The organism is Alistipes sp. i18-0019-D1 (assembly GCF_042852885.1).
Lineage (GTDB): Bacteria > Bacteroidota > Bacteroidia > Bacteroidales > Rikenellaceae > Alistipes.
Genome location: NZ_AP031424.1, coordinates 2,071,500 through 2,129,170 on the forward strand (window position 1 = coordinate 2,071,500; position 57,671 = coordinate 2,129,170).

The 57,671-nt window shown below is 58.5% G+C and carries 46 protein-coding genes and 2 pseudogenes (2 of these 48 cut by a window edge); 30 read left to right on the top strand and 18 right to left on the bottom strand.

Features of this window, described 5'->3' with window-relative positions; translation table 11 throughout:
• The 19 genes and pseudogenes from ACGHP5_RS08560 to ACGHP5_RS08650 all read left to right on the top strand — a co-directional run.
• Positions 1-1,628 carry the 3' portion of a polysaccharide biosynthesis protein gene (locus tag ACGHP5_RS08560; protein WP_390566232.1) on the top strand. It extends 337 nt beyond the left edge of the window, so the window shows 1,628 of its 1,965 coding nt (coding positions 338-1,965); the start codon falls outside the window, past its left edge; it ends in the stop codon at positions 1,626-1,628.
• 31 nt (positions 1,629-1,659) lie between these two features.
• Positions 1,660-2,634 (top strand): SDR family oxidoreductase, encoded by a 975-nt coding sequence (locus ACGHP5_RS08565; RefSeq protein ID WP_390568415.1) that lies wholly within the window; start codon positions 1,660-1,662, stop codon positions 2,632-2,634.
• Between the two features lie 25 nt (positions 2,635-2,659).
• Positions 2,660-3,928: a nucleotide sugar dehydrogenase gene (locus tag ACGHP5_RS08570; RefSeq protein ID WP_390566234.1), complete on the top strand. Its 1,269-nt coding sequence runs from the start codon at positions 2,660-2,662 to the stop codon at positions 3,926-3,928.
• Between the two features lie 92 nt (positions 3,929-4,020).
• A complete protein-coding gene (locus ACGHP5_RS08575) occupies positions 4,021-5,073 on the top strand; it encodes a glycosyltransferase (RefSeq protein ID WP_337756642.1) in 1,053 nt (350 codons plus the stop codon).
• A 4-nt stretch (positions 5,074-5,077) separates the two neighbouring features.
• Positions 5,078-6,286, top strand: coding sequence for a glycosyltransferase (locus ACGHP5_RS08580; RefSeq protein ID WP_337772698.1), 1,209 nt, complete (start codon positions 5,078-5,080; stop codon positions 6,284-6,286).
• On the top strand, positions 6,286-7,410 hold the full coding sequence (locus tag ACGHP5_RS08585) for an EpsG family protein (RefSeq protein ID WP_337772700.1): 1,125 nt from the start codon (positions 6,286-6,288) through the stop codon (positions 7,408-7,410). Before ACGHP5_RS08580 ends, ACGHP5_RS08585 begins: the two co-directional genes overlap by 1 nt.
• A gap of 12 nt (positions 7,411-7,422) precedes the next feature.
• Positions 7,423-8,775, top strand: coding sequence for a hypothetical protein (locus tag ACGHP5_RS08590; RefSeq protein ID WP_337756645.1), 1,353 nt, complete (start codon positions 7,423-7,425; stop codon positions 8,773-8,775).
• Entirely contained in the window at positions 8,768-9,298 is a 531-nt protein-coding gene (locus tag ACGHP5_RS08595; protein ID WP_337756646.1) for an acyltransferase, read from the top strand. The genes ACGHP5_RS08590 and ACGHP5_RS08595 overlap by 8 nt, the downstream gene beginning before the upstream one ends.
• A 235-nt stretch (positions 9,299-9,533) precedes the next feature.
• Positions 9,534-10,607, top strand: a complete 1,074-nt coding sequence (locus ACGHP5_RS08600; protein ID WP_337756647.1) for a polysaccharide biosynthesis protein — start codon at positions 9,534-9,536, stop codon at positions 10,605-10,607.
• Positions 10,608-10,716: 109 nt separating this feature from the next.
• Positions 10,717-11,886, top strand: coding sequence for a capsular polysaccharide biosynthesis protein CapF (locus tag ACGHP5_RS08605; RefSeq protein ID WP_337756649.1), 1,170 nt, complete (start codon positions 10,717-10,719; stop codon positions 11,884-11,886).
• 10 nt (positions 11,887-11,896) lie between these two features.
• Positions 11,897-13,084 (top strand): non-hydrolyzing UDP-N-acetylglucosamine 2-epimerase, encoded by a 1,188-nt coding sequence (gene wecB / locus ACGHP5_RS08610; protein WP_337756650.1) that lies wholly within the window; start codon positions 11,897-11,899, stop codon positions 13,082-13,084.
• Between the two features lie 96 nt (positions 13,085-13,180).
• A pseudogene (locus tag ACGHP5_RS08615) lies at positions 13,181-14,099 on the top strand (glycosyltransferase family 2 protein).
• A 7-nt stretch (positions 14,100-14,106) separates the two neighbouring features.
• Positions 14,107-15,168: a glycosyltransferase gene (locus ACGHP5_RS08620; protein WP_337772703.1), complete on the top strand. Its 1,062-nt coding sequence runs from the start codon at positions 14,107-14,109 to the stop codon at positions 15,166-15,168.
• Positions 15,165-16,208 (top strand): glycosyltransferase family 2 protein, encoded by a 1,044-nt coding sequence (locus tag ACGHP5_RS08625; RefSeq protein ID WP_337772705.1) that lies wholly within the window; start codon positions 15,165-15,167, stop codon positions 16,206-16,208. The genes ACGHP5_RS08620 and ACGHP5_RS08625 overlap by 4 nt, the downstream gene beginning before the upstream one ends.
• 3 nt (positions 16,209-16,211) lie before the next feature.
• On the top strand, positions 16,212-17,513 hold the full coding sequence (locus tag ACGHP5_RS08630) for a hypothetical protein (RefSeq protein ID WP_337657168.1): 1,302 nt from the start codon (positions 16,212-16,214) through the stop codon (positions 17,511-17,513).
• 4 nt (positions 17,514-17,517) lie between these two features.
• Positions 17,518-18,120 carry a sugar transferase gene (locus tag ACGHP5_RS08635; protein WP_337772709.1) on the top strand — a complete coding sequence of 201 codons (603 nt, stop codon included), beginning with the start codon at positions 17,518-17,520 and terminating at the stop codon, positions 18,118-18,120.
• A 4-nt stretch (positions 18,121-18,124) separates the two neighbouring features.
• Positions 18,125-18,934, top strand: coding sequence for an aldolase/citrate lyase family protein (locus ACGHP5_RS08640; protein WP_337657172.1), 810 nt, complete (start codon positions 18,125-18,127; stop codon positions 18,932-18,934).
• Positions 18,931-19,884 (top strand): NAD(P)-dependent oxidoreductase, encoded by a 954-nt coding sequence (locus ACGHP5_RS08645; protein WP_337657173.1) that lies wholly within the window; start codon positions 18,931-18,933, stop codon positions 19,882-19,884. Before ACGHP5_RS08640 ends, ACGHP5_RS08645 begins: the two co-directional genes overlap by 4 nt.
• Positions 19,856-20,962, top strand: coding sequence for a glycosyltransferase family 4 protein (locus ACGHP5_RS08650; protein ID WP_337657174.1), 1,107 nt, complete (start codon positions 19,856-19,858; stop codon positions 20,960-20,962). Before ACGHP5_RS08645 ends, ACGHP5_RS08650 begins: the two co-directional genes overlap by 29 nt.
• Before the next feature lie 251 nt (positions 20,963-21,213).
• On the opposite strand, the gene ACGHP5_RS08655 is transcribed toward ACGHP5_RS08650, so the two are convergent.
• The gene (locus tag ACGHP5_RS08655; RefSeq protein ID WP_390566241.1) at positions 21,214-23,079 is read right to left on the bottom strand and encodes a glycoside hydrolase family 2 protein; all 1,866 of its coding nucleotides are present in this window, start codon (positions 23,077-23,079) and stop codon (positions 21,214-21,216) included.
• A 34-nt stretch (positions 23,080-23,113) separates the two neighbouring features.
• Entirely contained in the window at positions 23,114-24,196 is a 1,083-nt protein-coding gene (locus ACGHP5_RS08660; RefSeq protein ID WP_337756664.1) for a serine/threonine protein phosphatase, read from the bottom strand.
• 204 nt (positions 24,197-24,400) lie between these two features.
• Here ACGHP5_RS08660 and ACGHP5_RS08665 point away from each other — a divergent pair, with 204 nt between their 5' ends.
• The 9 genes and pseudogenes from ACGHP5_RS08665 to ACGHP5_RS08705 all read left to right on the top strand — a co-directional run.
• Complete coding sequence (locus ACGHP5_RS08665) at positions 24,401-25,735, top strand: DUF1080 domain-containing protein (RefSeq protein ID WP_390566243.1); 1,335 nt, start codon at positions 24,401-24,403, stop codon at positions 25,733-25,735.
• A 12-nt stretch (positions 25,736-25,747) separates the two neighbouring features.
• Complete coding sequence (locus tag ACGHP5_RS08670; protein WP_290532684.1) at positions 25,748-27,196, top strand: Gfo/Idh/MocA family oxidoreductase; 1,449 nt, start codon at positions 25,748-25,750, stop codon at positions 27,194-27,196.
• A 38-nt stretch (positions 27,197-27,234) separates the two neighbouring features.
• On the top strand, positions 27,235-27,462 hold the full coding sequence (locus ACGHP5_RS08675; RefSeq protein ID WP_337756669.1) for a hypothetical protein: 228 nt from the start codon (positions 27,235-27,237) through the stop codon (positions 27,460-27,462).
• 4 nt (positions 27,463-27,466) lie between these two features.
• Entirely contained in the window at positions 27,467-28,303 is an 837-nt protein-coding gene (locus ACGHP5_RS08680; protein ID WP_390566246.1) for an FAD:protein FMN transferase, read from the top strand.
• Positions 28,282-29,538: a Gfo/Idh/MocA family protein gene (locus ACGHP5_RS08685; protein WP_390566248.1), complete on the top strand. Its 1,257-nt coding sequence runs from the start codon at positions 28,282-28,284 to the stop codon at positions 29,536-29,538. Before ACGHP5_RS08680 ends, ACGHP5_RS08685 begins: the two co-directional genes overlap by 22 nt.
• Before the next feature lie 89 nt (positions 29,539-29,627).
• Positions 29,628-30,851: an MFS transporter gene (locus tag ACGHP5_RS08690; protein WP_390568417.1), complete on the top strand. Its 1,224-nt coding sequence runs from the start codon at positions 29,628-29,630 to the stop codon at positions 30,849-30,851.
• A 56-nt stretch (positions 30,852-30,907) separates the two neighbouring features.
• Positions 30,908-31,480 carry a response regulator transcription factor gene (locus ACGHP5_RS08695; protein ID WP_290532689.1) on the top strand — a complete coding sequence of 191 codons (573 nt, stop codon included), beginning with the start codon at positions 30,908-30,910 and terminating at the stop codon, positions 31,478-31,480.
• 62 nt (positions 31,481-31,542) lie between these two features.
• Positions 31,543-34,011, top strand: a complete 2,469-nt coding sequence (locus ACGHP5_RS08700) for a heavy metal translocating P-type ATPase (RefSeq protein ID WP_390566250.1) — start codon at positions 31,543-31,545, stop codon at positions 34,009-34,011.
• Positions 34,012-34,254: 243 nt separating this feature from the next.
• A pseudogene (locus ACGHP5_RS08705) lies at positions 34,255-34,500 on the top strand (alanine:cation symporter family protein); the annotation flags it as partial.
• 1 nt (position 34,501) lies between these two features.
• On the opposite strand, the gene ACGHP5_RS08710 reads toward ACGHP5_RS08705, so the two are convergent.
• The 4 genes from ACGHP5_RS08710 to pflB form a co-directional block, all read right to left on the bottom strand.
• On the bottom strand, positions 34,502-35,485 hold the full coding sequence (locus tag ACGHP5_RS08710; RefSeq protein WP_337756676.1) for an aldo/keto reductase: 984 nt from the start codon (positions 35,483-35,485) through the stop codon (positions 34,502-34,504).
• A gap of 95 nt (positions 35,486-35,580) precedes the next feature.
• Positions 35,581-36,735, bottom strand: coding sequence for an acyltransferase (locus ACGHP5_RS08715; protein ID WP_337756678.1), 1,155 nt, complete (start codon positions 36,733-36,735; stop codon positions 35,581-35,583).
• Positions 36,736-36,940: 205 nt separating this feature from the next.
• Positions 36,941-37,666, bottom strand: coding sequence for a pyruvate formate-lyase-activating protein (pflA, locus tag ACGHP5_RS08720; protein WP_295903886.1), 726 nt, complete (start codon positions 37,664-37,666; stop codon positions 36,941-36,943).
• A gap of 2 nt (positions 37,667-37,668) precedes the next feature.
• Positions 37,669-39,897, bottom strand: coding sequence for a formate C-acetyltransferase (pflB, locus tag ACGHP5_RS08725; RefSeq protein WP_390566253.1), 2,229 nt, complete (start codon positions 39,895-39,897; stop codon positions 37,669-37,671).
• A 230-nt stretch (positions 39,898-40,127) separates the two neighbouring features.
• Here pflB and ACGHP5_RS08730 point away from each other — a divergent pair, with 230 nt between their 5' ends.
• Together ACGHP5_RS08730 and ACGHP5_RS08735 are read left to right on the top strand one after the other, a co-directional pair.
• The gene (locus tag ACGHP5_RS08730; protein ID WP_290532695.1) at positions 40,128-40,565 is read left to right on the top strand and encodes a PepSY-like domain-containing protein; all 438 of its coding nucleotides are present in this window, start codon (positions 40,128-40,130) and stop codon (positions 40,563-40,565) included.
• A gap of 230 nt (positions 40,566-40,795) precedes the next feature.
• Positions 40,796-41,188 carry a DUF2721 domain-containing protein gene (locus ACGHP5_RS08735; protein ID WP_290532696.1) on the top strand — a complete coding sequence of 131 codons (393 nt, stop codon included), beginning with the start codon at positions 40,796-40,798 and terminating at the stop codon, positions 41,186-41,188.
• 318 nt (positions 41,189-41,506) lie between these two features.
• Here the strand turns inward: ACGHP5_RS08735 and ACGHP5_RS08740 are convergent, their stop codons facing one another.
• The 12 genes from ACGHP5_RS08740 to ACGHP5_RS08795 form a co-directional block, all read right to left on the bottom strand.
• Positions 41,507-43,732 carry an inorganic phosphate transporter gene (locus ACGHP5_RS08740; protein WP_390566255.1) on the bottom strand — a complete coding sequence of 742 codons (2,226 nt, stop codon included), beginning with the start codon at positions 43,730-43,732 and terminating at the stop codon, positions 41,507-41,509.
• Between the two features lie 124 nt (positions 43,733-43,856).
• On the bottom strand, positions 43,857-45,305 hold the full coding sequence (locus ACGHP5_RS08745; RefSeq protein WP_390566257.1) for a sensor histidine kinase: 1,449 nt from the start codon (positions 45,303-45,305) through the stop codon (positions 43,857-43,859).
• Entirely contained in the window at positions 45,283-45,963 is a 681-nt protein-coding gene (locus ACGHP5_RS08750; RefSeq protein WP_295903877.1) for a response regulator transcription factor, read from the bottom strand. Before ACGHP5_RS08750 ends, ACGHP5_RS08745 begins: the two co-directional genes overlap by 23 nt.
• Before the next feature lie 200 nt (positions 45,964-46,163).
• Positions 46,164-47,228, bottom strand: a complete 1,065-nt coding sequence (locus ACGHP5_RS08755) for a bifunctional 3-deoxy-7-phosphoheptulonate synthase/chorismate mutase type II (RefSeq protein ID WP_290532700.1) — start codon at positions 47,226-47,228, stop codon at positions 46,164-46,166.
• Positions 47,229-47,291: 63 nt separating this feature from the next.
• The gene (locus ACGHP5_RS08760; RefSeq protein WP_290532701.1) at positions 47,292-48,137 is read right to left on the bottom strand and encodes a prephenate dehydratase; all 846 of its coding nucleotides are present in this window, start codon (positions 48,135-48,137) and stop codon (positions 47,292-47,294) included.
• A 238-nt stretch (positions 48,138-48,375) separates the two neighbouring features.
• Positions 48,376-49,125 (bottom strand): lipopolysaccharide kinase InaA family protein, encoded by a 750-nt coding sequence (locus ACGHP5_RS08765; protein WP_390566260.1) that lies wholly within the window; start codon positions 49,123-49,125, stop codon positions 48,376-48,378.
• A gap of 225 nt (positions 49,126-49,350) precedes the next feature.
• On the bottom strand, positions 49,351-50,979 hold the full coding sequence (locus ACGHP5_RS08770; protein ID WP_390566261.1) for a calcineurin-like phosphoesterase C-terminal domain-containing protein: 1,629 nt from the start codon (positions 50,977-50,979) through the stop codon (positions 49,351-49,353).
• Entirely contained in the window at positions 50,976-52,295 is a 1,320-nt protein-coding gene (locus tag ACGHP5_RS08775; RefSeq protein ID WP_337756956.1) for a glycosyl hydrolase family 28 protein, read from the bottom strand. Before ACGHP5_RS08775 ends, ACGHP5_RS08770 begins: the two co-directional genes overlap by 4 nt.
• A gap of 8 nt (positions 52,296-52,303) precedes the next feature.
• A complete protein-coding gene (locus ACGHP5_RS08780; RefSeq protein WP_390566262.1) occupies positions 52,304-53,464 on the bottom strand; it encodes a hypothetical protein in 1,161 nt (386 codons plus the stop codon).
• A gap of 90 nt (positions 53,465-53,554) precedes the next feature.
• Positions 53,555-55,336 (bottom strand): BACON domain-containing protein, encoded by a 1,782-nt coding sequence (locus ACGHP5_RS08785; RefSeq protein WP_390566264.1) that lies wholly within the window; start codon positions 55,334-55,336, stop codon positions 53,555-53,557.
• Positions 55,337-55,370: 34 nt separating this feature from the next.
• The gene (locus tag ACGHP5_RS08790; RefSeq protein WP_390566266.1) at positions 55,371-57,173 is read right to left on the bottom strand and encodes a RagB/SusD family nutrient uptake outer membrane protein; all 1,803 of its coding nucleotides are present in this window, start codon (positions 57,171-57,173) and stop codon (positions 55,371-55,373) included.
• Positions 57,174-57,184: 11 nt separating this feature from the next.
• Positions 57,185-57,671: the 3' end of a SusC/RagA family TonB-linked outer membrane protein gene (locus ACGHP5_RS08795; protein ID WP_390566268.1), read on the bottom strand. The gene runs 2,723 nt beyond the window's last position; only the last 487 of its 3,210 coding nucleotides appear in the window; its start codon lies beyond the right edge, outside the window; the stop codon is at positions 57,185-57,187.

Sequence of the window (57,671 nt, forward strand, 5' to 3'; positions counted from 1 at the left end):
CGCAGTCTCCGCTTCCTCCCCAGACGGCTATCGCCCTGGGGTTCATGCTGGATGTGCTGGTCACGCTTTTCCTTTTGCTGGCCCTTCGTCTGGGGATGATCATCCTTTACGACCTGCTGAAACTCAACCGCACGCGCCGTGCGAACTGCCGTCAGGTTCTGGTCTACGGGACGGGGGACAAATCAGTCTCGCTCGTTACGCGTCTCCAGAACTCGCCCCATTACCGGGTCATCGGGTTTCTGACCTATGGCAAGTTGTTAAAAAACCATACGATCGCCGACCGTCCGGTGTACTACTTCGAGGACGAAAGCAGCATCGAATATCTGCGGGACCGTGTCGATATCGATGCCGTACTTTTCGCCACGAACGACGACGCACAGTCGGAACAGGAACGGCTGATCAAGTACTGTACGGAGAAATCGGTGAAGATCCTGATCGCCCCTCCGATCGACGAAGTCATCGACGGCAAGATCATGAAGCAGTCGATCCGGGAGATCAAGATCGAAGACCTGCTGGGCCGCCCCGAAATCAAGATCTCGATGGAGGAGATCGTCGCCAACTTCAAGGACAAGACGATTCTCGTTACGGGAGCCGCGGGATCTATCGGCTCGGAACTATGCCGCCAGCTGGCAACGTTCGGTATCCGGGAACTTATTCTGTATGATAATGGTGAGACCCCGATGCACAACCTGCGCCTGGAACTGGAAGAACGCTATCCGAATTTGAAATTCATCCCCGTTATCGGCGACGTGCGGATTCCGGCCCGGCTGGACTTCGTGTTCCGGACGTACCATCCGCAGGTGGTGTTCCATGCCGCGGCTTATAAGCATGTACCTCTGATGGAGGAGAATCCCTGCGAGGCGGTGCTGGTAAATGTCGCCGGGACGCGCAACGTGGTGGACAAGTGTATCGAATACGACGTGGAGAAGATGGTGATGATCTCGACGGACAAGGCGGTGAACCCGACAAATATCATGGGTTGCACGAAACGCCTTGCGGAAATCTATGTGCAGTCGCTGGGTCTGTCGATCGAGCAGGGACATACGCAGGGGAAGACACGTTTCGTTACGACGCGCTTCGGGAATGTGCTTGGTTCTAACGGAAGCGTCATTCCGCGTTTCAGGGAGCAGATCGCCAAGGGCGGTCCGGTGACGGTTACGCACCCGGATATTACGCGCTTCTTCATGACGATCCCGGAGGCCTGCCGGCTGGTTATGGAGGCAGCTACGATGTCGACGGGGAACCAGATCTTCGTCTTCGACATGGGCGAATCGGTGAAGATCGCGCACCTGGCCCGTCGGATGATCTCGCTGGCGGGCTTCGAGCCGGACGAAGACATCAGGATCGAATATACGGGTTTGCGTCCGGGAGAGAAACTCTACGAGGAGGTGTTGTCGAACAAGGAGAACACGCTTCCGACGACGCATGACCGGATACGTATTGCCAAGGTGCGGGAGTATGATTACCGGGAGGCTTGCGGGGTGGCCGAGGAACTGGAAAGCCTCTCCCGTTCGGTCTGTATCCCCGATATGATACGGCTCATGAAGAGGACGGTGCCCGAGTTTAAGTCGAAGAATTCCAAATATGAAATATACGACCGCGAAGAGGTGCGGATCGAAGCTCAATGAAAATAAATCGGAAACGATTCGAAACATCATTATGAATAAAGTATTAGTTACCGGCGGAGCCGGTTTCATCGGCTCCAATCTGTGCGAAGCATTGCTGCAAAGGGGCGACCATGTGGTTTGCCTGGACAATTTCGCCACAGGGCACATGGAAAATCTCATTCCGCTGATCGAAAACTACCCTGACCGTTTCAAATTGATCGTCGGCGACATCCGCAAGATTGAAGATTGTCGTAAAGCCGTGGAAGGGGTCGAATATGTATTACATGAAGCGGCTTTGGGTTCTGTGCCGCGTTCCATCAAAGACCCTGTCACCACGAATGAAGTCAACATTAGCGGCTTTTTGAACATGATCGTGGCCGCACGCGACGCCGGAGTGCGCCGGTTCGTATTTGCGGCCTCTTCGTCGACCTACGGCGATTCGAAGAGTCTGCCTAAAGTGGAGGATGTGATCGGCAAACCGCTTTCTCCGTATGCGATAACCAAATACGTGGATGAACTTTATGCTGATGTGTTCGCCCGCACCTACGAAGGGTTCGAATACATAGGCCTGCGCTATTTCAACGTGTTCGGTCGTCGGCAGGACCCCAATGGCGCTTATGCTGCGGTCATTCCGCTCTTCGTCAAGAAGTTCCTCAACCACGAAGCGCCCAACATCAACGGCGACGGTGAATATTCCCGGGATTTCACGTATGTCGACAATGTGATCCAGATGAATATCCGGGCTATGGAGACAACGAATCCCGAAGCTGTAAATCAAATCTACAATACGGCTTATGGCGATCGTACCACACTGAACCAATTGGTCGGCTACTTGAAAGAATTTCTCTCGGAATACGATTCTGCCATAGCGCAACTCGAACCCACGCATGGTCCTAACCGAGCTGGTGATATTCCGCATTCGCTCGCATCGATAGATAAAGCGCGCAAATTGTTGGGATATAATCCACAGTATTCTTTACGGGACGGTCTGAAAGAGGCTGTCAAATGGTATCGTGAAAATCTGTAAAATAAAATAAACCCAACATAGAACAATGAAAGAAGTAAAGATTTGCGTAATCGGGCTCGGTTATGTGGGCTTGCCATTGGCTCGCCTTTTCTCCACGAAGTATAAAACCGTTGGTTTCGATATGAATCAGAAGCGTGTTGAAGCGCTGATGGCAGGTCATGACGCCACGCTGGAGGTTTCGGATGATCTGCTCCGGTCCGCAATCCGAAACGGTTTTGTTTGTACGTCGAATATTGAAGATATCCGAGATTGCAATTTCTACGTGGTAGCGGTTCCCACTCCTGTCGATGAGAACAACAATCCGGACCTGACACCCCTCTACGGGGCAAGTACGACGGTCGGGAAGGTGATTTCGAAAGGCGATGTCGTGGTTTACGAATCGACCGTCTATCCGGGGGTTACGGAGGATGAGTGCATTCCGGTGGTTGAAAAGGTCTCCGGGCTGAAATTCAACGAAGACTTTTTTGCCGGTTATTCTCCGGAGCGCATCAATCCGGGCGACAAGGAACATACAGTTGAAAAAATCAAAAAGGTGACGTCAGGTTCTACACCCGAAATCGGGCAATTTGTGAATGAAGTGTATGCTTCGGTCATTACGGCCGGTACGCATCTGGCCCCGACGATCAAGGTCGCCGAAGCGGCAAAGGTGATCGAAAACTCGCAGCGGGATATCAATATCGCTTTCGTAAACGAGTTGTCGAAGATCTTTACCCGCATGGGAATCGACACGCAGGATGTGTTGGAAGCCGCTTCGACGAAATGGAATTTCCTGCCGTTCAAGCCGGGATTGGTAGGCGGACACTGCATCGGTGTGGACCCCTATTATCTGGCGCAATGCGCACAGCGCTACGGCTATAACCCGGAGATTATCCTTGCCGGACGGCGCATGAACGACGGAATGGGAGAGTACGTCGCCCAGCAGGTGATTAAGTTGATGTTGAAGAAGGGAATTCAGGTGCTTGGTTCGCACATTCTTATCCTCGGTTTCACCTTCAAGGAAAACTGCCCCGATGTGAGAAATACAAAAGTGATCGACATTTACCGCGCGCTGCGCGAGTACAGCGTTTGTATCACGGTCTACGACCCCTGGGCGTCGCCCGAAATCGTAAAGCGCGAATACGGTATCGAAGTTACCAATCTTCTGCCCGAAGGCAAACGGTTCGAGGCGGTCGTGGCCGCAGTGGCGCACGACATGTTCAATGCGTTCGATCTGACCGGGGTGCTCGCTTCGGAGCATGTAGTTTACGACGTAAAGGGCAACTGTCCTCGCGAAATGATCGACGGTAGACTGTAATGGAACGGCGGAAGCGAATAAAATACATTGGCTATTTCGATTTTCAAGATTCGGATGTGTCGCGCAACTATGTGGTTTCCGCGACGAACAAGATGGAATATATCGTATCGGCGCTCAATGAAATCGGATACGATGTTGAACTCGTTTCGGCATCGGGTTCTGCGGAACCGGAATTCCGGTTTCACGGCGCGGAGACGAAAATCCGCAATCCCAGATTCAAGGTGCATTTTTTCGCCTCGTTCGGCGGTCGGAATAAACTGTTGCGAATTGTCCGAAATCTCTGGCATTCGCTCGCTCTACTCTGTTATCTGCTTTTCCGCACCCGAAGAAACGAACCGGTAATCGTTTACCATTCGTTAGGATATTACAACATCATTCTGCTCGCCAAACGAATCCGCAAATTCCGGCTGCTCCTCGAAGTCGAGGAGATTTATCAGGATGTCAGTCCCGTTCCGCACATGCTGCGTCTCTGGGAATACCGAACCTTTCGGATTGCTGACGGTTATATCTTTTCGACAGAGCTGCTGAACGAGAAAATCAACGTCGCACGCAAACCCTGCGTAGTCATCTACGGAACCTATCGTGTGGAACCGCAGATCGCGGTCCGGCCTGACGACGGAACGGTTCACGTCGTGTATGCCGGTACATTCGACATCCGCAAAGGAGGAGCGGCTGCTGCTGCCGCAGCGGAATTCCTTCCGGGAAATTATCATGTTCATATACTTGGATTCGGCAACGAAAAGGATACTGCACAAATCAGACGCATAATCGAGCAAACGGCCAGCCGCTCGACGGCGAAAGTAACATTCGAAGGATTGCTGAAAGGGACCGACTACATCCGTTTTTTGCAAAAATGCCATATCGGCTTGAGCACCCAAGACCCGTTGGCCGCTTTCAATGCAACATCCTTTCCCTCGAAAATACTCTCGTACATGTCCAACGGACTGCAAGTGGTATCCATACGGATAGAAGCCATCGAGCACTCCGCAATAGGCGCCGAGATCCATTATTACACGGAACAGACTCCTCAACATATAGCCGAAGCCGTCGTGTCTGCGGCTGAAAGTGCTGCCGACGATAACAGGGAGGTGATCAAGCGGCTCGATGAAGAATTCAAACGAGATATTGCTTCGCTGCTGAATTAATCCTATGAAAATACTCCATATCAACACGGTTTGCGGACTCGGCAGTACCGGATCGATCGCTGCCGATATCGCCGCCGAATGCGAGAAAAGGGGGCACGCGTATTACATTGCCTACGGTCAGGGCGACACGGCTTATCACCGGAGTTTCAAGATCGGCGGCAGATGGGAGAACCATTTACACAATCTGGTCTGCTCGCGTCTGCTCGGCATGCAGGGTTACGGTACTTACCGCGGGACGAAAAAGCTGATCGCATGGATGCGCGAGTTGGCTCCCGATGTCGTCCATCTGGGCAACCTGCACGGCAATTACCTGAACCTGCCCCTTCTGTTCGACTATTTGCGGCAAAGCCGGATTCCCGTCGTATTGACCCTTCACGACTGCTGGGCTTTTACGGGCAAGTGCTCGCACTACACGGCTGCGGGATGCTACAAATGGAAAACGCAGTGCGAAGCTTGTCCCCAGTACAGAAAATATCCGCCGACGCTTTTTTTCGACCGTTCGGCCCGTTTGTTTCGTGACAAGCGGAACTGGTTCACATCGCTCGCCCGTCTGCAAGTTGTAGCCGTTTCACAATGGCTGAAACAGGAAGCCGAAGAGTCGTTTCTCGGGAAATGGCCCGTAAGCCGTATCTACAACTGGGTGGATTCCACCCGGTTCCGGCGTGTCGTTCCCGATGAGACCTTTTGCCGGAAATACCGGTTGCCCGGAGGTTGCAAATTTCTGGTCAGCATAAGCGCCGGATGGAACGAACACTCGTCCAAATACTGGGATGCCGTCAATCTGGCTTCCAAACTACCGTCCGACTACAGGCTGCTGTTGGTCGGATCAGTCAATCGCGGTACAACCATCGCACCGCCGATTTGCCATATCCCATACATAGCTGATCCTGGGGATCTTTCGGCCGTCTATTCGCTGGCGACAGCCTATGTGCATCTCTCTGTCGAGGACACTTTCGGAAAAGTGATTGCCGAAGCAATGGCCTGCGGTACGCCCCCGATCGTCTTCGACTCGACTGCCTGTCCGGAGATTGCGGCGGAATACGGATTTGCAGTCGCTCCGCACGACGTGGATGCCATAGTCGCCCTGTTGCCCCGGGTCGAATCAATCACACCCGCACACCGGGAGAAACTCATCGAGCATGTACGGACGAATTACGATTATGCCGAAAACACAGGCCGATATCTTGAAATCTACGAACAAATGATCAGCTAATGGAAATACAGCTGCTGGTTCTGATGCTGGCATTGCTGGGCGCGTGGTATTACTCGTTGCTTCCGGCTGCCACACCAATTCGGGAAAACCGGAACCGAAAGAATTATATCATCTTTATCTGTATCATCCTGATTCTCCAGTCGGCCTTGCGTCATGTAGCAGTCGGAGCGGATACCTATGCCTACTATCTGAAGTTCGAGGAAATAAAGCTGACAAGCTGGCAGGAAATCTGGGAGAATTTCCGCAGCGTGTATGTCCTGGGCGAAGGCAAGGATGCCGGTTATCCGTTGATTCAAAAGGTTTTTCAATTCTTTAGCGGAGAATATCGCATTTTCCTGTTTTTTGTCGCTGTGATATTCTTTTCATCGTTAGGATATTTTATCTACACACAGACAAAGTACATAAGCGATGTTTTTGTTGCAATTGCTATTTACGAGGTCTTGTTTTACAGTTTCTTCTCCATCACGGGTTTACGGCAGACTTTGGCTACGGCATTTACCTTTTGGGGGTTGCACTTCATCCGACAGCGCAAGCTATGGCAATATACGCTGCTGATTATCTGCGCTGCGTTCATTCATAAGTCCGTACTGCTCTTTTATCCGTTTTATTTCATCGCACGTCTGAATCGGCCCAGACAATTGTTAGCGGCGTCCTTCGTCATATTTCCGGTCATGTTTGTGTTCGGACGCTCCGTTGCCGGGATCATGGCCTTACTCTCCGCACAGGACAACTATATGGGCTATGCACTTTCGGATGCGAATCCGACCGGAGCAGTCGATTTTTCCATTTTCCTATTGGGTTGCGGCATTTTAGGTTGGATCGCGTTGCGCAATGCCAAACAACGGGATAGCGATATGCCGATAATCTACAATGCGATCTCGATAGCCATTATTTTTACCCCTTTGACTTGGATCGATTCGAGTCTGATGCGCATCGTACAATATTTCTCCATATTCATCCTGGTTTTTTTACCCTATGTAATCAATAATTTGTTCCGTGATTATCAAACACGCATCGTCGCGATAGTAGTCCTTATGGTTCTTTTCGTCTCGGTGATCATAATGCGAAATGTGGATTACGCTTTCATGTGGGAACAGATGCAGCTTAACAGCAATTATCTATAAGACGAAACGCCAATGGTCCTTACAGATTTATACCGTAAATTCGACCACAACAGATCCTTGATATACAATATTGTCGGCACGTTCGCCGTAAAAGGAGGAACGATGCTGCTGTCGTTGATTTCAATGCCGTTGTACTTGAACTATTTCGAGAACAACATCCTGCTGGGTGTTTGGTTTACGATGCATACGGTATTATCCTGGATTCTGGTTTTCGACCTCGGCATCGGCAATGGTCTCAGGAACCATCTGACAACGGCGCTGGCCCGAAACGATCGGGATAACGCCAAAGCGTATATCTCGTCAGCCTACATCATGTTCGGCGCATTCGTAGCGATACTCTCGTTACTGGTGTTGGGGTTGAGCCATGTCGTTTCCTGGAACGGCATATTAAATGTTTCCGAACATGTGATCGATCCGGCAGACCTGCATCAGGGCGTCAACATAACGTTGGTCGGCATCATTTTTTCATTCATTTTACGTCTGATAAATCCCGTATTATACGCCCTTCAAAAATCGGCCTTACCCAATTTCCTTGCGTTCATCGGTTCGCTTCTGCAAGTAGCCTTTCTCTATTTCTACACAGCGGCCAAGGGCGATCTCGGCCATAATTTCATCATTCTGGCCTGGGTTCATGCATTGTCAATCAACATTCCGCCGCTGATTGCAACCGTCGGTGTGTTTTGGACGATGTTAAAAGGTTATTTTCCTTCGTTTTCGTTCTTTTCCAAAATACATGCACGGCAGATATTGACTCTCGGACTCCTGTTTTTCATTCTCCAGATTCTTTACATGGTCATTTCTGCAACGAACGAATTTTTCATTTCCCACTTTTTCGATCCTTCCTATGTCGTGGAATATCAGATATACATGAAACTGTTCTCCATCATCGGAAGTCTGGTTACTCTTGCGTTGGTTCCGGTCTGGTCGGCCATTACAAAAGCATTTACGGAGAAACGGTTCCAATGGATTATTAAGCTCTACCGAATGCTCAACTATGCTGTCGTCGTAGCGGCCATCATCCAATTCCTGATGCTCCCCTTTTTAAGATCAATCATCGAGTTCTGGCTGAAAGATAACGCAATCGCTGTAAATTACTGCTATGCATTCTGTTTTGTCGTATATAGTTGCGTGTCTATCTGGATTGCGATTCAGTCAAGTATTGTGGCGGGTTTGGGAAAACTGAAAGTACAAGCTTGGTTCTATACCTTCGCTGTGATTTTCAAAATCGCCGTAATCATTCTCGTCGCGAAACTCGGAGGCTCATGGATAACCGTAGTTAACATATCGATCGTCGCACTTCTTCCGTATTGTGTCGCACAGCCATTCTATATCAGAAAAGCATTAAACGAAATGAAACATGTTTAATCTGTTTTACCGTTTGAAAGAAACCGTTCTGCGCCATGTGCGAGTTCGTTGTTTCCAAGCGCGCTTTCCGAATTGCCCCCCCCCACGGATCCTGGGCAAAATCCACATCAACGCCGCCGATGTGCGCATTGGCAAAGATGTGACGTTTTACCCGGGCGTCTATCTTTGGGGACGCAACATCGAGATTGGCGATCATGTCGATATCGGCGTAGGAACGATCATTTATTCGCGGAACGGAGTGAAAATCGGAGATAACACCTCCATCGCCGGTCAATGCTACATCATCGACTCCAACCACGGAATCGCCAAAGACCGGCTGATCCGCGAACAACCGATGGATTCGGCCCCAGAGGGTATATCCATCGGCAACGATGTCTGGATCGCAGCTCAATGTACGGTGTTGAAAGGAGCGCGGATCAACGATCACGCCGTTATCGGAGCACAATCGCTCGTCAATGGCGAGATTCCGGAAGGTGCCGTATGTTTCGGCACTCCCGCTACGGTGAAAAAGTACAGGGGATAATCGGCTTCTAAACACTATCGTCCATTATTGCTCTAACCTCATACAACCCAGTCTCATGCAACCTGTGCGAATCGTCGGGAAAGCATACGGAGCCGTTGTGGGTTCGCATGCGGTCGTAATCCACGGCATCGCTTCGAATTCGTTGGCGGCGAGAATTTTCGCGCGCACGATCCGGGAAGGAATGGCGTGGGAGCCACTACGGCTATAAACAATCAAACATAACAAATTCATAATTATGTCCATTTTTCAAGACAAAGTCCTGTTAATCACAGGCGGCACGGGGAGTTTCGGGAACGCCGTGCTACGTCGCTTTCTGGATAGCGACATCAAGGAGATCCGCATTTTCAGCCGGGATGAAAAGAAGCAGGATGACATGCGTCATGCGTTGCAGAACCCGAAAGTGAAGTTCTATATCGGCAACGTACGCGACAAGTCGTCCGTTGATATCGCGATGCGCGGGGTCGACTATGTTTTCGCAGCGGCGGCCCTGAAACAGGTTCCGTCGTGCGAGTTCTTCCCGATGGAGGCTACGCGCACGAACGTAATCGGCACGGGCAATGTACTCGAATCGGCCATCGAACACGGAGTGAAGAACGTCGTGGTTCTCTCGACGGACAAGGCTGCCTATCCGATCAATGCGATGGGCATCTCGAAGGCGCTGATGGAGAAGGTCGCCATCGCCAAGGGCCGCGAACTGGGCGAGGGCGCACCGACGACGATCTGTTGTACGCGCTACGGCAACGTGATGGCGAGCCGGGGCTCGGTGATTCCGTTGTGGGTGGAGCAGATGATGGAGGGTAAACCGATCACGATCACGGACCCGAACATGACGCGCTTCATGATGACGCTGGACGATGCCGTTGATCTTGTGATCTACGCCTTCCAGCACGGACATAACGGAGACCTTTTCGTTCAGAAGGCTCCTGCCGCCACGCTTTCGACCCTTGCCGAGGCATTGAAACAGACCTACGCGAAGGTAGACCCGAAATACGGCGGGACGGAGGTGAAGGTTATCGGCACGCGGCACGGCGAAAAGCTTTACGAAACGCTCGTCACGCGCGAGGAGATGTCCAAGGCGATCGATATGGGCAATTACTATCGTATCCCGTGCGATACGCGCGACCTGAACTACGACAAGTTCTTCACCGAGGGCAGCGAGGATGTCTCGAAGATCGAGGATTACCACTCGCACAATACGCGCCGTCTGGATGTCGAAGGCATGAAAGAGCAACTGCTGCGGCTCCGCTTCGTCCGCGAGGACCTGGGCCTGATCGCCCGCGCCAAGCCGCGTGACATCCGTTCGGAGTAATCCCTCTGCATAAGAATACAGGCCTTGCTTCCGGGCGTAAAACGGATTGCGATCCTCACATCTCATTTCTTTGCGGCCCGCACCTCTTGCTATGGCCGCCCCACACAAAATGAACATATTGGTTACGGGAGCCTCGGGCTTCGTAGGAAAGAACCTTCTTTCCCAACTGCGTAATATCCGTGACGGCAAGGCGAAGAACTATGCCGTCGAAGGAGATCTTACGCTCTATGAATACGATCTGGGCAGTACGCCGGAAGAACTGGACCTGTACTGCAGGAATGCGGACTTCGTTTTCAATCTTGCGGGTGTCAATCGTCCGCAGGACCCTGCGGAGTTTATGAAGGGCAACTTCGGCTTCGCGTCGACGCTGCTCGACACGCTGAAGAAGCACGGCAATACATGTCCTGTGATGATCTCGTCATCGATCCAGGCGTCGCTGGACAATCCCTACGGCGAGTCCAAGCGTGCCGGCGAACAACTGCTGTTCGACTATGCCGAAGAGACCGGCGCGAAAGTATTGGTTTACCGTTTTCCGAATCTTTTCGGCAAATGGTGCCGTCCGAATTACAATTCGGCAGTCGCTACGTTCTGCAACAATATCGCGAACGACCTTCCGATCACGGTGAACGACCCGTCGGTGGAGCTGCATCTGGTCTATATCGACGACGTGGTGGACGAACTGATCGGAGCGCTCACGGGGGGCGAACACCGTGACGGGGATTTCTGCGTTGTTCCGACATCGCACCGGATTACTTTGGGTGCGATCGTCGATCTGCTGCACTCGTTTCGGCGGATGCCCGAGACGCTGGAGGTCCCCGATACAACCAAAGACGGCTTTGCGAAAAAACTCTACGCGACGTACCTCTCGTACCTTCCGTCTGACAGATTCGCTTACGACTTGAAAATGAATGTCGACCCGCGGGGCAGTTTCACGGAGATTCTCCGCACGGCCGACCGGGGGCAGTTCTCGGTGAACGTCTCCAAACCGGGCATCACCAAGGGGCAGCACTGGCACCATACGAAGAACGAGAAATTCGTGGTAGTGCACGGGCACGGGCTTATCCAGCTGCGCAAGGTGGGCAAGGACGAACAGGGCAATGATTATCCGGTGGTCAACTATGAAGTAAGCGGCGAAAAGATTCGGGTCGTGGAGATGATCCCGGGCTATACGCACAACATCGTCAACCTCTCCGATACGGAAGACCTGGTTACTTTCATGTGGTGCAATGAGTGTTTCGACCCTGCAAAGCCCGATACCTATTTCGAACCGGTAGAATAACTGCAATCCAATGAATACAATCAAACTCGACTATTCGGACGTAAAATTTGCGGATAACGGCAAACTCAAATTACTGATCATCGTAGGCACACGCCCGGAGATTATCCGTCTGGCGGCGGTCATCACGAAATGCCGCCGGTATTTCGATACGGTTCTGGCGCATACGGGGCAGAACTATGACTATAATCTGAACGGGATTTTCTTCAAAGACCTGAACTTGGAAGCCCCGGAGGTATATATGAATGCCGTAGGCGACGATCTGGGGGCAACGGTCGGTAATATCATCAACTGTTCCTACAAGTTAATGGAGGCTGTCAATCCCGATGCGCTGCTGATTCTGGGCGACACGAACTCCTGCCTGTCGGCCATTGCCGCAAAACGCCTTCATATTCCGATTTTCCATATGGAGGCCGGCAACCGCTGTAAGGACGAATGCCTTCCGGAGGAGACCAACCGCCGGATCGTGGACATTATTTCGGACGTGAATATGTGTTATTCGGAACATGCACGACGCTATCTTGCCGAAAACGGGCTTCCGAAGGAGCGGACCTATGTTACCGGCTCCCCGATGGCGGAGGTGCTGCATGCGAATCTGAAGGAGATCGAGGCTTCGGACATCCACCGGCGGCTGGGGCTGGAAAAGGGCAGATACCTGCTGTTGTCGGCCCACCGCGAGGAGAATATCGACACGGAGAAGAATTTCTTGAGCCTGTTCAACGCGATCAATGCGCTGGCCGAGAAATATGACATGCCGATTCTCTACTCGTGCCACCCGCGTTCGAAGAAACGCCTGGAACAGTCGGGCTTTGAATTGGACAGACGGGTAATCCGCCATGAACCGCTGGGCTTTCATGACTACAACTGTCTGCAAATGAATGCTGCGGCGGTGATTTCGGACTCGGGGACGCTTCCGGAGGAGAGTTCGTTCTTCCTGTCGGTGGGCCATCCGTTTCCCGCGGTCTGCATCCGCACGTCGACGGAGCGTCCCGAGGCGTTGGACAAGGGGTGTTTCATCCTGGCGGGTATCGACACGAAGTCGCTCTTGCAGGCGGTGGATACAGCGCTCGGAATGAATGACGCGGGCAATTACGGGACTCCCGTTCCGGATTACACGGATGAAAACGTCTCGACGAAGGTCGTCAAGATTATTCAATCCTACACCTCCGTCGTTAACAAAATGGTTTGGAGAAAAGAATAACGCTTAACAATCTTTAATTTTTTCGGAATGAAATTTTCTCTGATAATTCCGGTCTATAATACGGCCGAATACCTCGCCGACTGTCTGAATTCATGTATGAACCAACACAACATGGCACTCGGTCGGGATTATGAAATCATCTGCGTGAATGATGGTTCGACCGATGATTCTGCCCGCGTTCTGGCCCGATTCGAGGGGGGGGATTTGCGTTGTCCACCAGCAGAATGCGGGCGTAAGTGCAGCCCGGAATAACGGATTGGAACATGCACGGGGCGAATACATCTGGTTCATCGACTCGGACGATTTCATCCGTAACGATATACTGGAATCGCTTTGGTCCTTTCTGCGCAAAACAGGAAGCGACGGCATACGCATCGAGAAGGTAGCAGTCGGGGCTGATGCCCATCCGCAGAGTGCTTTCATGGCTGTCAAATTGCAGGAGTCAACGGATAGCCGACGGGCATCCACGGCAGTCGATTACATCGTCTCTCGGGATTATCTCATTCGACACAAGATCCGGTTCGACCGTTCGATCACCTATGGCGAAGATACATTGTGGGTCTTCTGGCTCCATTTCTTCAAAGGCGTTTTCCGGAATCTGTCCAATTGTTTCTATTTCTATCGTCAGCGTCCCGGATCAGCTGTCCATTCGACGGCGAAAGATCGCCATGTAAAGCATCTGAAAAGCATGCAGGCGATGCTCGCAACCTATCAACGGGCGCTGAACGAATACGGCGACAGATTGTCGGAGGCGGAGCGCAGCCATTTGAAACACCGGATTTATTGGAGTATTCAAAACGTGTTGTTCGACGCCTTGCATGCGGCTCCCGAGGAACGTAGTCACATACTGAACGAATTGACAACGACCGGATTTTACCCCTATCCCGTGTTGTGGGGCCGATTATCCTTGAAATACGGCTGGAAAAATCTGGCAATGAATCTTATTTCGTTGTTCTTTCCTTTCAAGTCGTATTATTTGAGCATTTGCAAATGCAAAGATTTGTTAAAAAAATAAACTCGCGATGAAAGCTGAAATAAGTATAGTCATACCGATCTACAACGCCGAAAAAACGCTTCGGCGCTGTATCGACAGTGCCGTTAATCAAACTTACCGTGATATCGAGATCATACTGGTCGACGACGGCTCTACGGACAACTCCGGGAGGATCTGCGACGAATATGCGGAAAGAGATGCGAGAATCCGCGTAATACACAAACGAAACGGAGGTGTTTGCGATGCGAGAAATACCGGAACCCAAGCCGTCACGACTACTTGGCTGACTTTTGCGGAGAGCGACGACTATCTTACGCCGGATGCTTGCGAGACGATGCTTCGCGAGGCCGAAAAACATCGGGCGGATCTGGTCATGGGAGCCTATTATAAAAAAGGCGCCAATGGGGAACGGATCAAACACCTTTTTTTCGAAGACCATATCGTTTTCACGCAAGCGACAATACACGACGTACTTCTGAAAAAAGTGCTCGGTTTAACGGGAAAAGCGCTGAAACACCCCGAACAGATCGATTCGTTGCTGACCTGTTCGGCAAAACTGTTCCGCACGGACATCGTCAAAGAGAACCATATCGAATGGATCGATCGCAAGGTGATTTATTCCGATTGTCTGGATTATATTCTCAAATACGTATATCGTTGCCGTTCGGCTGTGTATGTCGACAAACCGCTGTATTACTACGTGCGGACGAACACGGAATCCCAGACGGCATCGTATCGTCCGTTCACGATTGAACTGTGGCAGTATCAGTTTGCCGAACTCGAAAAATTCATTACCAGGCACAATTTGGAAAAGGTATTGGACGAAGCCTATTACAACCGCATCTGTTTTTCCGTGATTCCGATCGGCGGAAATGCCTATCGGATGCATGATTTTTTTCGCGGATTTGCCGAAGTCAGGCGGATTTTCAGAATTCCGATCTATAAAAAGGCATTTGACCGCTTCTCGCTACGTTATTTGCCGGTTCACTGGAAGATGTTCTTCTTCACGGCCAAATACCGGTTGAGATTGAGTTTTTACTTGAGTTCCATCGCCATGCGAAAAATAATGAATAAAAGCCGCAATCTATGAATAATCCGAAGGTAACAATTGTTATTCCGGTCTACAAGACGGAAAAATACCTCGCTGCATCGGTCCGGTCAGCCATTGACCAGACCTACGGGAATCTCGAAATCATATTGGTCGATGACGGATCGCCCGACGGATCACCCGAAATATGCGATGATTTTGCAAAAAAATACGCGCATGTTTCGGTGATCCACAAGCCTAACGGAGGTTTAAGCAGCGCACGCAACGCAGGCATCCAGGCCGCTACGGGATTCTATATCCTGTTTTTGGACTCGGACGACCGGCTCGTGCCGAATACCGTCGAACTGATGGTGGCCGAGGCACTTTCGACCGGAGCGGATTGCGTCATTCCCAATTCTTATTTCAAAGTATACGAAGACAAGGAGCAGCGGCACCTGTCGCGTCATTTCGAATCTCGCTATTTCGAAGAGGATCCGATCCTGTTTGCGCTGAATATCATCATCCAGCAAGGTCGGGCACGAAGAGCGACCGCCGTGCTGTATAAAAGTTCGATCATCCGGGACAACGGTATCGAATTCCCGGACAAAACCATATCGGAGGACTTTTTCTTCAATCTGGACTATATGCTCCGGGCGGAGAAATTGGCTATGTTACCCCCTCCCACCTTGCTCTGCCTGAAACGCAATGGCAGCATATCCTCCTCCTATTTCGAGGATTTCTTTTCCACCATCATCCGTATGGACGATGAAGTCGCCCGCTTCATCAGCAAAATCGATTCCGTCAAATACGGACAACACGCAGCGGGCAAACGTGAATCCCTTTTATTCAGAAATGTGCTGATTTATGTGATCCAGGTTTTGCTGGATCCTTCGAAAAAATACGGAGCACGTAAGAAAAAAGCGCTCGAATATTTGGCCCATCCGCGGGTCGAGGCTGCTATCGCCTATCCGATCCAACTGCCTTACTTCGACGGTTTCATCCAACGATTCTATATGCGTCTTTCGTTATGGTTGTGGCGTCACAAATGCTATTCCATGCTATGTAGGGTAAGTTATTGGGCCGGCTTGAAAAACCGGATTTAAATCATGAAAATTTTAATCGTATCCAATTCGCCCTGGAGAAATGACAACAATTTCGGAAATTCGTATTCCAACCTGTTCGACGGCATTCACGAACAGATCGAAATCGCGAACGTCTATTTGAAACACGGAACGCCTGACTGTACGATCGTCAAAACCTTCTTTCAGATTTCCGAACGTTCCCTGATAAGGAACCTGCTCCATCCGAAATATCCCACAGGCGAAAGACGGCTCCCGGATACGACTGCAACTAATGCCGAGGCGAAAGATGCTCGCGTTTTCGACAAGGTACGCCCGTTCAAAGGTCCCCTGCTGATCTGGGCGAGAACTGTCGTTTGGAAAATCGGAAGGTGGAAAAGCCGTGAATTGAAAGAGTTCGTAGACGCATTCGCACCGGATCTGTTATTCATTCCGATCTATTATTCGCATTACATCCATGATATTAATTTCTGGATCAAGAACAGATGCGGTATTCCGGCGGTCGGGTACATTTCCGACGACAATTATTCATTGCGCAAGATATCGTTCAATCCGTTATTCTGGATCGACCGTCTCATAATGCGCAGGCGATTGCGCAAAGTATTCGCAGCATGCGATATTGTTTACACCATTTCGGAAAATCAAAAAGAATATCTGCGACAACGGTTCGGCGACAAATTCAAGGTATTGACGAAATACGCCGAGTTCGATAAAAGTAACAAGCCGGCAGGTTTCCGCCCACACGCTCCTCTCCGAATGTTGTATACAGGCAATCTCGGAAGCGGACGATATTCGTCTCTCTGTCTGATCGCAAAGGCGCTCAGGCAGGTAAATGCGCACGAACAACGAATCGTATTCGACATATACACGTCGACCGTTCTCTCCGAAAAGCTGCGATCCAGACTCAATACGGCGGAAACCACACTGCATGATGCAGTAAGTTTCGAAAAAGTCTTGGAATTGCAACGCCGAGCTGATATTTTGGTACATGTCGAAGGTTTGTCGCTGAAAGAGCGTCTGGATGTAGCCCATTCATTTTCCACAAAAATCGTCGACTATCTGCAACAATGCAAACCCATTTTCGTCGTGGGGAAAGACGATTGCGCCTCAATCCGCTATTTCATCGATAACGATTCGGGAATCGTCGCTCAAAACTATGACGAAATTGTCCGAAAACTGACCGCCATAGCCGCTTCGCCGGTAATCTTGGCAGATTATGCAGAGAAAGCATGGACGTGCGGCGAAAAAAATCACCGGAAAAGCATTCATCAAGAGGCATTGAAGAACGATTTGCTCAATGTCGTGAAACAAACGAACAAAACTCGATAAATCCATGTGGCGTAAACACCTCAAAAGAGGAACGGATTTCCTCCTTTCGCTCACCGGACTTATGGTCCTCTCTCCTCTTTTGCTCCTGATTGCCATCCTGATCAAACTGGAAAGCAAGGGACCCGTCATTTTCAGGCAAAAACGACTGGGCCTGCACGGCGTGCCCTTCGAAATCTACAAGTTCCGATCGATGTGCGTGGGCGCAGAGAAACAGGGCTCGGGCGTCTATTCGTTCAAAGGCGACAGCCGGATTACACGTGTCGGCCGAATCATCCGCGCCACGAGCATCGACGAGCTGCCGCAGTTGGTCAACATCCTCAAAGGCGACATGGCGCTCATCGGACCTCGTCCGGCTCTGACCTATCACCCCTGGCCTTACAAACAGTATACCGAGCACCAGAAACGGATGTTCGACGTGCGGCCGGGCGTGACGGGCTGGGCGCAGGTCAACGGCCGGAAAGAGGTCCCTTGGCCCGAGCGGATCGAACTCAACATCGAGTACGTCGACCGGCTCTCGTTCGCGTTCGATGCGAAAATCTTCTTCATGACGATTTTCAAGGTATTCACGATGGCGGACAACAACAATGTATCGCAGACAAACAAGTAGCCCCATGTTGAAATTAATGTATATCACCAACCGACCCGAAATCGTGCACATTGCCGAACAATCGGGCGTGGACCGCATTTTCGTCGATCTGGAAACCATCGGCAAGCAGGAACGGCAGGGCGGAATGGATACAGTACAGTCGCACCATACGCTCGACGATGTGGCTGCCGTCGGTAATTCGGTCGATCGCGCGGAATTGCTTGTCCGGTCCAATCCGATCCATCCCGGCTCCCGGGCAGAAATCGAAACCATCGTCAGCAACGGGGCCGACGTGATTATGCTGCCCTATTTCAAAACCGTCAACGAAGCGGCGAAGTTCATTGATCTGGTGGCCGGCCGGGCTAAAACAAGTTTACTGGTAGAGACCGCCGAAGCCGTTGAACAGATCGATGCGATCCTGTCCTTGGAGGGAATCGACGAAATTCATATCGGACTGAACGACCTGCACCTGGCCTATGGGATGAAATTCATGTTCGAGTTGCTCACTGACGGCACGGTGGAGCGTCTTGGACGCAAAATACTCGCACGGGGCATCCCCTATGGCTTTGGAGGCATTGCCCGTCTCGGCGCCGGTGCTCTGCCCTCGGAGGCTGTCATCAAAGAGCACTATCGGCTCGGTTCCACGCGGGCGATTCTGTCGCGCAGTTTCTGTAACACCGATCTTGTTCGTGATCCGAAGGAGATCAACGAGATATTCCGCAATGGAATGTACAAGATCAGGGCGCTGGAAACCGAGATCATGGCCCACAAACTCTATTTCGAGGAGAACCGACGCTTCGTTTGCGAAGCCGTAGCCCGCATAGCCAACCGATGATTGACGAACGTATGAATCTGTTGTTGACCGGTGCGTTCGTCTATACGGACGGACAAATCGAGAAGCTTGCCGGGCTGGGCTATCGTATTCATTTTATGCAACAAGAGGCGGACGGGTTGCCGCTTCCCGCATCTGAAGTTGATGCGGTCGTATGCAACGGATTGTTCCTGCACCACGATATTGAGGCCTTTTCGAGGCTGCGCTGCATCCAGCTCACCAGCGCCGGATTCGACCGGGTTCCGCGAACACGCATCGAGGTTCGCGGAATCGAACTGCACAATGCCAAAGGCGTGTACAGCGCTCCGATGGCGGAATGGGCGCTATTCCGGCTTCTCGAACGGTACAAATGCGCCTCGCATTTCCGGGACGCGCAAAACGCCGGCAAGTGGTTGAAAGACCGGAACCTCCGGGAGATCGCGGGGACGAAAATCGCTGTGATCGGTGCGGGCAACGTCGGGCAGGAGGTAGCCAAACGGTTCGGTGCCTGCGAAGCCGAAATCACCGGATTCGACATCCACACGCATGCGACACCGGGTTTCGATGCGATGCGACCGATAGAGACTCTTGAAGCGGCCGTCGGCGAGTTCGATACCGTCGTCGTTACGGCTCCTCTCACCGAAGGGACCTACCATCTGCTTTCAGAACGGGTGCTGCGCAATCTCAAACGCGGAGCCACCCTCATCAACATCGCCCGGGGAGCGCTTGTCGATGAAGCGGCACTCGGCCGGATACTGGCCGAACGGCCCGACCTCCATGCCGCGCTGGACGTATTCGAAAACGAGCCGCTCCCCGAAGAAAGCTCTTTGTGGCGACTGCCCAATGTCGTCGTATCTCCTCACAACTCTTTCGTATCGAACGGCAACGCGACACGCATGTTCACGCTATTATACGAAAACCTGAAAAATTTCATCGGCAAGTCTCATGAAGAAATTCCTGCTCGTTTCGCCTAAAAACCGCACGGTCTACAATTTTCGCGGCGATCTCATCCGGGACATCCGTGCCAAAGGTTACAACGTAGTCGTAACAGGACCCAACAGGGACCATATCGACCGAATCGAAGCATTGGGCGCCCGATTCATCGAGATTCCGATGGACAAGACGGGAATCAACATCCTTTCTGATCTGCGTTATCTGTGGCGGCTTTTCAAGGTCATCCGGCAGGAAAAGCCCGACATCACGTTGGGGTATACGATCAAGCCGGTCATCTACGGCTCCATCGCAGCCTGCCTGGCCGGAGTGCCCAACCGCAACTCGATGATTACGGGGGCCGGTTATCTTTTCACGGGCACCTCCCTCAAGGCGAAGATCCTGCGTACGTTGGCCCTCGTACTCTATCGGATCGGACTCGGTTGCGTCCATCGCGTGATTTTCCAGAATCCTGACGACCGGGCCGAATTCGTATCCAAAGGACTTCTGCCGGCTTCGAAATGCCGGGCGGTAAACGGTTCCGGAGTCAATATGGAGCATTTCGCGCCCCGGCCGCTGCCTGCACAGCTTACCTTCTTCATGCTCTCGCGCGTACTATTCAGCAAAGGCATCCGCGAATATCTCCAGGCCGCTGAGCGGGTCAAGTCGCGGCACGGCGAAGTTCGGTTCATGTTGCTCGGGGCCGTGGAACACATGCCCGATGCACTTACGATGTCGGATTTGCAGCCCTATATCGACGCAGGCGTCGTCGATTATTTTGGTGAGACTTCGGATGTAAGGGATTATATCGGTCAATGTTCCGTTTTCGTTCTGCCCTCCTATCGCGAGGGTACGCCACGTACGGTTCTCGAGGCGATGGCCATGCGGCGTGCGATTCTCACCACGGATGTGCCGGGATGTCGCGAGACGGTCGTTCCCGGCGAGAACGGATTTTTGGTTCCGGCCGGAAATGCGGATGCGCTGGCCGAGCGGATGATATGGTTCATTGAACATCCCGGCCGGATCGAAGAGATGGCCGAACGGAGTTTGGAATTGTGTCGCGAAAAATATGAAATCGGCCGAGTCAATCGGACCATGCTGGAAATCATGAACGTCGTCTGATCTCGTCCGTCGATGCCGACCTGCCGGAGACGACGTACGATATGTTGTCGGCCAGATCCAGGAAATATCGTGAAGTGAATAACCGGCGAAAAGCAGGCGAATAGCAGTTTTGTAACGCCTCATTGTCTCCGGGCGCGTACGTGCGTGAGGCTATGCCGCAGGCGGACGGTGACGGCCGGATAGAAAACGCACCCCGAAAATCCCTTTCCGGATTTTCGGGGTGCGCTTCGTTCGGGCGGCTGCCCGGCGCGTTATCGGACGGAGTTTTCCGGGCGTTTGCTGAAAATCGCCCTGATCCGGTCCATGTCGAATTTGGCCGAACGGTCGTAGTAATAGATGCCGTTCTGTTCCTGCTCCACGTCCGTGAATTGGGTGTAGCAATAGCCCCATACCTGTCCGGAGAGGGAGAGCAGTGCGTCTACCTGGCCTTCGAGCCGGGTGTAGAACTCTTCGAGCGTGCGCGGCGCCTGTCCGTAACCCCATGATTCGGTCTGTGAATCGGTGGTCTGCTTCTCCTGGTCCTTCACCCATTTGATGCCGCCGAATTCGTCGACCAGGTAGGGGCACGAGCCGTCGTACTGCGGCCAGGCGTAGTTTTCGGTCGCCTTCATCTCGTTGAATCCGATGTTGCGCGTCTGGTCGCGGGTCGTCCGCAGGCGGGGATGGAAGAACGTGCCGCTGCTGAATATCTTCTCCTTCAGTTTGGCCGGGTCCTGCTCGTAATTGTGGACGGCCCAGATGTCGGTCCTGACGATGGCGCCGCCGCTCACGGTGTTGACGGGACGCGTCGGGTCGAGGCGCCGGGTCAGGTCGTAGACGTCGGAGGCGAAGCGCGGGAACTGCGTGTTGTCGGGCCACCACTCCTCGTTCATCGGCGTCCACGTCAGCAGCGAGGGGTGGTTCCGGTCGCGGACCACGCATTCGGCCCACTCGGAGAGGAAGTTGCGGGCCGTCTCCACGTCGTTGGCGTCCATCCCCCAGCTGGGGCTTTCGCCCCAGGTGATATACCCGAGCTTATCGGCCCAGTAATAGTAGCGTTCTTCGAAAACCTTCTGGTGCAGGCGCGCACCGTTGAACCCGGCGGCCAGTCCCAGCTCGATGTCGCGGCGCAGGGCGTCGTCCGACGGGGCGGTCCAGATGCCGTCGGGGTAGAAACCCTGGTCGAGCACCAGCCGTTGGTAATAAGGCTCGTTGTTGAGGTAGACCTTGTTGCCTTCGATGTGGACCTTGCGCATCCCGACGTAGGATTTCACTGCGTCGAGCACCTGGCCGTCGGGGGCGATCACCTCGTAGGTCAGGTCGTAGAGGAACGGGTCTTCCGGACTCCAGAGCCTGGGTTTTTTGACCGGGATGACGACGACGCTGCTGTTCGACGCCCGGACCTGCCGCGTGCCGATGACCTTGCCGCCGTCCCGGAGGGTCACCCGGAGCGCGTTCGGGCTTTCCCGGAAGAACTGCGGGGCGACGATCAGCTGCTGCTGGTCGATGTCGGTCGTCACCCGGACGCGGGCGAGGGCCTCGGGAGCCACCGCCTCCATCCACACCGTCTGCCAGATGCCCGTCGTGCGGGTGTAGTCGCAGCTGTGCGAGGCGTATTGCAGCGATTGTTTGCCGGCGGTCTGTTTGCCGCTGCGCAGGTCGCTCGTGGCGAGGACGACCAGGCTGTGGCTGCCGCCCGGCTTCACGAACGCGGTGATGTCGTAGGAGAACGACGAGCTGCCCCCGAAATGGCGCCCGACGAAGCGGCCGTCGACATACACCTCGGAGGTGTAGTACACGGCCCCGAAGTTGAGCATCACGTTGCGTTGCGCCCAGCCTGCCGGGATGTGGATCGTGCGCTGGTACCAGATGCGGGCGATGAAGTCCGTGTGTCCGACGCCCGAGAGTTTGCTCTCCGGAGCGAACGGCACGATGATCTTGCCGTCGAATCCTTTCGAGCCGGCGTAGCCGCGTTCCAGGCCGCTTGCGCCGAAATCGAACGTGTAGGTCCATTCGCCGTTCAGGTTGATCCAGTCTGTCCGTTCGAACTGCGGACGGGGATATTCCGGGCGGGGAACCTGCGAAAACAGGCATGCGGCCTGCAGCAGGAAATAGAGGGTGATTGCGTTTTTTTTCATGGCTGTTTTTCGTTGGTATGCGTGTTTTCGGGGACTATTCCAGTACGATGTCAAACCGGTCGAACGGCTCCGTGCGGTGCGCCAGGTGCTTCGTCGACGGGGAGATGCCGAACAGCGGGGAGTAGGTCCTCACCCGGATGGTCTTCCCGTCGGGCAGGAATTCGAGGATGCGCAGCCAGCCGTCGCCGCCGTTGCCCTCCCAGCCTCCGCCGAGGGTCTGGACGTTGAACATCATCTGGTGAACCTTCTTCCCGGCGTCGTTGCGGTCGATGCGGTAGGAGACGTTGTCGGCGAATTCGCCGTTGCCGTTGGCCGTGTGTCCGCAGATCACCAGGCCGATATTGGACGAGGGTTTGACCAGTTTGTGCCAGATTTCAGCCCCGGCGTTCCCGGGGGCGATGTCGTAGCGGTCCTCGGCGATGTGGCGCGCCTCCTTGCCGTTGGTCAGGTAGCCGTGGGTCATGTAGATCACCCGGTGGCCGGCATACGTCTTGCCGCCGATCAGTTTGGCGGCCCAGCCGAGCACTTCGTCGCGGGGGTGGAACTCCGTCGTGACGACGAGGAGTTTGCCCCAGGCGGGATCGCTGAATTCGAACGCCGCGTTTTCGAGCGACGCCCGGCGGTTGCGGTTGGGGAAGGTCGCCACGCAGCACCCGCGCCAGGCGGAGTTGCGCTCGATCGGGAAGTAGTCGGGGAAGTTCGTGATTCCGTTTTCCGCCCGCTTGTAGCCGTAGTCGTGGTTGCCGCACGAAACGATGTAGGGAACCCGGTCGTCGAGGCGTTCGAACGCCCGGGAACTTGCCTGCCACATCTCCCGGCTCGTCCGGTCGAGCATCCTGCTGTCGGGAACGGCATTCTCGTTCTGCTCCACCAGGTCGCCCGTGCACAGCACGGCCCGGATGTGCAGGTTGTCGATGTTGTCGGCGATCCAGGCGGTGCAGAGTTCGAGGATCGGCTGGTTGACGGCGTATTTGACGTATCCCTGCGGGTCGCCCAGCAGGATCATCGAGAAGGATCTGTCGTCCGAGAGCGTTTGCCGGTCGGCCCGGCGCTGCGCCCCGGCGAGCAGCGGCAGCATGCCGCAAAGGAGCAGCAGCAGGATGTTCGAATGTTTCATGGCTTCATTTATGGGTTTGCTGTGCCGAAGTTACGAAACTTTTTCAGAATACGGGCCGTTTGCCCCTGGTCGGCAGCGTTTCGCCCCTCGCCGAGGGCGTCCGGGCCGCTCCGGCCCGCAGGGCGGCCGTTATTTTTGCAGGAGAATAGGCCGGAAAACCGAAAAAATAAGCTATATTCGTGCGATCAAAACTACCCAACTGATATGAAAAAGATACTTCTTGTACTATTGGGGGCCTGCACCTTCGTCGGAGCACAGGCCCAGTGGCAGACGCTCTTCAACGGCAAGAACCTGAAAGGCTGGACAAGGGTCGGCGGGACGGCGGAGTACCGGGTCGTCGACGGGGCCATCGAGGGCATCAGCCGGACGGGCACTCCGAACACCTTCCTGCGCACGGACAAAGAGTACGACGACTTCATCCTGGAGATGCTGTTCCGCGTCGACGAAGGATTGAATTCGGGCATCCAGTTCCGCAGCCACCTTACCGACGGCCGCGTGCGGGGCTATCAGTACGAGATCGATCCGTCGGCGCGCGCGTGGTCGGGCGGTGTCTACGATGAGGCGCGCCTCGGCTGGCTCTACCCGCTGACGACCAATCCCGCCGCGCAGCGGGCTTTCCGCCACGGCGACTGGAACAAGGTGCGCGTCGAGGCGGTCGGCAACCGCATCCGCACGTGGATCAACGGCGTTCCGGCCGCGGACGTGCTCGATGCGCAGGACGCCTCGGGCTTCATCGCCCTGCAGGTGCATGCGGTCGGCAAGCCCGAGCTGGCCGGCAAGAAAGTGAGCTGGAAGGAGATCCGCATCCTGACCTCCGGGCTGGAATACGAACTCTCGCCCGAAACGGGCATCGCGCAGCACAACTGCATTCCCAATACGATCTCCGAGCGCGAGAAGGCCGAGGGCTGGAAACTGTTGTGGGACGGGAAAACGACCGACGGCTGGCGCAGCCACAAGGGCTCGCAGTTCCCCGGTAAAGGCTGGCATATCAAGGACGGCGTCCTGACGGTCGAGAAGGCCGACGGCGCGGAGTCGGGCAACGGCGGTGACATCATCACCACCGGGAAATACCGCAATTTCATCCTGACGGTCGATTTCAAGATCACCCCGGGGGCCAACAGCGGCATCAAGTATTTCGTGAATCCCGACGTCAACAGCGCCAAGGGCGGTTCGGCCATCGGCTGCGAGTACCAGGTGCTGGACGATGCGAAGCATCCCGACGCCAAGCTGGGAGTGAACGGCAACCGCAAGTTGGGTTCGCTCTACGACCTGATTCCCGCCCCGGCGGACAAGCCGTTCCGCAAGGGATTTTTCAACAAGGCTGCGATCGTCGTGCGCGGCAACCACGTCGAGCACTGGCTCAACGACGTCAAGATCATCGAGTACGAGCGCAACAACGCCATGTGGGACGCGCTGGTCGATTACAGCAAATATAAGGATTGGGTGAACTTCGGCAATTTCGAAAGCGGCCACATCCTGCTGCAGGACCACGGCGACGAGGTCTATTACAAAAACATCAAGATCAGGGAACTGGAATAAACCGAATTGACGATGGCAGACAAGAAAATATCGCGCAGGAGTTTTCTGCAGAGCACGGCCCTCATCGGAGGCGCCGCGATGATTCCCTCGCTGCTCATGGGCGGCAATGCCGGGGCCGGAAACAAAAGGGTGGCTCCGCCGAAGGTCGTGGGGGCCAATGAAAAGGTCGGCGTGGCGCTGATCGGAATCGGCAACCGCGGCGCCGAAGTGGCCAAGGAGTTCCGCAAGACGGGACTTTGCGATGTCGTGGCGCTCTGCGACGTGGACATGGGCGCAAAGCACACGCAGGAGATCGAGGCCATGTTCCCCGGTGTGCCGAAGTACCGCGATTTCCGCAAACTGTTCGACGAAATGGCCGGCCGGATCGACGCCGTGATGGTGGCGACGCCCGACCACAGCCATTTCCCGATCTGCATGGCCGCCATGCGGGAGGGTATTCACGTCTACGTGGAGAAGCCGCTGGCCCGCACGTTTTACGAGTGCGAACTGCTGATGCAGGCCGAGAAGAAATACGGCGTCGTGACCCAGATGGGCAACCAGGGGCATTCCGAGGCCAACTATTTCCAGTTCAAGGCGTGGAAAGACGCCGGGATTATCAAGGATGTGACGGCCGTCACGGCCCACATGAACAACCCGCGCCGCTGGCACGGCTGGGACCCGAAGATGACGGCCTATCCGCAGGGCGAATCCGTCCCGCGGACGCTGGACTGGGAGACGTGGCTCTGCGCCGCGCACGAGCACGCCTACAACCACGACTACCACAAAGGGCAGTGGCGCTGCTGGTACGATTTCGGCATGGGCGTGCTGGGCGACTGGGGTGCGCACATCCTCGACACGGTGCACGAGTTCCTCGACCTGGGGCTTCCCACGGAGGTCAATCCCACCTACCTCAAGGGCCACAACCGCTTCTTCTATCCCATGTCGTCGACGCTGGTCTTCCGCTTCCCCGAACGCCGGGAGATGCCCGCCCTGGACATCACCTGGTACGACGGGCTGGACAACATCCCCGCCGTACCCGACGGCTACGGCGTCTCGGAACTCGACCCGAATATTCCGACCGTTGCGGGCGGCAAGATTCAGCCCGCGAAGCTCAATCCGGGCAAGGAGATCTACTCCGAAACGCTGACTTTCAAGGGCGGATCGCACGGCAGCAAGCTGTCGATCATTCCCGGAGAGCGTGCGAAGGAGATGGAAGGCAAACTCCCCGAGGTGCCGAAAAGCCCTTCGAACCACTATGCCAACTTCCTGCTGTCGGTCATGGGCAGGGAGCGGACCCGCTCGCCCTTCTCCGTCGCAGGTCCGTTGAGCCAGGTCTTCTGCCTCGGCGTCGTCAGCCAGTGGACCGGCGAAAAGATCCTTTTCGACCGCCAAACCAAACAGATCACCAACAATCCGCTGGCCAACCAGCTGCTCTGGGGCGCCGTTCCCCGCCGCGGCTGGGAGGAGTTTTACAAACTGTGACCGGGACCGGAAGGCCTCTGGTCTAAACACGCAATGAATTGAAAGATACGGTAATCACCGCGAAGGCGAAACGCCGGGAACTGTGGGTCGTTCTCGGCTGTTTTGCGGCCGCCTGCCTGATCAACGTGGCGGCTATCGTCCGCTACCGCACCGACTGGTCCGAGATTTTCTCCCAGCTCGGATACGTCGTGTGCATCGCCGCCGTGCTCTACCTGCTGGTGTGGGCGGTGCGGCTGGTCGTGGGGCTGTTCCGGCGCAGGAAATAGGGTCATGGAGTTTGTTTACAGTGCCCGAAATCCGCAGGCCCGTGTGGCTTACGCCTCGTTCGGGGCGATGCACACCGTTTTGGAAACGGTGCTGGTCGGCCTCCCCGAACCCGAGGCCCGGCGGCTGTCGGAGGAGATCGAACGGCTCGTGCTGGCGCTCGACGCCCGACTGAACCGGCACGACGCCGGAAGCCTCTTTGCGCGGATCAACGCCTCGCAGGGGCGGGAGGCAGTCGCGCTGGACGAGGAGACCTTCGTCCTGCTGCAACTCTGCGAGGTGTTCCGCAAGAACACGGACGGTTATTTCGACATCGCGGCCTTTTCGCCGGGCGGGACTGTGCCGGCCTACCGGCTCGACCCCGCGGCGCGGAGCGTCACGCTGACCGGGGCGGATATTGTGCTCGATGCGGGCGGCTTCGGCAAGGGCTACGCGCTGGACCGGGTGCGGAAACTGCTGGCCGATGCCGGTGTCGCGAACGCCCTGGTCAACTTCGGGGACAGTTCGGTGGCGGCCGTCGGCTCGCACCCCTTCGGGGATTGCTGGCAGGTGACGGCGAAGGCGGGCGGCGGCACGTTTCGTCTGAAGGAGACTTCGCTCTCCCTCTCGGGTCTGCGGCCCGACGGACGGGCGCATATTGTCGATCCGAAAAGCCGCCGGACGGTGTCGGACAGCGTCGTCGTCGCGGTCGAGGGCCGTTCGGCCTTCGTCTGCGAGATTCTCTCCACGGCGCTCTACGCGGCTCCCGCCGGGGCGAGGCAGGGAATCGCCGCCGAATTCGAAGGTTATCGCCATACCGAAATAAAGCAACATACGGAATCATGGACAGAAGAGAATTTATGAAACGGGTCGGCACGCTGGGCGCAGCCGGACTCGCGTTGTCGGCCGTTCCCTGGCTGAAAGGGTGCACCGCGGCGGGGCAGGAGGAGATCCGGGGAGGCCGTGTGCGCTTCGGCGTCATCGGCACGGGATCGCGCGGACAGTACCACATGCGCAACCTGCTGTCGGTCCTCAATGCCGGGATCACGGCCCTTTGCGACAACTATGCGCACAACCTCGACAAGGCGTCCGCGATTGCTCCCGGAGCGAAGCGCTACGACGACTACCGCCGCCTGCTGGAGGACCCGCAGGTCGACGCGGTCATCATCGCCGCGCCGCTGCACCTGCACTACCGGATGGCACTCGACGCCTTCGCGGCGGGGAAGCACGTGCTCTGCGAGAAGGCCATGGCCTACACCATGGAGGAGTGCTTCGAGATGTACCGGAAGGGCCGGGCTTCGGGCAGGGTCTTCTTCGTCGGGCAGCAGCGGCTGTTCGACCCCAAGTATATCCGGATCATGGACTCCGTGCGCAAGGGCGAGCTGGGTCCGGTGGTGAACGTCCGCAACTACTGGTATCGCAATAACGACTGGCGGCGGAAGGTCCCCTCGCCGGAGCTGGAGCGGCACATCAACTGGCGGCTTTACCGCGAATACTCCCGCGGACTGATGACCGAACTGGCCTGCCACCAGCTGCAGAACGGTACGTGGGCGATGGGGATGCTCCCAACGCAGGTCATGGGCACGGGCAATATCGTCTACTGGAAGGACGGCCGCGAGGTGTTCGACAGCGTCAGCACCATCTACACCTTTCCCAACGGGGTCAACATGACCTTCGAGTCGGTGATCGCCAACAAGCACTTCGGCATGGGCGAGCAGATCCTCTGCAAGGAGGGGACCGTCGACCTGGCCAACGGGCGTCTCTACATGGAGACCCCGCGTAGGAAGAGCGGCATCCGCCAGCTGGTCGGGGAGATCGAGCAGGGCGTTTTCAGCAATTCGGTCTTCGCGGGTACGAGCTGGTCGGCGGAGGGGGCTTCGGCCGACCCGGGCATCGCGATCATGCCCGAGGCGGTGGAGGGCGACGGCTCGCTCGAAATGCTCCGGGCCTTCTGCCACAGCGTTCTCACGAACACGCAACCGCCCAACGTCCTGGAGGAAGCCTATTACGCCTCGGTCTTCTGCCTGCTGGGCGACGAGGCAATCCTGCAAAATAAGATTCTGACGTTGCCCGAGGAGATCCGGATCGATTACATTTGAAACCGTACGAACGGCCGGCCCGGGACATCGCCGCGGGTGATGTCCACGAGGTGCCGCGTGCGGTCGGCGCTATTCCGAAAGAACTGTTGATGAATACGACTTCCGTCGATATGCAGGCGCACCGGCCTGCGGCGGGCAGGACGGTTTACCCGATTCTGTTCCTGGTTTGCATCACCCACCTGCTCAACGACATGATGCAGTCCGTCATTCCGGCGGTCTATCCGCTCCTCAAGGAGAAATTCGGATTCACCTTTGCCCAGATCGGTGTCATTACGCTGGTCTTCCAGCTGACCTCTTCGCTCCTCCAGCCGGTCGCGGGGCGTCTGGCCGACCGCCATCCACGGCCCTATTCCTTGGCGGCGGGCATGTGTTTCACCTTGGCCGGGCTGCTCGCGCTCTCCGTCGCTCCCGGGTTCGTCGCCATTCTTGCGGCGGTCGGCCTGATCGGCTGCGGCTCGTCGGTCTTCCATCCCGAATCCTCGCGGGTCGCCCAGCTCGCCTCGGGCGGCCGCAAAGGCCTCGCGCAGTCGATCTTCCAGGTCGGCGGCAACGCCGGAAGCGCTATGGGTCCCCTGCTGGCCGCGCTGATCGTGATTCCGTTCGGGCAGGTCTCGATCGGCTGGTTCGCACTGGCCGCGCTGCTCGCCATTTTCATCCTCGTGAAGATCGGGCACTGGTACAGACGGCAGCTGGCTGCGGCCGCCCGCAAATCCGCTGTTGCAGCGGTGACGGCAGCGCACGGCCTTTCGAAACGGAAAATCCGGACGGCGTTCGTCATCCTGGGGGTGCTGGTGTTCTCGAAGTATTTCTACATCGCTTCGATGACCAACTATTTCACGTTTTTCCTGATGGACAAGTTCGCCGTGTCGGTGCAGGGGGCGCAGTACTGTCTGTTCGCATTCCTCGCGGCTTCGGCGGCGGGGACCTTTATCGGCGGGCCGCTCGGCGACCGCATCGGGCGGAAATACGTGATCTGGGGTTCGATCCTCGGGGTGGCGCCCTTTACGCTGATGCTTCCCTACGTCGGCCTGGTCTGGACCATCGCTTTGGCCGTCGTCATCGGACTCGTCATTTCGTCGGCCTTTTCGGCCATCCTGGTCTATGCGACCGACCTGATGCCGGGCAAGGTCGGCATGATCGCCGGGGTGTTTTTCGGGCTGATGTTCGGACTGGGAGGCCTCGGATCGGCCTTCTTCGGATGGCTGGCGGACCGGACGAGCATCGAATTCATCTTTCAGATCAGCACCCTGCTGCCCCTGTTGGGCGTAATCACCGGCTTCCTGCCCGACGTCGAGAGCCGGAAAGTCCGGTAGCCCCTGCTGAAGGGAATCATTTTTGTGCTATATTTACGGACAAAACGAATACGGTTATGGAGCGGGAGAACGTCTTTCACATCCGGAACATGGTTTGCAACCGCTGTATACTGGTTGTGACCCAGTTGCTCGAAAAGTCGGGGTTCACGCCCCTCGATGTCGAACTGGGAACGGCCGTCGTGCAGGAGACGCCCGGCCGGGAACAGCGGGAGGCGTTCCGCAAGCTGCTCGAAGCCTACGGGTTCGAACTGATCGACGATCGGCGGATGCGCCTTATCGAACAGATCCGGACGGCCGTGATCGAACTGGTGCATTACAGGGAGGACGCCTCGAAGGTCAACCTGTCGGACTACCTGCGCGAGCGCTGCCACCGCGATTACAGTGCATTGAGCAAGCTCTTTTCGGAGGTCAGCGGCATCAGTATCGAGAAGTACTACCTCGCCCAGCGGATCGAGCGGGTCAAGGAGTTGCTGGCTTACGGCGACCTGACCGTCAGCGAGATCGCCGACAAACTCCGTTATTCGAGCGTGGCGCACCTCAGCGCCCAGTTCCGCGCCCAGACCGGGATGTCGCCCAGCGAGTTCCGGCGGCTGAAAGGACGCGGCCTGAAACCACTGGACGAAGTGTAGGTATAAATCATATCCATAATTCTGTAACGCCTGGAGCGTGTCGGGGTCTTACCTTTGTTCCCATGGAAAAGTGTAAGATCATTACGAATACGTTCCCGGTCGTGGGCATGAGCTGCGCTTCGTGCGCCGTCCGGGTGAATAAGACGCTCGGCGCCCTGCCGGGCGTCGAGTCCGCGCATGTGAACTACGCTTCCGGTACGGCGCAGGTCGCCTACCGCCCGGGGGTGTGCTCTCCCGAGGCGCTGAAGCGGGCCGTGCAGGGGGCCGGTTACGACCTGCTGACCGACGCGGAAGGCCCGGCGGAGGACGAGGCGGCGCGTGCCCGTGCGGCGCATTACCGCGCGCTGAAACGGCGGACCCTCTGGGCGGTGGGGCTTTGCATTCCGATCGTGGCCGGAGGCATGCTGTTCATGGATGTTCCGGCCGTGAAATACGCCGTGTGGGCGCTTTCCACCCCGGTCGTTTTCGGACTGGGGCGGGGATTCTTCGTCAACGCCTGGAAACAGCTACGCCACGGGACGGCCAACATGGATACGCTGGTGGCCGTCAGCACCGGAATCGCCTATCTGTTCAGCCTTTTCAACCTGCTCTTCCCGGAATTCTGGCTGTCGAGAGGCATCGAGCCGCATGTCTATTTCGAGTCGGCGGCCGTCATCGTCGCCTTCATCCTGCTGGGGCGGCTGCTCGAGGAGCGGGCGAAGCGCGGCACGACGACGGCCATCGCGAAGCTGATGGGCCTGCAACCGAAAACCGTCACGGTGATCGCCCCTTCGGGTGAACGTTCCGTACCTGTTGCGGAGGTTCGTGCCGGGGATCTGATCGCCGTGCATCCCGGCGAACGCATTGCGGTGGACGGCACGGTGGCCGAAGGCGGGTCGTACGTCGACGAGAGCATGCTCAGCGGGGAGCCGCTCCCCGTCTACAAGCAGAAGGGTGCGGCGGTGTTCGCCGGGACGATGAACCGCAACGGTGCGTTCCGCTTCCGGGCCGACAGGGTGGGGCAGGACACGGTGCTGGCCCAGATCATCCGCATGGTGCAGGGTGCGCAGGGCAGCAAGGCTCCCGTGCAGCGGACCGTCGACCGGATCGCCGGCATTTTCGTTCCCGTCATCATCGTCCTTGCCGTGCTGACCTTTGCGGCGTGGATGCTCTTCGCGCCGGAGGAGGGCTTCACCCGCGGGTTGCTGGCGATGGTGACCGTGCTGATCATCGCGTGCCCCTGTGCGCTGGGGCTGGCGACGCCCACAGCCCTCATGGTCGGGATCGGCAGGGGCGCCGGGCGGGGCATCCTGATCAAGGACGCTGCGAGCCTGGAGGTGGCCCGGAAGGTCGACACCGTGGTGCTGGACAAGACCGGAACGCTCACCGAAGGCCGTCCGTCGGTCGTGGACGCCGCATGGGCCGAAGGAGCGGAGACGGCGCGGGGGATTCTGTTCAGCCTCGAAAAACACTCGGAGCATCCGCTTTCGCAGGCCGTCGTCGAATCGCTCCGCGGGGAGCGGGCCGTTTCCGTGACCGGGTTCGAAAGCATTCCCGGGCAGGGTATCCGGGGCGTTGCGGAGGGGCGGACCTGGTATGCCGGGAACGACGCGCTGCTGGCCCGCCACGGCATCGTACCCGATGTCCGCCTGCAACGGCTGGCCGAAGGGTGGATGCAGGAGGCGAAGACCGTGGTTTGGTTCGCCGACGCGGAACGGACGCTCGCCGCGATGGCCCTTGCCGATGCGCTGAAACCTTCGTCGGCCGGGGCAGTCGCCCGGCTGCACGCGCTGGGAATCACGGTCTGGATGCTGACGGGCGACAACGCCGGTTCGGCGCGCGAAACGGCCCGGAAGGCCGGGATCACCCGTTTCCGGGCGGGTGTCCTGCCGCACGAAAAGGCCGGATTCGTCCGGCAGTTGCAGTCCGAAGGCCGGACGGTGGCCATGGCGGGTGACGGGATCAACGACAGCGCGGCTCTCGCGCAGGCCGATTTGAGTATCGCCATGGGGCAGGGGAGCGACATCGCGATGGATACCGCAATGGTGACGATTCTCTCGTCGGACCTCCGGAAAATCCCGGAGACGATCCGGTTGTCGCAGCTTACCGTGCGGACGATTCGCCAGAACCTCTTCTGGGCCTTCATTTACAACCTCATCGCCATTCCCGTAGCGGCCGGGGCGCTTTATCCCCTCTGGGGGGTTCTGCTCGATCCGATGATCGGCGGGGCGGCCATGGCCTTGAGCAGCGTGAGCGTCGTGGCCAACAGCCTGCGGCTGAAACGCCGGCGAATCGGCGATGAATGCGAATATGAAAAACCGATTAAAACCGAAGAAAAGATGAAAAAAGAATTTATCGTGGACGGCATGACGTGCGATCATTGCCGGACGCATGTGGAAAATGCGTTGAACGCCCTCGATGGCGTGAAGGCGGTCGTGACGTTGCACCCTCCGGTGGCCTCCGTGGAGTTCTCCGGGCCGGAAATCGGCCTCGGGGAGTTGCAGAAGGCCGTCACCGAGCGGGCCGGGGAGTATACCCTGCGGACGCGGTGACGACCGACGCCCCCGCCTGTGCAGGCGGGGGCGTTTTTTCGGGCCGGGCGGCATCTTTTCGGCGGATACCCGGCGGAAGGATGCGCTTTAGCATTAACTTTGCTTTCGGATCGTGTAAAGTATGCGGATGGGAGTCTTTCCCGTTGGATCGGCGGCGTGAACGACGTGCTGTGGACCTATGTCCTGGTTGCGGCGCTCTTGGGGTGTGCCGTGTGGTTCACCCTGCGTACGCGGGGCGTGCAGTTCCGCCTGCCGGTGGGCGCGATGGTGCTGTTCGGAGCTTTGGCGACGCTCGACCTGGCGTGGAGCTTCGCCGACGTGACGATGGCGCTGATGACGCAGTGCAACCTCGCGGCGATCGTGCTGCTGGGCCGTCAGGCCTTCCTGCTGCTGGCCGACTACACGGCCCAGAAGCGGCAGGGCATTAAAAATCCGGTCTTCACGAAAGACCGGATTCCCGAGTTGAAACACAAGGCCGAATGCTGGTAATCTACCGCCCCGTGCGTGCCGCCAGCGCGGCCGGATAACGGTCGCCCGAGATGGCGATGCGGTCAAGCTCGGCCCCGATCGCGTCGGCCTCTGCCGCCGAGAGTGCGACCTCCGCGGCTCCGAGGTTGTCGGCGAGGTGCTGCGGACTGCGCGTGCCGGGAATCGAGACGATCCACGGTTTGCGGGCCGTCAGCCACGCAAGGGCGATCTGCGCCGGGGTGGCGTTTTTCGTCGCGGCGACGTGCCGGACGTAGTCCGCCAGCGGCTGGTTGGCGTCGAGGTTTTCGGGCGTGAACCGCGGCACGATCGAGCGGAAGTCGTCCGCCGCGAAGCGCGATTCGCGGTTGAAGCGTCCCGTGAGGAATCCCTTGCCCAACGGGCTGAAGGGAACCAGCCCGATGCCCAGCTCTTCGAGTGCGGGCAGCAGTTCCTGCTCGGGCTGCCGCCAGAACATCGAGTATTCGCTCTGGACGGCCGTGAGGGGCAGCACGGCGTGCGCCCGGCGAATGGTCCCGACTCCCGCTTCGGAGAGTCCCCAATGGCGGATTTTACCTTCGCGCACGAGGTCGGCGACCGTCGAGGCGACCTCTTCGATCGGTACGGCGGGGTCGACCCGGTGCTGGTAATAGAGGTCGATCACGTCGGTGCGCAGGCGGCGCAGCGACCCTTCGACCGAGCGGCGTATCTGCTCCGGACGGCTGTCGAGTCTCTGCTCGCCGTCCTGCATCTGAATCCCGAATTTCGTGGCCACGACCACCTGGCCGCGTATCGGGGCGAGGGCCTCGCCGACCAGCTCCTCGTTGGCGTAAGGCCCGTAGACCTCGGCCGTGTCGAAGAAGGTGACGCCCTGCTCGTGGGCGCTGCGGATCAGCGCGATCATCTCCCGTTTGTCGGCGGCGGGTCCGTAGCCGTGGCTCATGCCCATGCAGCCCAGACCGATGGCCGAAACTTTCGGACCGCGTTCTCCCAGTTTTCTGTATTTCATAATTTCGGATTTTAATGACATGGCAAAAATAGCGTAACCGGGGCGGCTGATCGCTACCCCGGTTACGGATGGTCGTACCAAAATTACGGCTGCGGCTACTCCACCAGCCGGCGTGTCACGCTCCACCGCTGCATCAGCCACACCACCGCCCAGCTCACGGCGAAGGCCCCGCAGGCGATCAGCGGGATGCGCGCCAGTGCGGGAAGTTCCGGAATCCGTTGCACGAGGTCGTAGCCGGCCTGAACGAAGATGAAGTGGCAGAGGTAGATGCCGAATGTCGCGCCTGCCAGCCGCGAGAGCCATGCACGGGGCCGTGCGGCGGCCTTCTGCACGAGGATGAAGACCGGGGCGGTCATCATGAAGACGTTGATGCCGGCGAAATACCAGACGATTTCGAGGTAGGCGTAGTTGCCCGGGAAATGTTTCTGCATCACCACGTAACCCAGCCCCGTGACGAGGTATCCGGCGAGGAAGGTCGGGAGGCAGACGGCCAATGTTTTCCGCCAGCTCCATGCGGGCGGGAATTTCACGAGGTAGAAGGCCAGCACGAGATAACCCGCGAAGCCCGAGACATAGTAGAACGTGCCGAACTCATTCCAGTCGCAGACGCCGTAAAGTCCCGTGTTGCCGTAGTTGCCCGTGTAGCCGAGCGCCGGGGCCAGCATCTTCACGTAGGGCAGCAGCAGCGTCACGCCCCAGATCGCGAGGATGGTCCGAAGGTCGCGCCGCGAGGCCCGTTCGAGCCACGGGCTGATCAGCGGCATGATCAGGTAAAGCCCCATCAGCATATAGAGATACCAGAGCGGCGTGGTGTCGTAGCAGAAATTGAAGACGAAGGTCCACATCTTGTGCAGCGTCGCTTCGCCGGTGAACAGCGCGGGGTCGATCGACGGGCTGGAGGTCCCGACATAGCGCATATACAGGTAGTAGAGCACGGGCAGCGCCAGCGACCAGAAGACCAGCGCCAGGAGGACGCGGCCGATGCGCTTGCGGTAGAAAGCTCCGGTTTCCAGCCGTACAGGGAGCAGCAGTACCCCCGACATCATCACGAACAGCGGCACGCAGGCCCGGACGAAACTGCCTGCAAGGGCGCCCTGCAGGAAGGTCGCGCGGTCGCTGTCGAATACGGCGACGAAGGCGTCGCAGCTGTGGGAGAAGACCACCAGGAAACAGGCGGTCACACGCAGGAGGTCCACCCAGCCGATGCGTTCGCGGGCCGGGACGTTCAGGTCGGGAAGTCGGTTCTTCATTGTCGCAGAGATGGATTTCCGGCGAAGATACGAAAAAAATCCCGAACCGCGGCCCACGCGGTAGTTCAGTTCGCGTGCGTGACGACGTAATAGTCGAACAGCACGAGGATGTGGAGCTTGTCCGCTGCGCCCGTGGCCGCGGCATAGAATCCTCTGCCCTGTCTGGCGTCGCTATACCCTTTGTCCCGGAGGATCGGAATCCCGATCAGTTGACTACTACCGTGGGGAAGTATTCGCGCAGCAGGGCTGCGGCGCGGTCGAGTTGTCCGGGGGTGTTTTCCCGCACGTCGCGGAGTTTGTATTCCAGCCCCATCGCCTCGTATTTGTGGACTCCGAGGGTGTGGTAGGGGAGCAGTTCGACCCGCTCGACCGACGCGTAGCCGCCGAGGCGTTCGCCCAGCGTGCGGATGTCGGCCTCGGCATCGCTGTAACCCGGGACCAGCACGTAACGCAGCCAGAAGGGTTTTTTGTGGGCTTCGAGCCAGGCGGCCGTGCGGAGCGTCTGGGTGTTCTCGCGCCCGGTGAGGGCGCGGTGGCGTGCAGGGTCGGCCTGCTTGACGTCGAGCAGGACGAGATCGACCAGCCCCAGCAGTTCCTCGACGGCCTGGTTCCACACCCCGCCGTTCGTGTCGATGCAGACGTGGATGCCCGCCTCCTTCAACGCTTTTACGAGCGGAACGAGTTCCGCGGCCTGGAAGGTGGGTTCCCCGCCCGAGAAGGTCACGCCGCCGCGCCGTCCGAAGAACGGTTTCTGGTCGACGGCCATGCGGAGTATCTCCGCGGGGTCGGTCGGTGTGCCCTCCCCGGCCTCGATCGTGTCGGGATTGGCGCAGTAGAGGCAGCGGAAATTGCAGCCTTGCAGGAAAACGACGAGCCGGAGTCCCGGCCCGTCGAATGTTCCCATCGATTCGTAAGAATGTACACGAAGCATGATTACATCCGTTCGTGAAAACTCCGGCTGATGACTTCGAGCTGGTGCTCGCGGCTCAGCTTCGTGAAGTTCACGGCATAGCCCGAGACGCGGATCGTAAGCTGCGGGTATTTCTCGGGGTGCTCCATGGCGTCTTCGAGCATCTCGCGGTTCAGCACGTTGACGTTCAGGTGGTGGGCACCCTTCGTAAAGTAGCCGTCGAGCATCGTAACGAGGTTCTCGATACGGTCCTCGGCCGTCGGACCGAGCGATTTGGGCACGATCGAGAAGGTGTTCGAAATACCGTCCTGCGAGTCGCGGTAGCGCATCTTGGCCACCGAGGCGAGCGAGGCGATGGCGCCGCTCTTGTCGCGGCCGTGCATCGGGTTGGCTCCGGGGGCGAAGGCCACGCCCTTGAGGCGTCCGTCGGGCGTCGCGCCGGTCTTCTTGCCGTACATCACGTTCGAGGTGATCGTGAGCAGCGACAGCGTCGGGCGGGCGTTCTTGTAGACGGGCAGCTTCTTCAGCTCCTCGCTGAAGTAGTAGACGAGGTCCACGCCCAGGTGGTCGACACGGTCGTCGTTGTTGCCGTAGCAGGGGAATTCACCCTCGATGTCGAAGGCCTCGGTGAGCCCTTCGGCGTTGCGGCGGGGCGTCACGCGGGCGTATTTGATGGCCGAGAGCGAGTCGAGGGCGATCGAGAGTCCGGCCACGCCGTAGGCGAGGTTGATGCGGGGATCGGTGTCGACGAACGCCATCTGGGCCTTCTCGTAGTAGTACTTGTCGTGCATGTAGTGGATGATGTTCATGGCCTCGTTGTAGATACGGGCGATCTCCTTGAGCACCATCTTGTAGTTGCGCATCACCTCCTCGAAGCGCAGCGGGCCTTCTGACAGGGCCGGAATACCCTTGACCATCAGCGTGCCGGTGTTCTCGCAGCGTCCGCCGTTGATGGCCAGCAGCAGGGCCTTGGCCAGGTTGGTGCGGGCGCCGAAGAACTGGATCTGGCGGCCGATGTCCTGGAACGACACGCAGCAGGCGATGCCGTAGTCGTCCGAATGGCGGACCTCACGCATCAGGTCGTCGTTCTCGTACTGGATCGAGCTGGTGTCGGCCGAAACCTTGGCGCAGAAGTCCTTGAATCCCTGCGGCAGCTCGGGGCTCCAGAGAATCGTGAGGTTCGGCTCGGGCGAAGGACCGAGGTTGTAGAGCGTCTGCAGGAAGCGGAACGAGGTCTTCGTCACCTTCGTGCGGCCGTCGTTGAAGCGTCCGCCGATGGCTTCGGTCACCCACGTGGGGTCGCCGGCGAAGATGTCGTTGTAGGACTGCATGCGCAGGTGGCGCACCATGCGCAGCTTGATAACGAACTGGTCGATCAGCTCCTGGGCGAACGATTCGTCGATCGTGCCGTGCGCGAGGTCGTATTCGATGAAGATGTCGAGGAACGACGAGACGTTGCCCAGCGACATGGCGGCTCCGTCCTGCTCCTTGACGGCGGCCAGGTAGGCCATGTAGACCCACTGCACGGCCTCCTGCGCCGAATGCGCCGGGCGGCTGAGGTCCAGTCCGTAGTATTCGCCCATCGTGCGGATGTCTTTCAGGGCCTTGATCTGCTCGGCGACCTCTTCGCGCAGGCGGATGCGGGCGTCGGTCATCGGGCCGGTGAGGCTGCGCAGATCCTCCTGCTTGGCTTCGATCAGGCGGTCGGTTCCGTAGAGGGCCAGACGGCGGTAGTCGCCGATGATGCGGCCGCGGGCGTAGTTGTCGGGAAGACCCGTCAGGAAGCCCAGCGAGCGGAACGAGCGGATCTCCTCGGTGTAGACGTCGAAAACCCCGTCGTTATGCGTCTTGCGGTAGTGGGTGAAGATGTCTTTCACCTTTTCGTCGACCTCCACGCCGTTCTCCTTGCAGGCGCGCGACACGACGTTGATGCCGCCGAAGGGCTTGATGGCGCGCTTGAGCAGTTCGTCGGTCTGCAGGCCCACGATCAGTTCGTTTTCGCGGTCGATGTAGCCGGCCTTGTGCGAGGTGACGGTCGAAACGGTCTTGTTGTCCAGCTTTCGGACGCCGTTATGCTGACGCTCCTCTTCGAGGGCTTTGAGACAGAGGTTCCAGATGTGCTTCGTACGCTCGGTAGGTCCTGCGAGGAACGAGGCGTCGCCCAGGTAGGGGGTGATGTTTGTCTGTACGAAGCTTGTCACGTTGATCTCTTTGCTCCAAAGCCCGTCGATAAAGGTTTTGTTCAGTTCCATAGATGATATTGTTCGTTTTGAGATTATAATTGTCCTATTTCGGTCGGCAAAGATACGTTATTTTTTTCACACCGACCAAAGAGTGGTTACAAATTTTTATAAAAATTTAAAAAATACCTACGATCAGGTATTGACGGGGCTTTTCGGGACGTGCGATAGTTACAAGAAGGCATTGTGACGTTTGTGGCCCTGCTTTTGCAGGAGCCGGAGTGTATAAATACGAAAAAACAATGAAAAAATTCTGGATTGCCCTGCTGGGAGCGGGGCTTTTTGCGACGGCGGTATTCGCCGACGGTGATGAAGTTCCGGTCAGGATGCACGAACTGCCCGATGCGGCGCGTACGCTGGTCGACAAATATTTCCGCGACATCGAGGTGACCTCCGCGATGATGGAGAAGGGCATGGCCCCGAGTTACGAGGTGAAGCTGGCCGACGGCACGAAGATCGATTTCGACGCCCGCGGCGAATGGACCGACGTCGAGCGTCCGAACGGCGTCGTGCCCGACGGGCTGGTTCCGCAGCCGATCCTGAAATTCGTGGCTGCGAACTATCCGGGGCGCCACGTCCGGGGTGTCGAACGCGACGGCCGCAACCATGAGATCACCCTCGACAACGGACTGGAACTGAAATTCAACCGCAAGTTCCGGCTGGTCGAAACGGATCGCTGACGTCTGATGCGGCGGATTACGGCCCGGGGATTTGAGTTGCGCATCCGGTCCCCGGGTCCCGCCGCTTTTTTTGTCCGCGCAATTCTGTTTTGCACTCATCCGGCTTTTTCGTATCTTTGGGGTCGTAACGACCCTTTTGTCTGCCGGAAGGTTTTACCGGACCGCCTGCAATTCGGGTTCCGGTATGTCCGGCTTTTTCGTATCTTTGGTATCATAATACCCCGACGACGATGGAAGAACTCACCCTTACGACTCCCGCTCTGCTGTTTTCGGCCGTGTCGCTGATCCTGCTGGCCTACACCAACCGGTTCCTCTCCTATGCCCAGCTGGTGCGCACGCTCAAGGAGCAGCATTTGCAGCACCCTTCGAAGGTGACGCGCGCGCAGATCGACAACCTCCGCCGCCGGCTCCACCTCACGCGCACGATGCAGGCGCTGGGCGTCTCGAGCCTGTTTCTCTGCGTGGTGACGATGTTTCTGCTTTATGTGGGACTGGTTCTGCTTTCGGCCTATGTTTTCGGGCTGGCGCTGCTGCTTCTGATCGCTTCGCTGGGCGTTTCGCTTTGGGAGATCCAGATTTCGGTAAAGGCATTGGAGATTCACCTGAAAGATATGGAGAGGTAAGACGTCGTGTCTGTTTAAGTCTTCTTTTTCAAAGGGAGATTTAGAGGGATTGTCGGTATGCTGCCGGCGGCGGCTTCATTTTCAAGCATACCCGCTTGAAAAATGAAGATGCCGCGACGTCCCGTCACTGCATCTCCCACTAACCTACTTATGTAACCTAAAACCAGCTTGTGAATCCGGTTCTCCGGTTTTCACATTGCAAAGATACGGGGCCGTCGTTTCAGCGAAATGACGGCCCCGTTACATTTCCGTTGCACGGTGCTTTCTGAAGCCTTCTTGTGCAAAGGACGGCTTGCGAGAACTGTCCGTATGACGGCGTTATTTCTTGGCCTCCAGGAAATATTGCTGCGATTTGAGCAGGTTGCGCGACTGGAGCATCATCGTCTTCGTCTCGTTGAGGATCGTGAGGTAGAGCACTCCGGCGCGGGTACTGCCCGACGGGGAGTCGTTGATGCGCCGCAGCTGGCTCTTGATCGCCTCCACGATCGTGTCGAAGAGCTTGTCGCGCAATTCGAGCACCAGGTCGAGTTCCGAGAAATCCTTCGTCGCCAGCATGGCGTTGATCTTGTCGAAGATCGCCTCCACCTGGTCGTTCACGCGCATCAGGTCAACGATCTGCTCCTTCGACATGCCTTCGTGGTTGTTGTCGATGTGTTCGAATGCCGGGCGCGTGATGTGGATCAGGGCTTTGGTCACCTCCGAGAGGTAGTCCGTGACCTGCACGTAGAAGTGCCCCGTGTCGATGTCGCACTGCTGCAGGCGGCGCAGCGTGGGCATGACGTTGTATTTGCGGGTGCGGGCCTCCTCGAAGAGGCGGTTCGAGTCGCGGACCATCTCTTTGAGCACCTTGCGGTTCTCCTTGAAGACGGCGACCAGCGTGCGGTTGTAGATGCGCGTGACCTCCTGCATCGTCGTGCAGACCTCGCCGATGCAGGCGCACAGCACCTCGTCGGGGGTTTCGGCCGTTTCGAGCGGCAGCAGGGCCTTCTCGGCCTCCTCCTTCAGTTGGGGCGTCTTGAGGTGGCTGCGGACGAGCAGCCAGGCGCAGAGCGCCGTGAGGGCGGCCACGGCGATCCATCCGCCCCACAGCAGCAGGGCCGTCACGGCCAGCGCGATGAGGAATCCGCCCAGCGCCGTGATGAACCATCCCGAGATGACGGCCATCACGCCCGTGATGCGGTAGACGGCGCTTTCACGGCCCCACGAGCGGTCGGCGAGCGACGAACCCATAGCCACCATGAAGACCACGTAGGTCGTCGACAGCGGGAGTTTGTAGGAGGTGGCGATGGCGATCAGGATCGACGCGGCGGTGAGGTTCACCACGGCGCGGACCATGTCGTAGGGGGCCGACGAGCGCTCCTCGGCGGGGAGCGGTTCGAAGCGCCGGTCGATGGCCTTCTGCACCCGTGCCGGAATCAATCCCGTCCACATCGTGTTCATCACCAGCGTCGCGCGCACCAGGCTGCGCGAGATGAGGGTCGAGCCGAAGCGCTCGTCGCCCTCGTGCTGCGAGGCCAGCGACAGTTCGGTTTCGGTGACGTGCTGCGATTTTTTCGAAAAGAAGAGCGTCAGCACCATGATGATGCCCGAAATGCCCAGCAGCAGGAAGTTCGCTCGGGCGGGAGCTTCGAGCGCCCCCATCATCATCGTTTCGCTGCCCGCTTCCCCGGCGATGCGCCAGGCGTCGTACCCGGCCAGCGGCACGCCGATGAAGTTCACCAGGTCGTTGCCCGCGAAGGCCAGTGCCAGCGAGAAGGTTCCCGACAGGATCGTGATGCGCATGATGTTGAGCCGCATGCGCTGGAAAATGTAGAGGAGGAGCGACGCCGCGGCCCAGAATGCGAGGAGCGTCACGAGGACGTGGTCGCCGACGTACGCCGAAACGGAGGTCGGAATCAGTCCCGAGCTTTTCAGCCCCTTGAACAGCGCGAAGTAGAGGATTCCGGCCAGCGAGATGCCGCACCAGACGGCTCCCCAGCGGCGGAAGACGGCGGCGTAGCGGAACGAGAAGACGAGGCGCGAGATGTACATGAAAAGCGTCCCGGCCACGAAGGCCAGCGCCACCGACAACAGGATCGCCGCGATGATGACCATGGCTTTGCCCGTGTTGATGAACTGCGAGAGGTCCTGCAAAGAGGTTCCCGGGTCGCCGGCGATGCGGAACAGGGCTGCGGCGACGGCGGCGCCCAGCAGGCCGAAGACCATCGACACGGTGGTCGAGGTGGGCAGCCCCAGCGTGTTGTAGAGGTCCAGCAGCAGCACGTTGCCCAGCATCATGCCCAGAAACAGCATCATGATCTCCTGAAAGGAGAACTGTCCGGGGTAGAAGACGCCGCTGCGGGCCACCTCCATCATACCGCTCGACGTGAGCGTGCCGATGAGGATGCCGGCGGCTGCGACCCAGAGGATCACGCGGCGCGGGGCGACTTTCGAGCCGAGGGCCGAGTTGAGGAAGTTGACGGCGTCGTTGGCGACGCCCACGACGATGCCCATCACGGCCAGCAGGGCCAGGATGACGACGATTGCGGTGAATAGCGGGGACATAATTCGTATTGGTTTTTTACCGGTACAAAGTTCAGAAACGGATGTTACAAAACCGTTACGGCGTTGTTGCACCGGGGTGAAAATAACGGGAGGATCCCCTTCCGTTCCGGGCCGTCGCCCGGGACTAGCTGTGTTTCTTTAAGGTGAAGACGAACTCCAGCCCGCCGCGTTCGCGTTCGCGGGCCGTGATCGTGCCGCCGTGAATCATGACGGCGTTTTTGACGATCGCCAGCCCCAGCCCCGTGCCGCCCTGCTTGCGCGAGCGGCCCTTGTCGATACGGTAGAAGCGTTCGAAGATGTGCGGCAGGTGCTCCTCGCCGATGCCGATGCCGTTGTCGGCGAACGAGATCGTGCACTCTTCGGGGGTGTCGGAAAGCAGCCGGATGAAGATGTCGCGTCCGCCGGAATAGGCCGAGGCGTTGTCCGCGAGGTTGCGGAATATCGACGCCAGCAGCGACGGGCTGCCGACGATTTCGACCTGCTGCGGGAAGTCGATGTTCACCCGCAGCCGCTGGTCGGCGGGTTTCAGCTCCATGTCGGCCGTGACCTCGGCGATCAGGTCGTTCAGCACGACGCGCTCCTTCTGGATCAGCTGGCTGGCTTCGTCTATGCGCGTGATGGTCGAGATGTCGGCCAGCAGGCGGCGCAGGCGCTCGGTCTGTGCGATGCTTTTTTCCAGGAAGTCCGTGCGTCTTTGCGCGTCGAGCGACGGGTTGGCCAGCAGTGTTTCCAGATAGCCCTGAATCGCCGCCACGGGGGTCTTCAGCTCGTGGTTGATGTTGTTGGTGAGCTGTTTCTTGATGCGTATCTTCTCCTGCTCCTCGTGCAACGCGAGGGCGTGCTCGCGGTCGCGGTCGGCGGTGGTTTTCTGCAGGCGGGCGTAGAGGCGGATGATGTGGCTCGATATTTCGCCCAGTTCGTCGTGGGGGAATGCCGGGAGGTCGTCGGTCCGTTGGCCCCGCTCGGCCCGTTCGGCGAATTCGTTCAGCCGGGTGATGTTCTGGCCCAGGCGGCGTGTGGCGAAGTAGCCCGCCACGCTCATCAGCAGCGTCACGCCCAGCATGAACCAGAGAAATTCGCGGTCGGCGGCCAGTATTTCGCCCAGCGGCACGGAGTAGGGCACGGCCGAACGGACGATGTAGTGCTCGCCCCGCATGGCCGAGTAGAAATAGTTGCGGTCGGTGCTTTCGGAGTGGCGGCGGATGGTGTAACCCGTACCGCGGGCCAGCGCCGCGGCGACCTCGGGACGGCCGAGGTGGTTCGCGCCGGGCAGCGTGTCGAGCGAATTGTCGAATACGACGTGTCCCGCCGGGTCGATCAGCGTCACCCGCAGTTCTTCGCAGGGCGCGCCGGGGCGGGAGATGAAGGCGTCGGGCGGCGTGCCTGCCTTCACGGCGTCGAGCATCCGCAGGTTGAAAAGCTGCAACTGCGCGTCGAGCCGCTCGGCCTTGAAGTGCTTTTCGCGCCCGTACTGGAAAAGGATGAAGCACCCCACCAGCGTCCATGAAAAGACGAGCAGCAGCAGGAACAGCCGCCGGTGGTAGGAGAATTTATTCCTCAAAACCGTAGCCATAGCCCAGGCGCGTTACGATGTGGTCTCCGTAGGGGGCGATTTTACGGCGCAGGCGCGTGATGTTCACGTCGACCGTACGGTCGAGAACGATCACCTCGTCGCTCCAGATGCGGCGCAGGATCTCCTCGCGCGAAAAGATCACGCCGCGGTTCGAGAGCAGCAGAGCCAGGATTTCGAACTCTTTCTTGGTGAGTTGCAATTCCTTGCCGTCGAGCGTGCAGACTTTGCGCCGGAGGTCCATCTCCAGTCCTTCGAAGCGGATGCTTTCGGATTCGGTGCGTGCGGCGGACGTGCGGCGCAGCACGCTGCGCACGCGGGCCAGCACTTCGCGGACCGAAAAGGGTTTGGCGATGTAGTCGTCGGCTCCGATGTTCAGTCCGGCCACCGTGTCGTCCTCGGAGTCCTTCGCGGTGCAGAAGATCACGGGAACCCCGGCCGTTTCGGGATCGGCTTTCAGGAGCTGCGCCATTCTGAAGCCGCTCATGTCGCCCATCATGACGTCCAGCAGGATCAGCGAATAGCGTTCGGGATGCATCCGGAGAGCCTGCTCGGCGCTGTAAGCCACGTCGGCCTCGTAGCCCTCGACTTCGAGGTTGAATTGCAGGATTTCGCACAGCGACTCTTCGTCGTCGACCACCAGGATTTTGTGTTTTGCCATACATGCGGGTTTGGGTCCGCGGCAAATTTACGTAACATTCACCGATGTTACGTGTCCCCGGCATGACATTTAACCGAAATGTAATATTTTCTCATGCTCTTTGCGGCCGAAAGGCGCGAGGAGCCTTTTCCGGATGTCTGCGAAAACCCGAAAGGCCCCCGGCGACCGGGAGCCTTTCGTTTCGGGTGATGCGGAAAAAACTATCTACCCAGCACCTCCATCTGCTGGCGGATCGACTCCTCGTGGATGGCCTGCAGGACGGTGCGCATGAACTCGCGGTCCATGCCCATCTGCTCGGCCTGTCCGGCGCGGCGTGCCAGCAGCTCCTCGTAACGCTGTGTTTGCAGTACGGGCATGTTGTGCTCCTTTTTGTACTGCCCGATGTCGCGCGAGACGCGCATGCGGCGCGAGAGCAGTTCGAGCAGCTGGTCGTCGAGTTTGTCGATCTGCGAACGCAGCTCGGTGAGGCTCTCGGTGGTGATCGACTCGTCGCGGATCACCAGGTTGCGGATGATGTAGGCCAGCGCTTCGGGCGTCACCTGCTGGGCCTTGTCGCTCCAGGCGCAGTCGGGCGAGCAGTGGGCTTCGATGATCAGCCCGTCGAACCCGAGGTCCATGGCCTGCTGCGACAGGGGGGCGATCAGCTCGCGCTTGCCTCCGATGTGGCTCGGATCGCAGAAGATCGGCAGGCGGGGCAGGCGTCGGTGCAGCTCGATGGGGATGGCCCACATCGGGTGGTTGCGGTAGAGGCTCTTGTCGATCGACGTGAATCCGCGGTGGATGGCCCCGATACGGCGGATGCCGGCGTTGTAGATGCGCTCGATGGCGCCGATCCACAGTTCGAGGTCGGGGCTGACGGGGTTTTTCACCAGCACCGGGACGTCCGCCCCGCGCAGGGCGTCGGCGATCTCCTGCATGGCGAAGGGGTTGGCCGCCGTGCGTGCGCCGATCCACAGCAGGTCGACGCCGCCTTTCAGCGCCGCGGCGACGTGTTCGCGGGTGGCCACTTCGGTCGAGGTGTACATGCCCGTTTCGCGCTTCACGCGCTGGAGCCAGGGGATGCCCGTCTCTCCGACACCTTCGAAGCCGCCGGGTTTGGTGCGGGGTTTCCAGAGTCCGGCGCGGCAGATGCGGATGCCTTCGGCAGCCAGCGAGCGGGCCGTGTCGAGGACCTGTTCTTCGGTTTCGGCGCTGCACGGGCCTGCGATTACCAGGGGGCGCCGGGGATCGATTCCCGGGAGTGTGATGGGTTGAATGTCGTTCATGATTGCGTTATTTTTTGTTTTTTTAGTGTCTTTTCTTTTTCCTGCTGTTTGCGGCCCGGGGCGTCAGATCGCGGGGTTGGGGCATTCGGCGTATTCTCCGAGGATGCGGAAGTCGCTGGTGAGGGGCCGTGCGGCGTCGATGGCCTGCCGGTAACGCACCCGATCGTCGAACGTCACGTCGACGTAGAAGCGGTATTCCCACTCGCGTCCGATGATGGGCAGCGACTGTATTTTGGTGAGGTTGATGTCGTAGAACGAGAGGACGGTGAGCACTTTGGAGAGGCTTCCCTGGGTGTGCGAAAGGGTGAAGAGCAGCGAGGCTTTGTCGGTGTGGGCCGGATCGGCGAATTCCGCGGCGCGGCGTTCGTCGGCGAGCAGGAGGAAGCGTGTGAAGTTGTGCTTGTTGGTTTCGATGCCCCGCCGGAGGATTTCGAGTCCGTAGAGGCGGGCGGCGTCGGCGCCGCAGATGGCCGCCGTGCCTGCGAGGCGTCCTTCGGCGATTTCGCGCGCGCTGCCTGCGGTGTCGTCCCTCTCGACGATCTTCATGCCGGGGCGGGTTTTCAGGAAATCGCCGCACTGCATCAGGGCGATCGGGTGCGAGCGGACTTCCGAGATGTCGTCGGGCGTCTGCCCGGGGAGAGCCGCCAGGACGTGCGAGATGCGGAGTTTCTGTTCGCCGATGATCCGGGCGTGGCTCTGCTGCAGGAGTTCGTGGTTGGGCAGCAGGCTGCCGGCGATGGTGTTTTCGATGGCCGCGATGCCCAGCAGCGCCGGATCGGCGGCCATACGGGCGAACAACTCGTCGAAACTCAGGCAGGGCAGCACCTCTATTTCCCGGTCTGCGAAGTAGCCGCGCGCCGCCGTTTCGTGATAGCATCCCGCGATGCCCTGTATTGCGATCTGTTCCATAATGGTTTGAAAAAGAAAATCCCGCTCAACCGAGCGGGATTTTCGTGTCATATTAATCTATACTATCTGTATACAGTTAATTGCATGCGATCCCGCTTTTTCCCTTGCTATAAAAGAAAAAGTAATAAAAATAGTATGCAAAACCGTATGCTCTCATCATTCGATAGCTTTTATCGTCGGCAAATGTAGCGAAATAATCCGTAAAACCAAACGTCCGCCGCATTTTTTTGCGAAAAAATCAGCCCTTGCGGTGCCGGAACCGCTTGCGCAGCTGTTTGCGGCGGCCGAATGCCAGCCGGAAAAAGGTTCCTCGCAGCAGTGTGTCGTCGACATTCCATCCGCGCGTTTCGGCGTAGCGGTCGAGGATGTAGAGGAACGCCACGGCGGGGCAGGACAACCGCCGGAGGTTGATCATGCAGGCGCGCGACGATAGTGGCCTATCGTCGAAATGCATGCGGTTGATGTCGATCAGCTGGAAGCGGTAGGCGCCGGCGGGGGTGCGGTTCCAGAGGATGTTGCCGTGGTTGAAGTCCCGGTGCTCGATGCCTTTCTCGTGGAGCTGCACGGCGAAGCGGGCGAAGGCCTCCAGCACGGGCAGGGTTCCCGCCGCGGGGAAGTGTGCGGTGGTCTGCGATAGCGGGGTGTAGTCGGAGCACCGCGAGACGTAGTAGCTGTCGCAGAGCAGCCCGTGGCGGCGGTATTCGCTCCATGCGACGGGTTCGGGCGAGTCGACGTCCAGCGCCCGGAGCCGCACGGCGTGTTCGTACGAGCGGCGGGCCTTGCTCCGGCGGAAGAAGGTGTAGATGACGGCCCGCAGCAGATTCGGGCGCTTGAACCGCTTGACGGCCAGCCGTTCGCCCTCCACCTCGAAGGCTTTGATCGTGTTGCGCCCCGTGTGCAGGACCTCGCCTTCCCGGTCGAAGAGTTCGGGCAGGCGTTGGGTGAAATCCCGCAGGTGTTCCGTGGCTGTATTGACGTGAATGTGCATTGCGATGTTTTTTCCGCAGCAAAGGTACGCACCCGCGGCGCATGGCGTTAGTCCTGTTTGATTGTTAAGTTGTCCTGAAACGGAAAAGAAATGCGAATTTCATCGGGTGGCGTGCGGGAGGCGCGCTTTTTCCCTGCCGTTCGGGCGCGGTTTCCGGGCGGGCCTGAAACGGAATCGTAACGGATGCAAAAAAAGAGCGGAATTTCTTCCGCCCTTTTTCCCGGTTTATCTCATCCGGATGTGAAACGCCTTGGGGCGTGTCATCGTCTCCGCGGAGGTGCGGCCGAACGAGTCGGTGACCTCGATGCGGACGGTCGTCGAAGGCCCCGAGGCGCGGTAACGCCACATGTGGGGGTTGTAGGCCGTCTGGAACGGTTTGGTGCTGCGCGTGTAGGTGATCTTGTGCAGCGGGTCCTTGCCGATGACGCGCACGCCCCGGAGTTCGCGCCCGTTTTCCGTCACGCGGACGGTCCAGTCGGGCTGCCAGCCCCAGATGTTCACGAGGATGTCGTTTTCACCGTAGGCGTCGTTCATTCCGCCGGCGGTCCCTTCGGCCGTGAAGTCGCCCGAGGAGCGGATGCGTTCGTTTTTCAGCACCTCGTTCATGTCGTAGGCCCGGAACTGGCAGCCGTCCTCCAGGCCGATGCCCTTGTAGTGCCAGCGGATGTCGCGTCCGTCGACCTCGAAAACCTCGTAGCCGCCGGGCGAACCGTCGAGGCAGGTGTTGATCGCACAGTCGCCGTGGATCTGCCCGGTCCACCACCATGTGCCGCTCGTCGCCGCGATGTTGTGCTCGCGGAGGTTGCCGTTCAGCAGGCGGAAATTCATGTGCGAGTGGCCCGTGACGAGGTGCACTTCGCGGAAACCCGTAAGGGTGCTTACCAGCTGGTCGGCATCGCGCGTGAAGGCGTATTTCCACGCGACGCCGTTCCCGCTTCGCTGCCACCAGTGCAGCTGGGCGTGCATGACGACCACCAGCGGTGCGCTCCTGTCGGCGACGGTCCCGAGGTCGGCCTTGAGCCACTCCAGCTGGCGCTGGTCGACGCGCACTTCGTAGTCGAGTTTCCCGATCGCCCCCTCCCGGCCCCCGGTGTTGACGTAGACGATGTTGTCCAGCACGACATAATGCACCTCGCCGAGGTTGAACGAATAGTAGGTCGGCCCGATCTCGCGGCGGAAGGCTGCCGAAGCCTCCTGGTCCGAAGCGCACCAGGGGTCGTTGTCGTGGTTGCCCATGGCGTTGAAAACCGGACAGGGGAAGGTGTGGCGCGCGTAGAGGCGGCGGAAATCGGGGAGCATGAAGCCGTGTTTGTGCCAGTACTCGTCCCAGCTCATGTCGCCCATGCAGATCGAGTAGACGGGCGACGAAGCCGCCGCGGCTGTGGCCTTCACGTCGTCGATGAAGCCCCCTTCGGCCGTGAACTGCCCGACGTCGAGCGATTCGCGGTCGGCGAGGTGGTGGTCGGTGGCGGCGATAAGCGTGTGGCGGGTGTTCTCCACGGGTGTCAGCGTGAAGTCGTGCCGTTCGCTCTCCTCCGCGGGCTTTGCCGTGTAGGCGAAGAACTGCGGGATGGCGGTGGCGTCGACGGCGGCCATGTACCCCGAAGGGATCGAGACGAAGACGTAGCCCAGTTCCTTGTCCGAATTGAGCGCATACATTCCCTCCGCGTCGGTCTGCGTGACCCGCACACCGTCGGAAACGACCACACCGGCCAGGGGCGTTCCGTCGTCCAAGGCGATGCGTCCCGTGAGCGATCCCGCGGCGGGGTCCTGCGGCCCTGCGGCCCGGGCCTGGCAGGCCGAGAGGGCCAGCACGGCGAGCGCTGCGGCGTATTTTCTGACGAATGGTATCATTTCCGGTTCGCGTCGAGGGTTTTGCCGCCGCCGGAAGGCGCTTTGACCAGATTGATTTCCTGTATGTTGACGCATTGTTCGCGGATGCCTTCCCGGTAGGTGACGGCTGCGGGGGCCTTGTCTCCGGTGTAGACGGCGTTCATGAACACGCAGTCGGCGACGGGCGATTTGACGTCGATCAGCCGGAGTCCGTCGCCGATGACGTTCATCACGTAGATGTCGTGAATCCGGTGCTTTTCCGAGGGCTTCCCGTAGGCGCGGTTGCCGACCAGGATGACGTACGGGCTGCCGGCGTAGGGCGGCGTGACGGTGGGGTCCGCCGCCGTGATCACGCCGTCGATGTAGACGTGGTGGATGCTCGCGTTGTCGCTGGCGCGCAGGGCGACGCCCGTGTAGTTGGTCTTGACGTTGGTGATGTAGACGTGTTCGATGTCGTCCTCCGGGCCGCTGTGCCGGGTCGAGGTCACCTGGAACGAATCGACGTTGCCGTTGGTGTGGTACTCCGGGCCCATGTCGAGCGCCGAGAGGGCGATGCAGTCGTCGCCGTTGACCGATGTGATGTCGTCGATGCGGAAGTATTTGCATCCTTCGCGCAGATCGATGCCGTCGTTGTTGAACGTGTGCTTCCGTTCCCCGCCGACGTAGCGGTACTGCGGCGTGTAGAGGCGGATGTTCGAAATCTCGGCGTGGTGGACCCGCTCGCAGGTGACCGCCCAGGTGTGGGCGTACTCGATGCGCACGTTCTTCAGTTCGAAGCCTTTCACGTAGGCCATCAGGATCATGAAGTTCCGCCAGTCGGACTTCTGCTTCCGCCCGATCCGGCCCGCGTCGGTTCCGTAACTGCTGCGGTCCTTGTTGTGGTTGGGAGCGGGGTTCAGGCTCAGGTTGCGCAGCCCGTCGCCCGTGGCGCGCGGGTTGGCGGCGCCCTTGAGCACAGCGCTCCCTACGCCGATGATGGCGATGTTTTCGTTCCACGCCGGGTCGGCGATGCCGATACCCACGTTGTCGCTGCGGAACATATTGTCGCGGCAGCTGTCGGAGAGTTGCAGGGTGCAGTTGTCCAGGATGACGGTCATGCCCGACGGCAGCAGGATGGCGCTGTCGATCATCCAGACGGTCGAGCCGTTGGCGTTCAGGCGCGGAATGGTGACCGAATTGGTCGTTCCTTTCGCTGCCTCGACCGCCAGCCGGATGCGCCGGGTGTCGCTTCCCGCAAAGTCATTGGGCGTGACCGGTCCCCGGGCGAAGCCCTCGGCCGCTGCGGCCGTTGCCAGCAGCAGCGCGCAGCAAAGTTTTTTTCGGATACGGATTTTCATAAGGCGTATTATTTCGAAGAGGGGTCGAATACGAAGATGTTCTGGTAGTGGTTCGTATTGTCGGCTGCGATTCCGCGGGCCGTGTAGCCCAGGTAGAGTTTGTCCTTGTAGACCTTGATGCCCTCGGCTTCGAGCGTCCCGAACACCGAGACGCCGATCTCCGTCAGCTTATCCTTGTCCGACACGACGGCCACCTGCGTCCGCTCCTCGACGATGTTGCCCTCGAAGTCGAACACCGTGACGTAGGCGTACGAGCTGCCCGAGTAGAACGACCCGAAGAGGTTGTAGTTCGACTGCCCCTCGGTGTAGTAAAGCCGGTTTTTGTGGACGTCGTAGCCCTGCCAGTCGTAGTAGGTGGCGCCGCTCGCGCCGTATCCCGTCTTGAGGAAGCGCGGCCGGGCGACGGGCGTCAGCGTCGTGAGGTCGTGGCAGCGCACCACCACGCTGACCGGGTTGGTCGAAGCGGGTCTGTCGGTCTGGAAGCCGTCGGTGCAGGTGATCGTTACGTTGGTCATCGGGGCCTTTTTCGCCTCGCTCAGCTTGTAAACGACGAAGCACCGGTAGGACGAATTCTTGCTGTCGCCGTAGTTGATCGTCAGCAGGTCGTTCTCGGCATCGATCGAGGGGTGCAGGTCGGTGTAGTCGCCGATGTAGTAATAGTCGTTGCACTCGCTGGTCTTGACGGTGGCTCCCTTCACGTATTTGACGCGCCCCACCAGCTTTTCGTTCCAGTACTGGCCCTTGGCGTTGCAGACGCCGTAGGCTCCGGCCCACAGGTAGCGGTCTGTGCCGTCCTCTTCGAGAGCGGTGTTCGTCCCGTGGCCGAAGTAGGTGAGTTTCATGTAGTCCTTGTTTTCGGTTTGCACGCCGGTCCCCTTGTTGGGCTGTGCGCGTACCCAGTTCAGCTGCGCCTGGTTCGTGCTGGAGAGCTGCGTGTACCAGACCGAGCCGTCCGAGTCGAGGTTGAAGCCCTGCATCGCGGTGTTGTTCGGCAGGTAGGTGTTCCGGCTGAAGATGTTCGCGGCGCCGAACCGGTCGATACCCGTGGTCGACGACTTGTCGGGACCTTCGGGTTTGCCGGGACCGGGGGTGTCGTCGCCGTCGCCGCCGCAGGCGGTGCAGAGCGCGAGGCCCAGAATCGAAGTGAGCATGAATTTCAACGGTTTCATATCGGTTTGTTTTTTATTGCGGTAAATTCGCTATTGCCGCGATTCAGCGGCAATAGCGAATAAAACCGAATTACAGATTATTTGCGGTTGTCAGTCTTTCGTTACCTTGATGTCGTCGATCCACAGCCGGTAGTGTTTGGTCCCGTACGGGTGGGCGGCGATCACGATGCGGGTCTCCTTGGTGGCTCCGGTGATCTTGATCACGTGCTCCGTGGGATTTACGTAGTCGGTTGTGGGGACTTTGTTGCTGTCCACATGCGTCGTGCACTGCACGGTCACCTGCTTGTCCGTATTGGCCGTGGCTGCCCCTGTCGGTTCGGTCTTGGTCGGGCCTCCGTCGGTGATGGTTCCGGGACCTTCGACCTGGATGTAGTGCTGTTCGTGGTCCTGTCCCCACGAGTGGTACGGCTCGAAGTAGGGCGCCGTGTGGCACGTGACGGTGATGTCGGCCGTCCCTTCGCCGATGCCGGCCAGTTTGGGGGTCTTGATGTAGCCCGAGACGGATGCGGTCGAGAGCAGTACGGCTCCGGTCTGGCAGCGGACCCAGAAACCCTGCCAGCCGGGGTAGTCGGCGTCGGCGTAGTCCGTGCCGTAGGTGTCGCCTTCCCACCAGGAGGCCCACAGTTTGGCCGCTTTGACCGGACCGCGGTTGTCGGTCGCACTGCTCGCGTAATTGAAGAACGAGTCGGTGGAGTTGACGCTGTTTACGATTTTTCCGGTGGCTGCCGGGCAGTTCGGATCGTCGGGATCGATGTTCTGGCCGATCTGGGCGTTGGTGACTTCGACACCGAATGCCTGGTAGATCGGACAGCCTCTGAACCAGAAGTCGTCGAAATCCTTGTAGAGAATGACGTTCGGCGCCAGGTTCTCTTCGGGCGTGGTGAACGAGAACCACGTCTTGTCGGAATCCTCCTTCTTGGGCCCCAGTTCGTGGGCGATGATCCAGAACCAGTAGGTCGTGCCGGGTTTCAGGTTGGCGAAGGCGAAGCGGTTGTGCGCGAAGAACATGCTTGCCGACGGGAGCCAGTCGGTCGTCTTCGAGGTGTAGTTGCGCAGGTTGTCGCCCTCCTCTTCCAGCGCGAGGCCGAAGCTGAACGAACGGGGCGTGCCGTTGTTGAAGTTCGTGCCGGTGCCCTTCTCGTAGTCGCCCCAGTCGAGGACTGCCAGGCGGGGCAGCAGCTTGAACATCGTGACGGTTACTTCGCCGGCCAGTTTGGCGCGGCTCTCGGCTGTGAGGTCGTAGGGGGTCGCGACGGACGAGATCTCCACGTGCAGCTTGACCGTGATCGGGCCTTTCTTGGTCGGGGTTCCGCTCAAGGCGAGGGGAATCGCGCCGTCGCCCAGCTCCATTTCGTATCCCGAGAGCGATTCGATGGCGATGCCTTCGGCGCCGGCGCCTTCGAGCGACGCCGTGACGTCGGCTTTGTAGCCCGGCTTCGATTTGCGGTAGGGGATTTTCACCTGCTTGTCGGTGATCTGCTCGTAGAGGTCGAAACTGGAGGCGACCGTGGGAGTTCCGAGCGAGAAGAATCCGTCCTCCTGCGTAATCCGGATGACCAGTTCTTTCAGCCCGTCGGAGAGCGTGACGCTGCCGGTACGCTCCGCGCCGTCGTTCTGCTCGACGGTGATGTTCACCGGCTGCTCTTTCGGCGCGCCGTTCCCCTCCGCGGGCGAACAGCTGATCCACGTGTCATTGGGCGTGATTTTCCAGGCCCCGTTGGTCAGGACGAGCAGCTCCTCCGTCGAATTGAGGTACGGGAACGAGAGCGCATCGTGGCTCCGCTGCAGGAAGACGGTTTCGTCGTCCTTGCAGGATGTGCCGAGGGCGACCGACGCCAGGCACAAAAACGAAATTATAGCGTGTATTTTCATAAAATCGGATTTTTGATCGTTTCGGGTAAGCGGGTTAGTCGTCCCAGCCCGGGTTCTGCGGCCGCAGGTTGGGGTTGATGTCGATCGCATTCTTCGGAACGGGGTAGAGGTACTTGTAGTCGGCCCATTCCCGGTCGAGGATGTAGACCAGGCAGTTGTCCTTGTTCACGCCGTAGGTCGTGACATTGTCGCCCTCTTCGGCGGTCACCTCCACGTACGAGACCCCGGCCTGGTTGCTGCCCGATTTGGGATGGCTCTTCGAGTAGAAGCAGAGGTCGTTCTTCCCGTCGCCGTTCATGTCGAACGGTTTGCCCAGTTCGGGGATGTAGATGCCGGCCAGCTCGACGGTCAGTTTGTGGCCCATCCGCCACCGCATCAGGTCGTTGCGCCGAGTGTTCTCCATGTACAGCTCGATGCTCCGCTCGCGGCGGCATTCGAGTATCCACTTGTCGGTCACCCCGTCGTAGTAGCTCGCCAGATAGGGGTCGGCCGTGGCGGGCATCGCGCCGTTCACGCCCGAACGCTCGCGCAGCGGGCGGATCGTCTTGTCCCACACCGTCTGGTCCATCTCGCCCAGTTCGGCCTTGGCCTCGGCCTCGTTCAGCAGGATTTCGGCGTAGCGGAACACCGGGAGCGAGTTGGCGCTGGAAGTGTTGCTCTCGTTGGCATCGTCGTCGGTGTTCCACTTGATGATGCGGTAGTAGGTCAGCTGCGTGGTCAGGCCCGGGAAGACCTTCGCGAATTCGTTGGTCTCTTTTCCGGCGACTTTTTTCACGTAGTAGGGCGTGATGAAGGTCTGGCGCAGGCGGTAGTCGCGGCCGGCGAACTCGTCCTTGAACTGCGTCTTGTTGTATCCGTCCTTGTCGGTGAAGCGCGTCCCGTCGAGGTTCAGGTACATGTTGACGAATGCCTTGGGTCCCGAGTTGCGGTTTCCGGCGCTGCCCGAAGCGTAGTACCACGAGGCGTCGTGAAAGCGGTTGAGCGTCGTGTTGAACTCGTTGGCCAGGATCACTTCGGTATACTGCGGTTCCTCGCTCTTGAAGACCTTGCTGTAATTGGTCGTCTCCTCGCCGGCCGTCGAGACCAGCGAATAGGGGCTGTCGCCCATCAGTTCCTCCGAGGCGGCGACGCATGCGCGGAGCCATTTCTCGCTGCCGTCCAGCCCGTGGTACTTCCGCCAGGTTCCCTCGTAGAGGCAGATGCGCGATTTCAGGGCCAGCGCCACATAGCGGTTGATGACGTTGGTGTTGACGTATTTGCTGGCCTTGGAGCACCAGGTGGCGGCGAAGTCGAGGTCTTCGAGGACCTTCTGCATGACGTAGTCGCGCGGGTCGCGGCCCTTGTAGAGCTGTTCGTCGTCGTCGGGATCGATCGGCTCGTCGTACCAGGGCACGTCGCCGAAGGTCTTGACCTTGTCCCAGTAGAACCACGCGCGCCAGAAGCGGCCGACGCCCTCGTAGTGCTTCATCGTCGCGTCGTCCACATAGGGCGCCGCGTCCTTCATATGTTTGAGGTAATAGTTGACGTTGTAGAGCGGGCGCCAGTTGCCCCGCGCCCAGTTGTTGGCCTGCTGGGCGCTGTAACCGCCCGTCTTGAGGAATCCTTCGGTCTGGGTCGTCACGCAGATGTCGCTGTACTGGTCGCCGCGCGTGAGCGTGGCGGCAGAGGGCATGTGGCCTTCGAGGAAGCCGATCGCATAGGTTTCCAGTGCCGTTTCCGAATTGAAAAAGGTGTCGGTGGTCGTCGAATAGACAGGAGCCTCGTCGAAGAAATTCTGGCAGGAAACCGCGAGGGACAAGCCGGCTATTATCGCTATTTTATTCAGTGTGGGTTTCATGGGATTGCGTGTTAGAAGTTGATGTTCAGTCCGATGGTTACGCTTCGGGTCATCGGGTATCCGTAGCCCTGGCCGTCGGTGCCGGTCTTCGATGAGAAGTCGGCGTCGCCCGCCGTGATCATTTCGGGGTCGTAGTTCTTGGCGTACTTTTTCAGCGGCGACCAGAAGAACAGGTTCTCGCCCGAGACGTAGATCCGCAGTTTTTCGATGTGGGCCTTACGGGTGATCTGCTGGGGCAGGGTGTAGCCCAGCGAGATGTTTTTCAGGCGGCAGTAGCGGGCTTTCTGGAGGTAGCGGTCGTTGGCCGCGCGCAGCGTGCCGCGTCCGCTGGCAGCCAGCGATCCGCGCAGACGCGGCCAGTAGGCGTTGGGATTGTCCTCCGACCAGCGGCTTTCGTTCTGCCACGGCAGGCTGTAACCGTAGGCGCGGTTGTACTGTCCCCAGAAGAGTCCCGACTCGCCGGCGGGATACCAGTCGCGTTTGCCGACGCCCTGGAAG

Bases quoted from the DNA above. Each gene is read 5' to 3' on its own strand.
- ACGHP5_RS08565 (WP_390568415.1), top strand. From the start codon at position 1,660: ATGAATAAAGTATTAGTTACCGGCGGAGCCGGTTTCATCGGCTCCAAT.
- ACGHP5_RS08570 (WP_390566234.1), top strand. From the start codon at position 2,660: ATGAAAGAAGTAAAGATTTGCGTAATCGGGCTCGGTTATGTGGGCTTG.
- ACGHP5_RS08575 (WP_337756642.1), top strand. From the start codon at position 4,021: ATGGAATATATCGTATCGGCGCTCAATGAAATCGGATACGATGTTGAA.
- ACGHP5_RS08580 (WP_337772698.1), top strand. From the start codon at position 5,078: ATGAAAATACTCCATATCAACACGGTTTGCGGACTCGGCAGTACCGGA.
- ACGHP5_RS08585 (WP_337772700.1), top strand. From the start codon at position 6,286: ATGGAAATACAGCTGCTGGTTCTGATGCTGGCATTGCTGGGCGCGTGG.
- ACGHP5_RS08590 (WP_337756645.1), top strand. From the start codon at position 7,423: ATGGTCCTTACAGATTTATACCGTAAATTCGACCACAACAGATCCTTG.
- ACGHP5_RS08595 (WP_337756646.1), top strand. From the start codon at position 8,768: ATGTTTAATCTGTTTTACCGTTTGAAAGAAACCGTTCTGCGCCATGTG.
- ACGHP5_RS08600 (WP_337756647.1), top strand. From the start codon at position 9,534: ATGTCCATTTTTCAAGACAAAGTCCTGTTAATCACAGGCGGCACGGGG.
- ACGHP5_RS08605 (WP_337756649.1), top strand. From the start codon at position 10,717: ATGAACATATTGGTTACGGGAGCCTCGGGCTTCGTAGGAAAGAACCTT.
- wecB (WP_337756650.1), top strand. From the start codon at position 11,897: ATGAATACAATCAAACTCGACTATTCGGACGTAAAATTTGCGGATAAC.
- ACGHP5_RS08620 (WP_337772703.1), top strand. From the start codon at position 14,107: ATGAAAGCTGAAATAAGTATAGTCATACCGATCTACAACGCCGAAAAA.
- ACGHP5_RS08625 (WP_337772705.1), top strand. From the start codon at position 15,165: ATGAATAATCCGAAGGTAACAATTGTTATTCCGGTCTACAAGACGGAA.
- ACGHP5_RS08630 (WP_337657168.1), top strand. From the start codon at position 16,212: ATGAAAATTTTAATCGTATCCAATTCGCCCTGGAGAAATGACAACAAT.
- ACGHP5_RS08635 (WP_337772709.1), top strand. From the start codon at position 17,518: ATGTGGCGTAAACACCTCAAAAGAGGAACGGATTTCCTCCTTTCGCTC.
- ACGHP5_RS08640 (WP_337657172.1), top strand. From the start codon at position 18,125: ATGTTGAAATTAATGTATATCACCAACCGACCCGAAATCGTGCACATT.
- ACGHP5_RS08645 (WP_337657173.1), top strand. From the start codon at position 18,931: ATGATTGACGAACGTATGAATCTGTTGTTGACCGGTGCGTTCGTCTAT.
- ACGHP5_RS08650 (WP_337657174.1), top strand. From the start codon at position 19,856: ATGAAGAAATTCCTGCTCGTTTCGCCTAAAAACCGCACGGTCTACAAT.
- ACGHP5_RS08655 (WP_390566241.1), bottom strand. From the start codon at position 23,079: ATGAAAAAAAACGCAATCACCCTCTATTTCCTGCTGCAGGCCGCATGC.
- ACGHP5_RS08660 (WP_337756664.1), bottom strand. From the start codon at position 24,196: ATGAAACATTCGAACATCCTGCTGCTGCTCCTTTGCGGCATGCTGCCG.
- ACGHP5_RS08665 (WP_390566243.1), top strand. From the start codon at position 24,401: ATGAAAAAGATACTTCTTGTACTATTGGGGGCCTGCACCTTCGTCGGA.
- ACGHP5_RS08670 (WP_290532684.1), top strand. From the start codon at position 25,748: ATGGCAGACAAGAAAATATCGCGCAGGAGTTTTCTGCAGAGCACGGCC.
- ACGHP5_RS08680 (WP_390566246.1), top strand. From the start codon at position 27,467: ATGGAGTTTGTTTACAGTGCCCGAAATCCGCAGGCCCGTGTGGCTTAC.
- ACGHP5_RS08685 (WP_390566248.1), top strand. From the start codon at position 28,282: ATGGACAGAAGAGAATTTATGAAACGGGTCGGCACGCTGGGCGCAGCC.
- ACGHP5_RS08690 (WP_390568417.1), top strand. From the start codon at position 29,628: ATGAATACGACTTCCGTCGATATGCAGGCGCACCGGCCTGCGGCGGGC.
- ACGHP5_RS08695 (WP_290532689.1), top strand. From the start codon at position 30,908: ATGGAGCGGGAGAACGTCTTTCACATCCGGAACATGGTTTGCAACCGC.
- ACGHP5_RS08700 (WP_390566250.1), top strand. From the start codon at position 31,543: ATGGAAAAGTGTAAGATCATTACGAATACGTTCCCGGTCGTGGGCATG.
- ACGHP5_RS08710 (WP_337756676.1), bottom strand. From the start codon at position 35,485: ATGAAATACAGAAAACTGGGAGAACGCGGTCCGAAAGTTTCGGCCATC.
- ACGHP5_RS08715 (WP_337756678.1), bottom strand. From the start codon at position 36,735: ATGAAGAACCGACTTCCCGACCTGAACGTCCCGGCCCGCGAACGCATC.
- pflA (WP_295903886.1), bottom strand. From the start codon at position 37,666: ATGCTTCGTGTACATTCTTACGAATCGATGGGAACATTCGACGGGCCG.
- pflB (WP_390566253.1), bottom strand. From the start codon at position 39,897: ATGGAACTGAACAAAACCTTTATCGACGGGCTTTGGAGCAAAGAGATC.
- ACGHP5_RS08730 (WP_290532695.1), top strand. From the start codon at position 40,128: ATGAAAAAATTCTGGATTGCCCTGCTGGGAGCGGGGCTTTTTGCGACG.
- ACGHP5_RS08735 (WP_290532696.1), top strand. From the start codon at position 40,796: ATGGAAGAACTCACCCTTACGACTCCCGCTCTGCTGTTTTCGGCCGTG.
- ACGHP5_RS08740 (WP_390566255.1), bottom strand. From the start codon at position 43,732: ATGTCCCCGCTATTCACCGCAATCGTCGTCATCCTGGCCCTGCTGGCC.
- ACGHP5_RS08745 (WP_390566257.1), bottom strand. From the start codon at position 45,305: ATGGCTACGGTTTTGAGGAATAAATTCTCCTACCACCGGCGGCTGTTC.
- ACGHP5_RS08750 (WP_295903877.1), bottom strand. From the start codon at position 45,963: ATGGCAAAACACAAAATCCTGGTGGTCGACGACGAAGAGTCGCTGTGC.
- ACGHP5_RS08755 (WP_290532700.1), bottom strand. From the start codon at position 47,228: ATGAACGACATTCAACCCATCACACTCCCGGGAATCGATCCCCGGCGC.
- ACGHP5_RS08760 (WP_290532701.1), bottom strand. From the start codon at position 48,137: ATGGAACAGATCGCAATACAGGGCATCGCGGGATGCTATCACGAAACG.
- ACGHP5_RS08765 (WP_390566260.1), bottom strand. From the start codon at position 49,125: ATGCACATTCACGTCAATACAGCCACGGAACACCTGCGGGATTTCACC.
- ACGHP5_RS08770 (WP_390566261.1), bottom strand. From the start codon at position 50,979: ATGATACCATTCGTCAGAAAATACGCCGCAGCGCTCGCCGTGCTGGCC.
- ACGHP5_RS08775 (WP_337756956.1), bottom strand. From the start codon at position 52,295: ATGAAAATCCGTATCCGAAAAAAACTTTGCTGCGCGCTGCTGCTGGCA.
- ACGHP5_RS08780 (WP_390566262.1), bottom strand. From the start codon at position 53,464: ATGAAACCGTTGAAATTCATGCTCACTTCGATTCTGGGCCTCGCGCTC.
- ACGHP5_RS08785 (WP_390566264.1), bottom strand. From the start codon at position 55,336: ATGAAAATACACGCTATAATTTCGTTTTTGTGCCTGGCGTCGGTCGCC.
- ACGHP5_RS08790 (WP_390566266.1), bottom strand. From the start codon at position 57,173: ATGAAACCCACACTGAATAAAATAGCGATAATAGCCGGCTTGTCCCTC.